The organism is Streptomyces sp. NBC_00122 (assembly GCF_045160845.1).
Taxonomy (GTDB): domain Bacteria; phylum Actinomycetota; class Actinomycetes; order Streptomycetales; family Streptomycetaceae; genus Streptomyces.
On record NZ_CP108191.1, the window covers coordinates 2,596,876 to 2,652,607 of the forward strand.

Sequence of the window (55,732 nt, forward strand, 5' to 3'; positions counted from 1 at the left end):
TCCAGCGGGGCAGCAGCGGGCTCGCCGCCGCCCTCGGGTACGCCTGGGGCGGATCCGGCCAGGAGGCGTAGGAACGGGCGGCCGGCCGGGGGACCCTCCCCCGGCCGGCCGCCCGCCGCCGCCCTGTCTCAGCCCGTCCAGACGATCGACTGCATCTCGCTGTACGCGTGCAAGGCGTACGAGCCCACGTCCCGGCCCACGCCCGACCTCTTGAAGCCGCCGAACGGCGCCTCCATGTTCCGGCCGATGGTGTTCACGCCCACCCCGCCCGCCCGCAGCCGCCGCGCCACGCGGAACGCGCGTGCGGAGTCCCCGGACCACACGTAGCTGAGCAGGCCGAAGTCGCTGTCGTTGGCCAGCTCGACGGCCTCGTCCTCGCCCCCGTCGAAGGGCACGACCACGACGACCGGGCCGAAGATCTCCTCCCGGACCACGCGCATGTCGTTCGTGCAGTCCACCAGCAGGGTCGGCGCCACGTAGAAACCGCGGCCGTCCCCGACGACCGGGCGCTCGCCGCCGTACGCGATCCGCGCCCCCTCCTTGCGGCCGAGCTCGACGTACGACTCCACGCGGTCCCGGTGCGCCGCCGAGATCACCGGGCCCACCACCGTGCCCTGCACCTTCGGGTCGCCGACCTTCATGAAGGCCAGGTAGCCGGTCAGCTTCTCGACCAGCTGCCCGTAGACCGAGCGGTGCACGATCACCCGCGTCGGAGCCGTGCAGATCTGCCCGGAGTAGAAGGAGAAGGTCGTCCCGATCCCCATCACCGCCGCGTCCAGGTCGGCGTCCTCCAGGACGACGGCCGCGCCCTTGCCGCCCAGCTCCATCAGCTGCCGCTTCATCGTCCGGCCGCAGACCTCCGCGATGCGCTGGCCGACACCCGTGGAACCGGTGAAGGACACCATGTCCACGTACGGGGAGTCCACGGCGGCCTCGCCGACCTCCACCGACTGCCCGCCGACCACGTTCACCACGCCCGCCGGAACCCCGGCCTCCGCGAGTGCCTCGGCCATCTTGAACACCGACAGCGGGTCCTGCGGGGCCGGTTTGACCACCACCGTGTTGCCCATGGCCAGGGCCGGGGCGACCTTGCCCGCCGGGTTGGCCCACGGGTTGTTGTACGAGGTGATGCAGGTGACCACGCCGACCGGCTGGCGCACCTCCAGGGCTCCGAGGACACTCGCCTTCCCCATCGGGCCGGCCTCGGTGACCTGCGGCGGAAGGCCCCTCTCCACCGGTTCCAGGGCGCCCTTCGCGTACCGCCTGAAGCGCGAGACCCCGACGCCGACCTGCATCCCGCGCGCGATGCCCGTCGGCGCGCCCGTCTCCGCCCGGGCCAGGGCCGCCCACGGCTCGAACTCCCGCTGGATGATGTCCGCGGCCCGGTCGAGGATCGCCGCCCGCTCCTCCGGCCTCGTACGGGACCACGCGCCGAATGCCTCGGCCGCGGCCCGCGCCGCCTCCTCGACCTGGGCCCGCGAGGCCTCGGGCGCGAGCCCGGCCACCGACTCGTCCGCCGGGTCGACCACCTCGTAGTGGCCGCCGTCGGGTTCCACCCACTCGCCGCCGATGAAGAGCCTCTGCGCTTCGGTCACCGCGTGCTCACCGTCCTCGTGTCCCGGCCCGACCGGAGCACGACGCCCGGAATCGCGCCCGTCACCTCGTCGTCGCGGATGGTCTCCACGCCGTTGACCCGTACCGAGACGATCCCGATGGCCCGCGCGTCCAGCCGCGGGCTGTCCCCGGGCAGGTCGTGGACCAGCGTCGCCGGTCCGGCCTCGATGCGCGCCGGATCGAAGAGCACCAGGTCCGCGTGGTAGCCCTCGGTGATGCGGCCGCGCTCGCGCAGCCCGAACAGCCGGGCCGGATCGTCGGTGAGCATCCGTACCGCCTGCTCCAGCGGCACCAGCTTGCGGCCGCGCAGGCAGTCGCCGAGGAAGCGGGTCGTGTACGGGGCCCCGCACATGCGGTCCAGGTGCGCGCCCGCGTCGGAGCCGCCGAGCATGACGTCCTCGTGCTGCCAGGTCTCGGCGCGCAGCGCCCAGCTGGCGGGGTCGTTGTCGGTGGGCATCGGCCACAGGACCGTACGGAGGCCGTCGTTGGCGCAGATCTCCACCAGGCAGTGGAAGGGGTCCTGGCCGCGCTCGGCCGCGATGTCGCGCACGACGCGGCCGGAGAGGCCCTCGTTCTCCTTGCTGTACGTGTCGCCGATGACGTAGCGGCCGAAGTTGGCGAGGCGCCGGAAGACTCCGGCCTCCTTGCTGTCGGCGCGGCGCAGCATCTCGGCCCGCACGTCCGCGTCGCGCAGCCTCGCGATCCGCTCGGGGACGGGCAGGGCGAGGACCTCGCCCCAGCCGGGGATGAGGTTGAGCGCGCAGAAGGTGCCCAGCGACATGTTCATGGGGGTGAGGATCGGCATCGTCAGCGCCACGATGCGGCCGCCGGCCTTGCGGGCGCGTTCGCTGGGGATCAGCTGGCGCGGGACCCGCTCGGGGACGGAGGCGTCGATGGTGAGGACGTTCCAGTTCAGGGGCCGTCCGGCGGCGGCGCTCATCTCGACGAAGAGGTCGATCTCCTCGTCGGAGAACTGGTCGAGGCAGCCCGCGACGATCGCCTCCAGCTGGGTGCCCTCGTGTTCGGCGACGGCCTTGGAGAGCGCGAGGAGTTCGCCGGGCCCGGCGTGCCGGGAGGCGACGGGGGCGCCGGCGCCGTCGGAGTGCGTGGAGGACTGGGTGGTGGACAGGCCCCAGGCGCCGGCGTCCATGGCGTCGTGGAAGAGGTCGATCATCTGCTGGAGCTGTTCGGGCGTGGGCTGGCCGCCGACGGCGTCCTCGCCCATGACGTGGCGGCGCAGTGCGCAGTGGCCGACCATGAAGCCGGCGTTGACGGCGATCCGGCCCTCCAGGGCGTCGAGGTACTCGCCGAAGGTGGACCAGGTCCAGTCGACGCCCTCCTCCAGGGCCTTGAGGGCCATGCCCTCGACCTTGCTCATCATGCGGCGGGTGTAGTCGGCGTCTTCCGGGCGGGCCGGGTTGAGGGGGGCCAGGGTGAAGCCGCAGTTCCCGCCGGCGACGGTGGTGACGCCGTGGTTCATGGAGGGGGTGGCGTACGGGTCCCAGAACAGCTGGGCGTCGTAGTGCGTGTGCGGGTCGACGAAGCCGGGGGTGAGGACGAGGCCGGTGGCGTCCTCGCTGGTGCGGGCCTCTTCGGTGACGGTGCCGGGCGCCGCGATGACGACGATCCGGCCGTCGCGCAGGCCGACGTCCGCGACGCGGGCGGGGGCGCCTGTGCCGTCGACGACGGTGGCGCCCTTGATCAGGTGGTCGAGCATGACGTCCCTTCTGCCGGTGTTCGCGTTGCGCGCCGTGTGCTGGGGCTCTGCCCCCGCGTGCCCCGGCCGGAGGCCGCCGGGCGGCCGCGGCCTCGGCATGACCTCCGGCCGGGGCCGGTGTGGGACGGCGGTCCGGGAAGACGCCGTCCCCGTTCTCCCCGCCTGGGGGTCCCTCCCAGCGGTAGCTGGGGGAGTCAGACGGCCTGGCGGAAGCGCGTCGTGCGGTGGACCGGGTCCGTGTCGATCTCCGGGATCACGTGCTCGCCGATGAGCTTGATCGTGGTCATCGTGTTCTCGTACGACACCCCGGTCGGCAGGCCGAAGGACAGCTGGTCCGCGCCCGCCTGTTCCCAGCGCCTGCACTGCTGGAGGACCTCCGACGGGTCACCGCAGATCAGCAGCTCCTCGGCGATCAGCAGCTCGATGATCTCCGCGTTGTACTCGGGCAGCAGCTCGGGCCACTGCGGGATGGCCTCCGGCCGCGGGAAGGTGTCGTGGTAGCGGAAGACCAGCGACTGGAAGCGGTTCATGTGGGCGTTGACGGCGATCTCGACCGCCTTGTCGTGGGTCTCGGCGCATATCGCGGTCGAGGTGACCATGACGTTGTCGTTGACGAAGGCGCCGATGGCCTTCGCCTCCTGGATCGCCGTCTTGTACTGGTCCAGCACCCACTCCATGTCCGAGACCTTCTGGACGCTGAAGCCGAGGACCCCGAGCCCCTTCTTCGCCGCCATCGCGTACGAGGACGGGGACCCGGCGGCGTACCACATCGCCGGGTGCGCCTTGCCGTACGGCTTGGGGAAGATCTTCCGCGGCGGCAGCGACCAGTGCTTGCCCTGGAACCCCTCGTACTCCTCCTGGAGGAACATCTTGGGGAACTCCGCGATGGTCTCCTCCCAGATCTCCTTCGTGCCGTTCATGTCCTCGATGCCGGGCAGGAACCCGAGGATCTCGTGGCTGCCGGCGCCGCGGCCGGTGCCGAACTCGAAGCGGCCCTTGGAGAGGTGGTCGAGCATGGCGACCTTCTCGGCGACCTTCACCGGGTGGTTCACCGGCGCGAGCGGGTTGAAGATGCCGGAGCCGAGGTGGATCCGCTCGGTGGCGTGCGCGAGGTACCCGAGGAAGACCTCGTTCGCCGAGAGGTGTGAATACTCCTCCAGGAAGTGGTGCTCGGAGGCCCAGGCGTACTTGAAGCCCGACTTGTCTGCCTGGATGACGTAGTCGGTCTCCTCGATCAGCGCCTTGTGCTCTGCCTCGGGGTCGACCTTGGACCGTGACTCGGCCACGTATCCCTGCACGAAGAGCCCGAATTCCAAGGGGGTTCACCGTCCTTTGATTTCTGACGTTGCGTCAGATTCGATGTCTCGACTGTTCCATCGGCGGGGGCGGAGCGTCAATACCTGACGCTCCATCAGATATGACTGGAGGGCGGCTAGAGGATGCTGACGCCGGCCATCCAGCCGCCGTCGATCACGAAGGGCTGGCCGGTGATGTACGAGGAGTCCTCGCCGGTCAGGAAGAGGGCGAGCTTCGCGATCTCCTCCGGCTGCCCCACCCGCCCCATCGGGACGACCCGCTTGTACAGCTCCGCCATCGCGTCCCTGGCCTCGTCGGTCATGTTCGCCGGGTCCAGCAGGCCGGGATTGGCCATCGGGGTGTCCACGGCACCCGGGCACATCGCGTTGACCCGGATCCCCTTGCCCGCCAGCTCCAGCGCCGCCACCCGGGTCAGGCCGAGGATGGCCGCCTTGGTCGCGGCGTACGCGCCGACGTAACTCATGCCCGTCAGGCCCGTGTACGAGGAGGTGTTGACGATCGTGCCGCCGCCGGCCGCCTCGATCTCGGGGGCGACCGACTTGATGCCGAGGAAGGCGCCCACCTGGTTGACCTGGACCACCTGCTGGAACTCCTCCAGCGGGGTCTCGGTCAGCTCGTTGAAGCGCAGGATGCCCGCGTTGTTGACGAGGCCGTCGACCGGGCCGAAGGCCTCCTTCGCGGCGGCGACCGCCCCGGCCCAGTCCTCTTCGCGGCTCACGTCGAGGCGTACGTACCGGGCCCGGTCCTCGCCGATCTCCTTGGCCACGGCGGCGCCCTGCTCGTCCAGCACGTCACCGAGGAGCACCTTGGCCCCCTCGGCGGCGAAGAGGCGGGCCTCCTGCTCGCCCTGGCCCCGTGCGGCGCCGGTGATGATCACGACGCGCCCGTCCAGCTTGCCCATGGTCACGACTCCTAGTCGTTGAGAAGCGGGGCCACCTCGGCCCCGAAAGCGGTGATCTGGTCGACGAGTTCGGCGCGGTCGCGATTGCGGAACCGGACCTGGATCTGGTCGACGCCGAGCGCCTTGTACTCCCGCAGGGACTCGGCGAGCGCCTCCGCCTTGCCGGTGAGGGCGCGGCGGCCGGCGTCCCAGCCGGGCTCGCCGACGTACAGCGGCTCGGTGATCGCGCCGAACTCGACGGGCCCGGTGACTCCGGCCGCCTCGCGGAGCTCCTTGATACGGGCGATCTGCGCCGGGAGCCTGTCGCGCGGGTCGCCCTGCGGGAGCCAGCCGTCGCCGCGGACGGCGGCCCGGCGCACGGCGGCGGGCGAGGAGCCGCCCACCCAGACGGGGATCCGCTCCTGGGCGGGCCGGGGCAGCTGGCCGAGGTCCTTGAAGGAGAACAGTTCGCCCTCGAACTCCGGGTACTCCTCGGGCCCCAGCGCCGCCCGCAGCACGTCGAGGGTCTCGTCGAGGACGGCTCCGCGCCGGGCGAAGTCCACGCCGAGGACCTCGAACTCCTCCTGCACGTGCCCGGCGCCGACGCCGAGGATCAGCCGCCCGCCGGAGAGGTGGTCGAGGGTGGCGTACTGCTTGGCGCTGATCAGCGGGTGGCGCAGGCCGAGGATCGCGACGTGGCTCAGCAGCCGCACGTGCTCGGTGATGCCGGCGAGGAAGGACAGGGTGGCCACCGGGTCGTACCAGACGGTGCTCATGGGTCCGGCGAGCCGGCGCGGGATGGCGACGTGGTCGCAGGTGGCGACGTAGCCGAAGCCGGCCCGGTCGGCGGCCCGCGCCACCTCGGCGAGATCGGCGGCGGTGGCCGACGCCTCCCAGGGCTCGGCGTAGATGGTGCTCTGCGACTGGACCGGGAGCTGCATCCCGTGGACCAGCCGCCCTTCCGGAAACACGCGCGCCATGGCGGACCCGCCTCGCCTTCGACTAGTCGTCTGCTTCGTCGGCCTCGACTGCTGCGTCTGCCGATTCGTCATATCGGTGCCGGGCCATCGTCGTAGCTGACGATCCGTCAGGCAAGGGGTCCGACGGGTCCGGCCCCGCCGCTGTCGGTGGCGCCCGCTTCAATGGCCGTCATGGACGAACAGGAAGAACTCCTCTCGGCCGTCCACCACCTGGCCTGGCCGGGTACGGGCGATCTGGCGTGCGACGAGGCAGGACACCCGGCGGGACACGTGTGTCTGCCGCTCTCGGACGAGAACGGCCTCGACTCGATCCAGGAGGCGCTCAGCGGGCGGTACGGACAGCCGCGCAACCTCGCCATGGGCGGGTACGCCGATCCGACCGTGAGCACGCGGACCGGGCTGCCGCTGCTGGCCCCGTTCGGCGAACGGATCGTGGAGATGCGCGCGTGGGCGCACGCGGGCCGGTGGATCGGCTGCGGCACCGCCCGCTTCGACGACGGCGTACGGATCGTGGCGCTGGTCGCGGAGCGGGAGGATCCGGCGGCGGACCTGGCGGAGGTGACGTCCTGGGTGGACGGGGTCGTCGCCGTCACGGGATGTGACACGACCCGCGCGCGTACCGTCGACTGGGAGGCGGTCGAGGCCCGGATCGGGACCGCGCTGCCCGCCGACTACAAGCAGCTCGCCGAGCTGTTCGGGTACGGCGCCTTCGACGGATACCTCCAGCTCCACATACCCGACGCCCCGTACAGGAGCGATGACATCGTCCTGCACACCCAGTGGCTGGGCGAGTGGGCCGCGTCGCACGACAGCGGCCTGTGGGAACCGTACGAGGTGTATCCGGTCCCCGGCGGGCTGCTGGAGTGGGCCTCCTCCGAGCAGGCCGACCAGTTCTTCTGGCTCACCGAGGGCGCGGACCCCGACCGGTGGCCCATCCTCATGAAGGAGGACGTCCCCGACTCGTGGCGCCGGTTCGACGGGACGACCGCCGAGTTCGTCCACCGCCTGCTCACCGACCGCGGGCACCCCTTCTCGACGGCCCGGTACTTCGATACCCACTGGTTCCAGAGCTACGAGACCCCCTAGGGTGCGGCGGATGGACCTCATACTCACGCTGGTCAGCGGGATCGCCTGGACCGTCGTGTACGTGGAGGCGATCCGCGTCGGGCTGCGCGACCGGACGTACGCGATGCCCCTGGCCGCGCTCGCGCTGAACTTCGCCTGGGAGTCGGTCTACGCCGTCCGCGACTTCGCGACCGGGGTCTCTCCCCAGGGCGTGGTGAACGTGGTGTGGGCGGCCGCCGACATCGTGATCATCTCCACCTACCTGCGGTTCGGGCGGCCCGAGCTCCCGCGGTTCGTGACCCGTCCGCTCTTCGCCGCCTGGTCGGTCCTGGTGTTCGCCACCGGGTTCGCCGTGCAGGGGCTGTTCCTCGCCCACTTCGGGGCGCACGACGCCTCCCGCTACTCGGCGTTCCTGCAGAACCTGCTGATGTCCGGCCTGTTCATCGGCCTCTACGCCGCCCGGCAGGGGCCGCGCGGGCAGTCCCCGACCATCGCCGTCGCCAAGTGGCTGGGCACGCTGGCCCCGACCCTGCTGTTCGGCGTACTGGAGCACTCGCCCTTCGTCCTCGGGCTCGGTCTCCTGTGCAGCGTCTTCGACCTGGTCTACATCGGGCTGCTGCTCCGAGACCGCCGCCGCCCGGACCGGGCAGAGTCAGAGGCTGGGGCAGAGGCGGCGGCTTCGGCCCCCGCTCCGGTCAGAAGCCTTCCGGACCCATCACGATGACCGGCTTCGCCGCCGGATCGAGGGTCTCCAGGACCTTCTTCATCGCCTCCTTCGGGATGCCGACGCACCCCTGGGAGGGACCGTCGTGGTCCACGTGGAGCCAGATGTTGCCGCCCTTCTCCTCGCCCTCCGGCTTGGCCTGGTCCAGCGGCGAGCGGCCCGGCCGGCGGTTGAAGTCGATGGCGACGACGTAGTCGAAGGACCCCGCCAGGGACTCGCCGTTCACCCCGCGCCCCGAGGCGACGAAGGCGCGGTCCTTGTCGTACGGGAGCCGGGTGCCGGACGGCGGCGCCAGCAGGCCGCCCGCGTCGGACAGCGCGAACACGCCCCGCGGAGAGGTCAGGTCGCCGTACGTGCGCTCCTCGGTCGTCGACCAGCCCTTCGCGCCGTTGCGGGCCGGCCAGCTCTCGACACGCGCCCAGTCGGCGCCGGCCGCGGGGCGGGTGTAGAGCGTGGCGGTGGACTCCGAGGAGTCCGGGGCCTTGCCGGTGACCAGGACGAGCTGACGGGACTCGGCCGGGATCCGTGCAAGCGTCTGCTCGCTGATGCCGGTCAGGCCCTGGAGGACGTCCCGGGGCGCGTCGCGGGGGGTGTCGCGGGGCGCGTCGCGGTGGGCGTCGCGCGCCGCGCGGTCCGACGCCGGCGGCCGGTGGTCCGCCCGCGCCTGCGACACGCTGCCGACGGCCTTCTGGTCGACGGCGTACACCCAGCCCGCGGCGAAGGTCACCAGGCCGAGGGCGGCGGCGAGGACCACCCGGCGGCGGGACCTGCCCGACGTCTTGCGAGGTCGGGCAGGCGTGCGGGTACGGAAACGGGAGCGGGCTCGGCGGTGCTTGCTCATCAAACCGACCGTACATCAGCCGGTCTTCATCGCGGCTGAACGCTGCGCTTCCGACAAAAAGTCTGCCACCGGGAATCCGGCCCGTACCCATCGGGCCGCCGCCCGGCGCAGGGCATGCCCCTGCGAGGGATCACGGGCGTACGCTGATTCGATGCGAACTCCACGTCACGCAGCGCGTGTTGTCATCCTGTCCCCCGCCGGGTCGGTGTTCCTCTTCCGCGAGGACAACGTGGAGGTCGGCATCCACTGGCTGCCGCCCGGCGGCGGGATGGACCCCGGCGAGAGCCCCGAGGAGTGCGTGCGCCGCGAACTCCGCGAGGAGACCGGCTGGACCGACCTGGAGCCCGGGCGGCTGCTGTGCACCTGGGAGCACGACTTCACGCACCAGGGGATCCCCGTCCGCCAGCACGAGCACATCTACCTCACCTCGGGCCCGCGCCGCGAGCCGGTGCTGGAGGACCCCGGCATCCACTGGCAGTGGCTGCCCCAGGAGCGCCTGGCCACCCTCGGTGAACCGCTCTGGCCACCGCGCCTGCCCGACCTCCTGGCGAACGCACCGGCGGAACCGGTCCACTTGGGGCTGCTCGCGTAGGGGTGGGTGGCTCAGGTGGCGGCCGAGGGCCGCAGCGCGGCGACGGTCTCCTCGGCCAGGAGCCGCGCCTCGGCCACCGTCGCCACCAGCTGCTCGGCCGTGGCGCCGGGCGCCCCCAGCAGGGCGCGGACCCGCGGGCCGAAGCCGGGCGGCGCGCCCGGCAGCGTCTCGGCGACGGCCAGCGCGCCCTTCTCGTTGAGGCACCAGCGCCGGTCCTCGGCGTACAGCGCCTGCACCAGCACGCCCACCGCCCGGGACAGGCAGAGCGAGACGTGGAGCACGTCCGCCCGGGCCGCCCCCTTCGCCGCGGCGGCGACCAGGAACTCCGCCTCCCAGGCACCCGCCATGAGCGCCTGCCGCAGCGCCTCGGGGTAGTGCGCGGTCCGCCGCCGGAGGTCCGTCAGCTCGCCGCTCGGGTCGGCCAGCACCCGGCCGAGCGCCACCTCGCCCGCGTAGCAGGGCGACCAGAACCCGAGCGGATGCCCCGCCTGCACGCCCACCTCGTACCGGCCCTCCCGGCAGTCCTCCCAGACCCGCCCGACCCGGTCCGCATCCCGCAGGATCCAGTCCACCGCCACCCCGTCGACCGTCAGCCACGCGCCGCCGTTGACCCACGGCCCCCAGCCGCCCGGCCCGGCCACCTCCACCCCGGGGCCGGCGAGCGCGCCGAGCGCGGCGAGATCGAGCGCGCCGCGGTAGTAGACGCCGAGGTCCCAGTCGGAGTCCGGCCGGTGCTCCCCGCGCGCCCGGCTGCCGCCGAGCAGCACGGCGACGACCCCGGGCACCTCGGCCAGGCGGCCGGCCATGTCCTCGATCTTCTTCTGCATGGGGACGATTCTGCCGAGTGGCTGCCCGGGGTCAGCGCTTGGCGCCGGCGGCCTTGGCGTACAGCGCGGCCGCGTAGTCACCGAGGACGGTGCTGGTCGACACGTCGTCGGTGTCGCCGCCCGTCAGGATGCCGATGATCTTTCCGTCGCGGGCGATCCACGCGCTGCCGCTGGTGCCGCCCGGGAAGTCGGCGCAGTCGAAGCGCTGTTCGGTCTCGCTCTCGCGGACGGCGACCGCCGTGCAGGTACGGGGAACCTTGCGGTCGGCGGGGTAGCCGGTGACGGTGACCTCCTCGCCCGCGCGGCCGCTGGTGTCCAGCACGGCCGCGCCGGTCACGCTCTCGATGGTGCGGCCCTTGGCGTCGGGGGCCAGGCGGGCGAAGGCGAGGTCGTAGTCGTCGTCCGTACCCTCGGCCCAGCGGCCGTCCTCGAAGACTTCCTCCAGCTTCCATGTGCCGTACGGGGCCTGGCCATTCGCGTACGCAGGTGCGAAGACGGCGGTGCCGTTGCCCTGTTGTCCGTCGAGCAGGCAGTGCCCGGCGGTGACGATCATGTTCCGGCCCGGGCTGTGCACCACCGTGGCGGTGCAGAAGTGATCGCTGTCCAGACCGTCCGTGAAGAGGGCGCCGGTGAAGGCCGCGGGCCCACCGGGCGGGGGTGTGACGGCGGGCGGCAGCGAGCCCCCGGGCGGGGTGGAGAGCTGAGGCTTTGCCGCTTGCGAACGTGACGGCGCGGTCGGCGAACCCGTCGGCCCCGCCTTCACCCGCACGGACTGAGCCCCGTCGGGCGGCGGCACCAGCTCGGCCACCGCGGCGGAGGCTCCCAGAGCCGCCGCAGCACACAGCACCGTTGTCACCAGGGTCCGCTTGTCCACCGGCATGATGATCCTTCCGATTTGCCCTGGCGAAGCATGCCCCGGAGGCGGGTTCGGTTGCAAGGGGCCCATCGGCCGATCCCCGCCTCCCGGTGCCCTGCGGGGCCGTGGCGAAGTCGCCGGGGACCACGGCCGCGACACCGGCGCCCCACCGGAAGTGGGGCGCCGCGCACCTCAGGGCCCGTGCCGGCCGCTCCGGCCGGGCTGCCCGGCTACGCCCCCGGCCCCGCCCACAGGCCCTCCGGCGTCAGGCCCAGCAGGTCGATCGCGTTGCCGCGCACGATGCGGTCGATCGCGTCCGGGGGCAGGTGGCCCATCTGGGCCTCGCCGACCTCGCGGGACTTCGGCCAGGTCGAGTCCGAGTGCGGGTAGTCCGTCTCGTAGAGGACGTTGGCGACGCCGATCGAGTCCAGGTTCTTCAAGCCGAAGGCGTCGTCGAAGAAGCAGCCGAAGACGTGCTCCGCGAAGAGCTCCGACGGCGGGCGGTGGACCTTGTCGGCCACGCCGCCCCAGCCGCGGTTCTCCTCCCAGACCACGTTCGCGCGCTCCAGGATGTACGGGATCCAGCCGATCTGGCCCTCCGCGTACATGATCTTCAGGTTGGGGAAGCGCTCGAACTTGCCGCTCATCAGCCAGTCGACCATCGAGAAGCAGCAGTTGGCGAAGGTGATGGTGGAGCCGACCGCCGGCGGGGCGTCCGCCGAGGTGGACGGCATGCGGGACGAGGAGCCGATGTGCATGGCGATGACCGTGCCGGTCTCGTCGCACGCCTGGAGGAAGGGGTCCCACTCGTCCGTGTGGATGGACGGGAGGCCCAGGTGCGGGGGTATCTCCGAGAAGGCGACCGCCCGGACGCCGCGCGCCGCGTTGCGGCGGACCTCGGCCGCGGCGAGGCGGGCGTCCCACAGGGGGATCAGGGTCAGCGGGATCAGCCGGCCCCGCGCGTCCGGGCCGCACCACTCCTCCACCATCCAGTCGTTGTACGCCCGGACGCCGAGCAGCCCCAGCTCACGGTCCTTGGCCTCGGTGAAGGTCTGGCCGCAGAAGCGCGGGAAGGTGGGGAAGCAGAGCGCCGACTGGACGTGGTTGACGTCCATGTCCGCGAGACGGTCGGGAACCGAGAAGGACCCCGGGCGCATCTGCTCGTAGGTGATGACTTCCAGTTTGATCTCGTCGCGGTCGTACCCGACAGCGGTGTCGAGGCGGGTGAGCGGCCGGTGCAGGTCCTCGTACACCCACCAGTCGCCGATCGGGCCGTCGTCACCCTTGGCCCCCATGACAGGAGCGAACTTGCCGCCGAGGAAGGTCATTTCCTTCAAGGGGGCGCGGACGACCCGCGGGCCGGTGTCCTTGTACCTGGACGGGAGCCGGTCCCGCCAGACGTGGGGGGGCTCAACCGTGTGGTCGTCCACCGAGATGATCTTCGGGAAGGTCTCCATGGCCCATACGGTAGCGCTGATCTGACGAGTCGTCAGCTAGTTGGAGGCCGATCGGCCCGGGACGGGCTGACGTGTACGCGCGAGACAGGGCAGACTGACCATTACACCGACGGAAGGCAGGGGGGACGACAGATGGACGGCGTACCGGCCATCCCGCACCCGCGGAACCCGCGGAACCACCCCGAGGCATCCCGGACCACCCGCAAGAGCGCAGCCCCCGCACGCGCGGCCGCCCCCACGGACCCGGCCGCCCTCGCGAAACCGGCCGCCGCGTTCCCCGACGGCGCCGCCACGGCCTCGGCCCCCGCCCCCACCCCCGCAGGGTCCCGCTTCGCCGTCCTCGGCCCCATCCGCGCCTGGCGCGGCGCCGAAGCACTGCCCTCCGGCACCCCCCAGCAGCGCGCCCTGCTCGCCACGCTCCTGCTGCGCGACGGCCGCACCGCCACCGCGCCCGAGCTCATCGACGCCATCTGGGGCGAGGACCCGCCGCAGCAGGCCCTCGCCACCATCCGGACGTACGCCTCCCGCCTGCGCAAGGTCCTCGACCCCGGGCTGCTCGTCACCGAGTCCGGCGGGTACGCCATCCGGCTGCGCTCCACCGCCACCCTCGACCTCGGCGTCGCCCGCAGCCTCGTCACCGACGCCGAGACGGCGCGCGAAGCCGGTGACCGCGCCCTCGCCCGTACGCTGCTTGCCCGCGCCCTGGACCTGTGGGACGGCGAGCCCCTCGCCGGAGTCCCCGGCCCCGCGGCCGCCACCGAGCGCACCCGGCTCGCCGAGTGGCACCTGCAACTGCTGGAGACCCGCCTCGACCTCGACCTGGAGGTCGGCCACCACGCCGAGGCCGTCTCCGAACTCACCGCGCTCACCGCCGCCCACCCGCTGCGCGAGCGCCTGCGCGAGCTGCTCATGCTCGCTCTCTACCGCAGCGGTCGGCAGGCCGAGGCCCTCGCCGTCTACGCCGACACCCGCCGGCTCCTCGCCGACGAACTCGGCGTCGACCCGCGCCCCGAACTCGCCGCCCTCCAGCAGCGCATCCTCAACGCCGACGCCGACCTGGCCCGCGCCGAGGACCCGGCCCCCGCGGCCGCCGCCGCCCATGTGAGGCCGGCCCAGCTGCCCGCCACCGTGCCCGACTTCACGGGCCGCACCAGCTTCGTCGACGAACTCGGCGCCATCCTCTCCGGCGGCGCCGAGGGCCAGGTCATGGCCGTCTCCGCGCTCGCCGGGATCGGCGGCGTCGGCAAGACCACCCTCGCCGTGCACGTCGCGCACGCCGCCCGCCCGCACTTCCCGGACGGCCAGCTCTACGTGGACCTCCAGGGCACCGAGGCCCGCCCCGCCGAGCCGGAGGCCGTCCTCGGCTCGTTCCTGCGCGCGCTGGGCACCCCCGACACCGCCATCCCCGACTCCCCCGCCGACCGCGCCGCGCTCTACCGCTCCACCCTCGACGGCCGCCGCGTCCTGGTCCTGCTCGACAACGCCCGCGACGCCGCCCAGGTCCGCCCGCTGCTGCCGGGCACGGCGGGCTGCGCCGCGCTGGTCACCAGCCGGGTCCGCATGGCGGGCCTCGCCGGGGCCCATCTCGTCGACCTCGACGTGATGAGCCCCGAGGAGGCCCTCCAGCTCTTCACCCGGATCGTCGGGGCCGAGCGCGTCGGAGCCGAACGGCAGGCCGCCCTCGACGTCGTCGGCGCCTGCGGCTTCCTGCCGCTCGCCATCCGGATCGCCGCCTCCCGCCTCGCCGCCCGCCGCACCTGGACCGTGTCGATCCTCGCCGCCAAACTGGCCGACGAACGCCGCCGCCTCGACGAGCTCCAGACCGGCGACCTCGCCGTCAAGGCCACCTTCGAGCTGGGCTACGGCCAGCTGGAGCCGGCCCAGCAGCGCGCCTTCCGCCTCCTCGGCCTCGCCGACGGCCCCGACATCTCGCTGTCCGCGGCCGCCGCCGTGCTCGACCTGCCCGAGTACGACACCGAGGACCTCCTCGAAGCTTTAGTGGACTGCTCCCTCCTGGAATCGGCCGCCCCCGGCCGCTACCGCTTCCACGACCTCGTACGCCTCTACGCGCGTGCGTGCGCCGAACGCGACGAGCAGCCGCCGGGCGGGCGCGACGCCGCCCTGGACCGGCTGCTGGACTTCTACCTGGCCACCGCCTCCGGGGTCTACGCCCTGGAACGCCCCGGCGACCGCCTCCCCGCGCACCTGTCCGACACCAACTACCCCGGGCTGGTCTTCGGCGAGCCGCGCGCCGCCCTGGACTGGCTGTACGCCGAGGCCGACCCGCTGCTGGCGTGCGTACGGCAGGCCTCCGCGCGCACCGACGAGACAGAGGTCCTGCGCCGGGCCGTGGACCTGCTGTGGGCGGCCAAGGACCTCGCCGAGTCGGGAGCCAACTCCAAGCAGTACGAGTCGGCCGCCATGGCCCTGCGCGACGCCGCACACGCCGCGCAGGACCCGCGCTCGGAGGGGCGGGCCCGGACCACCCTCACCATGGTCCACCTCTTCACCGGCCGATTCGCCGAGGCCGACGACGAGGCCCGCCAGGCCACGGCGCTCGCCCGCGAGGCCGGCGACCCGCTGCCCAGCTGCTGGGCGCCCAACGACCGCGGGATCATCGCCCTCTACCAGGGCCGGCACGCGGACGGCGAGCGGTACCTGCTGGAGGCCATCGAGAACTTCCGCGCCGACGGCAACAACATCGGCGAGGCCAGCGCGCTGTGCAACCTCTCCCGCATCCACGTGGAGCTGGGCCGCCTCGCCAGCGCGATAGACCTCGCCCAGCAGGGCATCGCCATCTACGACCGGATGGGGCTGACCCTGCGGCTGGCCAACGGCCGCTACGCGCTCGGCATCGCCCTCACCCAGGCGGGCCGGCTCGGCGAAGCACTGGCGCAGCTCGCCGAGGCGCTGTCGCTGTTCCACGACAACCGCCAGCCGCTGTGGGAGGGCGTGACCCACTTCAGGCTCGCCGAGGCCCATCTGGCCGCGCGCCGGCCGACGCTGGCCGCCTCGCACGCCGAGCAGGCCATCGCGCTGCGCGGGATCGGCGGCGAGTGGCGGCGGGCGACCGTGCTGACGGTGCTGGGCAGGGCGCTGCGGCAGCTGGGGCAGACGGACCGGGCGCGGGCGTGCTGGCGGGAGGCGGAGACGGTGTTCAGGCAGCTGGGATCGGCCGAACTGGCCGAAGTGCAGGCCCTGCTGGCCTCGGAGCTCGCGGCCTGACCCTTGGGCACCGGCACCGGTACCGGAACGGGCACAAGCACGAGGAACGATATGAACGAGTTGATCGCCGTCCCGCCGGGGCGTGTGACGCTGTCGGACCGGCGGACACAGCGGAGCTGGACCGTCGAGGTCCCGCCGTACCGGCTGGCGGCGTTCCCGGTCACCCAGGCGTTGTACGCGCGGGTCACCGGGGAGCGGCCGGGAAGCGGGCAGGGGGACGGGCTGCCCGTCGAGGGCGTTTCCTGGTGGGACGCGGTGCGGTTCTGCAACGCCCTGTCCCGGCAGGACGGGTTCACGCCCGCGTACCGGCTCGATGCCGAGGGCGAGGAGCTCGGCGCCGGCGCCGGCGTCGGCGTCGAGTGGGACGCGTCCGCCGACGGGTACCGGCTGCCGACCGAAGCCGAGTGGGAGCACGCCTGCCGTGCCGGTACGACCGGACCGCACTACGGGCCGCTCGACGAGATCGCCTGGTACCGGGGCAACTCGCAGGAGCGCATCCACGAGGTGGGCGGCAAGCGGCCCAACGCGTGGGGCTTCCACGACATGCTCGGCAACGTCTGGGACTGGTGCTGGGACGTCTACGACCCCGAGGTCTACGGCACCTACCGGGTGCTGCGCGGCGGTGGCTGGTTCGACGAGCACTGGAGCTGCCGGGCCTCGGCGCGGCGCCGCAGCCACCCGACCTTCCGGGTCGACGACGTGGGCTTCCGCCTGGCGCGCTCCGCAAGGCGCTGACCTGCGACGGAGCAGGTCGGCGTCAGGTCGACGTCCGATGAATGAGGCGTTCATCGTTCGTTTATCGCCCCACGACAGTATTAGTGCATCGACCCGGCGCGTCGGGGGGCATCCGGGTCGGTTGGAGGACTACCCGTTCGGCGATCCTCGGGGGAATCGCCGAACGGGCCCGACCCATCCATCAGGAGATCCGATGACGACGAACGAGAACATCCTGCCGACCGACGGCGACATCAAGCCGCTCGACAACCACGCCTCGGGCATCGAGATCAAGCCGCTGGAGAGCCCTGCACCGGGCGTCGACATCACGCCGATGGACAACCACGCCTCCGGCATCGAGATCAAGCCGCTCGACAACCACGCTTCGGGCGAGGAGATCCAGACGCTGGACAACCACGCGTCCGGCCCGCGCCCGTAAGACGCACACGGCACGACGTACGACGCACAGCGAAAGACGTACGGGGGATCAGCGGGGGAATTACGGGGGAACGGCGGCCGCGGTGGCCTGGAGGGGGAGCCACCGCGGCCGCCGCACGCGTGCGTCCGCGTGCCCCTACGCTGGGTGTGTGTTCACCACCCACGGGCCGAGCGTCCGAGAACTCGCCGTGCAGGGCCTCTCCTCCGTCGAGCGGGGCTACGACCTGCTGGCGCCCAAGTTCGACCACACGCCGTTCCGCACCCCGGACCGGATGCTCGATGCCGTCGAGGAGACCCTCGCCCAGCGGGAGGGCTCCTTCGGCGCCGGGCTGGACGTGTGCTGCGGCACGGGAGCGGCGATCGGGATGCTGCGGCGGCTGTGCCGGGAGCGCGTCACCGGGGTGGACCTGAGCACGGGCATGCTGGCCGAGGCCGCGCGGTCGTACCCGGACGAGCGCGTGGACTTCGTACGGGCCGACGCGCGGGCCCTGCCGCCCGCGCTCGGGGACTCGTACGACCTGGCGGTGAGCTTCGGGGCGTTCGGGCACTTCCTGCCGGCCGAGCGGCCCGCCCTCTTCTCCCAGGTCCACGGCGCGCTGCGCGAGGGCGGGGTCTTCGCCTTCCCGATCGGCGCCCCGATCCCGCCGAGTTCGCCGCTGTGGTGGGCGGTGGCCGGTTTCGACGCGGTGATGCGGGTGCGCAACGCGGTGTGGCGGCCCCCCTTCGTCATGTACTACCGGACCTTCCCGCTGGGCGGTGTCCGCGCCGACCTGCGGGCGGCCGGCTTCACCGTGGAGACCGTGCCGCTGGAGCACTTCGGCCGCACCCCGCAGGGCGCACCCCGCTGGCGGCTGGTCCTGGCCCGGCGCCGCCCCTCGGACACGGCGCGGGCGTAGAGCCCCCCACGCGCACCGGCCCGGACCCGAGGTCGGGTCCGGGCCGGTGCGGGCCGATGCGGCTCAGCGCAGGGTGAACGGTGCCACGTGGGTCGTGGTGTCCGCTCCGCTGATGGTGAACCGCAGGTTGTAGCTGCCGTCCGCCATCCCCTTGGTGGGGAGGTTGACGATGTAGCCGCCCAGACCCGCGTCGTACCGGAACGGGGTCGTGAACGGCCTGGTGGTGGGGCCGACGACCTGGCTGGGTGTGAGGGTGATGCCAGGACTGGACAGGTTGACTCCGTTGACGTCGCAGATCCGGAGCCTGATCGGGATCGTGCTGTTCCCGCCGCGGATCGGCCGGCTCGGGTCGTAGAGCAGACAGATCCGGTACGCCACGGTGTACGTGACGCTCTTGGTGGCCGGGTTGGCGGCGACGTCCGTGGCGTTCACCGTGAAGGTGCGCGACCCGAACGTCGAGGTGTCGACCGGGCTGCCGTTCGGGACCGTACCGGCGCAGCTCGCCACACCGGAGGTGGCGTCCGCGCACGAGTAGGACGCCGTGACCGACTCGTGGAACAGGTACGTGCCGGCCGTCGGGCGCACGATGGTGATCGTCGGCGCTGCGGTGTCGAGGCGCACGGTGACCGTCCGCGGCGCGGACGTGTTGCCGGCGTTGTCGGTGGCGGTGAACGTCACCGTCGTCACGCCGTCCGTCGTGACCGGCACGGCGGCGCTCGCTCCGGACACGTCGGTGGATGCGATCGGCTGGGCGCCGCTCGCGCTGTACGTGATCTTCTGGACGCCCGAGCCGCAGGACCCGTCACCGGCGCTGATGTTGACGGTCGCCGGGCTGCTGTTGTTCCAGCCGGCGCCGTTCGGCGATGGCGTAACGCCCGCGGAGGCGGTCGGCGCGGACGTGTCCGCGTCGTACGTGAACTTGTCGGCGCCGGTGATCGGGCTGGTGCCGTTGGGCGTGGTCACGGTGACGTCCACCGTGCCCCGTGCCTGCGGGGGTACCCGCGCGGTCAGTTCCTCCGGCCCGATGACGTTGACGTTCGTGGCGGCCACGGAGCCGAAGCGCACGGTGGTGCCGCTCGTGGGGAACTCCGTGCCGCGCACCGTCACGGTGTTCACGCACTGGGCCAGTTCGGGCGCGTGGTTCGGGGCGACGCTCGTAACGGTCGGCGGGGACAGCGTGACGCGGTCCATCGCGGTGCCCCAGTCGCCGCCGAAGGTCGTGGTGTGCCCGATGGCGCCAATCTGCTGGACCGTCCAGACGTCCTTGCGGTTGCTCGGATCGCGGGCCGTACCCGAATAGTCGCCCCAGCGGCTCTCGCCGTTGCAGCGGCATGCGTAGGCCTCGCTGCCCGCGGCGTAGAAGTCACCGAAGGTGGTGGCCGGGAAGTTGCCGCCCGGCACTCCGATCGCGACCGCGCCGGGGAACAGGGTGGACGAGGAGGCGGTGAAGCCCGCGAACAGGTCGTCCTCGTCGTTCAGGGTCAGCGAGCCGTAGTAGATGTCCCCGCCCACGAGACCGAGATTGAGGTTGGTGGCCAGGCTCTGGCCCCCGCCGGTCGCGATCTGGACGAAGCGCTGGCAGGCGTGGGTCGCGGTGTCGCCGATGGGGGTGCAGATGACGTTGAAGACGCCCCACAGGTGGTTGTTCTGCCAGGCGACCGACAGCATCCGGTCGTCGTTGGTCTCGATGGTGGCATCGCCCCCGGCCGGCTGGGCGGCCGCAGGCGGCGGGGCGGCGGCTCCAATGGCAATGGTGTTCACCGACTGGTTGACCGTGCTGACGCCGGGCACGCCGGTGATCGTGGTCACCTTCACGTCGGTGCCCGCGTGCTCCATCGCGAGCTGGTCGTTGATCGCCGAGAGCGAGGTGGCCGGGACGACGTCGGACTTGCCGATGTCCTGCGCGAACGTCGTGAAGCTGACCGTTCCTCCGGCCAGCAGGTCGGCCTTGTTGGCGACCACGGTCGCCGAGCCCAGGAACGGCGGCTCGGCTTTGCTGTTGTCGAAGTTGTTCCAGGTCAGCGTGACCTTGTCGCCGCTGTAGCCGAGGTTCGGCCGGTCCTGCTGGACGTTCGAGGTGTTGCTCCCGGCGATGTAGACGGACCAGTCCCCGCGGGGGTCGGAGCTGTCACTGACCGCGACGTCGACCTCGTCGCCGCCGGCGGGGAGCCCCTCGTACGCGGCGAAGAAGCGACCGGACCCCTCGTCGTAGTGCACCCGAGGATCGGTACCGTCACCTGCCGGGAAGCCGAAGAACGTTCCCAGGTCGAACGGGGAGCCCACGGCGTTGCCGGCCTTGTCGTAGATCTGGCCCGTGGTGTTCACCATCTGGATGATGTAGGTGGGCCCGACCGCGAGATTGGTGTCGGAGGGAGCGTTGGTGTTCACGTTCCCGAGTGTGGAGAAGGTCTTCAGACGCTCCACGACGGCCGAGGACGGCACCGTCTTCGGGGACGCCGTGGCCTTCGGCGTCAGCAGCGCGGTGGTGACCGGCAGGGTCGGCTGCCGCCCCGGTTCCGCGGCCGCCGCCCGCCTCGGAGGGACGAGGTAGGGCCGCACCTGCTTCTCGACGGGCCGCTTCGGCCGGGGCAGCGTGCGTACGTCCACGCGCTTCTTCACACGGACCCGCGACAGCTTCCCCTCGCCGTCCGCTCGCGACGGGCTGCTGGCCGTGGACGGGGCGCTGGGACGCGGCTCGGCCGCCGCCCCGCCGACGGGTGCGGCCACGGTGAGCGTCACGGCGAGCGTGAGGAGAAGGGCGCGCGGCCAGCCGCGTACGGCGCGCATCACCCGTCGGTTCACTCGGAGAAGGCGTCTCGACGACATGGGCTCCCCCCTTCGGCCCTTGTCGGAAGTGCGGTCCCGCCTGCGGATCGGCAGCGGGCGGTCGGTGTCCTGCGGTAGCCGGTGATCACGACCGGGTGTCTATCGGACGGGCCCGTCACCGGCTTCTGTCCGCGCCAAGGTTCGCCGACGCTTCCCTCGTACGGCCTACCTCGTTTCGCGCAGCTCCCGCTTGAGGACCTTTCCGCTCGCATTGCGCGGCAGTTCGGTGACGAACTCCACCGCGCGCGGCACCTTGTAGTTGGCCATTTCCCGCCGGGACCAGGCGATCAGGTCGTCGGCGGTGAGGGTGGAGCCGGGCCGGCGGACCGCGTACGCCTTGCCGACCTCGCCGAGCCGCGGGTCCGGGACGCCGACCACGGCCACGTCCGCGATGTCCGGGTGGAGGCCGATGAGCTGCTCGATCTCGGCGGGGTAGGCGTTGAACCCGCCGACGATGAACATGTCCTTGATCCGGTCGGTGATGCGCAGGTTGCCGCCCGCGTCGAGCACTCCGACGTCGCCGGTGCGCAGCCATCCCTCGGCGGTGACGGCATCGGCGGTCTCGGCCGGGTCCTCGAAGTAGCCCCGCATGACGTGGTGGCCCCGGACCCACACCTCGCCGGCCGTGCCGGCGGACAGGGCGCCGCCTTCGGGTCCGGCGATGCGGACCTCGGTGCCGGGGATGGGCCGGCCCGAGGTGGCGGCGATGACCTCCGCCGGGTCGCCGCGCCGGCACATGGTGACGATGCCGCTGGCCTCGGAGAGCCCGTACGCGGTGAGGACGGCTCCGATGTGCAGCTCTCCGCGGAGCCGCTCGACGAGCCTGAGCGGGACCACGGCCGCGCCGGTGACCACCAGGCGCAGGGCGGTCAGGTCGTGGTGGTCGCGCTGGGGGTGGTCGAGGAGTGACTGGTGGAGGGTGGGCGGGCCGGGGAGTACGGAGATGCGCTCGGCGGCGATGTTGGCGAGGACGGTGTCCACGTTGAAGACGGGCTGGGGGACCATCGTGGCGCCGCGCATCAGGCAGGCGATGATCCCGGCCTTGTAGCCGAAGGTGTGGAAGAAGGGGTTCACGATCAGGTAGCGGTCGCCCTCGCGCAGTCCGGCGAGCTCGCTCCAGACGGCGTAGCAGCGCAGGGACTGGGCGTGGGTGATGACGGCGCCCTTGGGGCTGCCGGTGGTGCCGGAGGTGAAGATGATGTCCGAGGGGTCGTCGGGCCGGATCGCTTCGGCACGTTCGCGGACCGCCTCGGCCGGTACGGGGTCCCCGCCCGCGAGGAAGTCCTTCCAGGTGCGGAAGGACTCGGGGGCGTCCTCGGCGAGGACGACGACCTGCTCCAGGTGCGGCAGCCCGGGCAGCGGCCCGGTGCCGGGGCCCTCGGCCGCGGCACGGCGCAGGGAGGCGACGTACGAGGTGCCGAGGAAGGTGCCGGTGACGAAGAGGAGCCTGGCCCGGCTGCGCCGCAGGACGTACGCGGCTTCCGTGCCCTTGAAACGGGTGTTGAGGGGGACGAGGACCGCGCCCGCGGAGACGGCGCCGAGCGCGGAGACGATCCACTCCAGGGTGTTGGGGGCCCAGACGGCGACCCGGTCGCCGGGCTCGACTCCGGCGGCGAGGCAGGCGGCCGCGGCGCGCTCGACGCGCTCGCCGAGCTGCGCGTAACTGATCCGGACGCGGCCGTCGACGACGGCCTCGCGGTCGGCGTACCGTGCCGCCGACGCCCGGACCAGTCCGGCGATGCTTCCCCAGCGAAGGTCCCCGCGGGGGTCGTCGTGCTCGTCCTCGCGCCGCACCTCGCGCGCGTCCCCGTATATGTCCCCGTGCGCGTCCTCGTCCATCGTCCGCCCCTCCCCGGTACCAGTAGCTGACTATCCGTCAGATTAGCTGTAGCCTTCGCGGCTGTCAGTACTGGCGCACCCCGGAGGTGGCGATGGCGGCAACGCTCAAGGACGCTACGGCGATAGTCGGCATCGGCCAGACCGCCTTTGCCAGACAACTGCCGGAGTCCGAGAAAGAATTGGCCTGCCGGGCCATCCTGGCGGCCCTCGCCGACGCGGGCATCGAACCGTCCGAAGTCGACGCCTTCGCCTCGTACACCATGGAGGAGACCGACGAGGTCGAGGTCGCCAAGGCCATCGGCGCCGGCGACGTCACCTTCTTCTCCAAGGTCGGCTACGGAGGCGGCGGCTCCTGCGCCACCGTCGGCCACCTCGCCTCCGCCGTCGCCACCGGCCAGGCCACCGTCGGCGTCGCCTGGCGCTCCCGCAAGCGCGGCTCAGGACCCCGCCCCTGGAAGAACACCGCGGTCCAGCTGCCCACCCCCGGACAGTGGACCCGCCCCTTCGGCCTGCTGCGCCCCGCCGACGAGATCGGCATGCTGGCCCGCCGCTACATGCACGAGTACGGCGCCACCCGCGACCACCTCTTCAACGTGGCGATGGCCTGCCGCAACCGGGCCAACGAGAACCCGGCCGCGATGATGTACGAGCGCCCGCTGACCCGCGAGATGTACATGAGCGCCCGCATGATCAGCGACCCGCTCTGCCTCTTCGACAACTGCCTCGAGACCGACGGGGCGCTGGCCTGCGTGATCGTCTCCGCCGAGCGGGCCCGGGACTGCCGCCAGAAGCCCGTGTACGTGCACTCCGTCGCGCAGGGCCTGCCCGCCCAGCACCACGGCATGGTCAACTACTGGAACGACGACCCGCTGTCCGGGCCCGCCTGGACCGCGGCCCGGCACCTGTGGAAGCAGGCGGACTTCGGGCCCCAGGACGTGGACGTCGCGCAGATCTACGACGCCTTCACCCCGCTGATCCCGCTCTCCCTGGAGGGCTACGGCTTCTGCGGGCGCGGCGAGGGCGCCGCCTTCACCGAGGGCGGGGCCCTGGAGATGGGCGGCCGGCTCCCGATCAACACGGGCGGCGGCGGCCTCAGCGAGGCCTACGTGCACGGCTTCAACCTGATCAACGAGGGCGTCAAGCAGCTGCGCGGCGTCTCCACCGCCCAGGTGCCCGACGCCGCCACCTGCCTGGTGACGGCGGGCGAGGGTGTCCCGACGTCCGCGATCCTGCTGCGAGCCTGAGGAGCCGACCGATGACCGCACCCGCCACCGACGAGCTGCTGCTCCCGGTCCCCGACGAGGACGGCGCCCCCTTCTGGGAGTACGCGGCCCGGGGCGAACTCCGCGTCCAGGCCTGCGCCGCCTGCGGCAGGCTCCGCTTCCCGCCGCGCCCCTGCTGCCCGCACTGCCGGTCCTTCGACTCCGAGTGGCGCCTGATGTCCGGCCGCGGCCGGATCTGGTCCTACGTGCGGCCGCACCCGCCGCTGCTGCCCGCGTACGCCGCGCAGGCCCCGTACAACGTGATCCTCGTGGAGCTCGCCGACGCCCCGCACATCCGGCTGGCCGGGAACCTGGTGGCCTCGGCGGACGCCCCGCTGAACTCGGTGGACCCGGCCCGGCTGCGCATCGGCGCGCGCGTGCAGGTGGTCTTCACCGAGACGGGCGGGATGGCCGTGCCGCGCTGGATCCTGGAGCGGTCATGACCGTGCGGGTGGAGCGGGACAAGGCGACCGGGGTCGCGGTCGTCACCCTGGACCGGGAGCACAGGCACAACGCCGTCGACCTGGGGACCGCGGCCGAACTGAGCGAGGTGTGGCGGGAGTTCCGCTTCGCCGAGGACGTACGGGCGGTGGTGCTGACGGGAGCCGGGACGGCGGCCTTCTGCACGGGCATCGACCGCGGCGTGGACGTCCCCCAGCCCGGCTCCCCGTACTCGGCCGACGATCCGCTGCTCTCCATCGGCCCGAAGGCGGGCGACCTGTGGAAGCCGGTGGTCGCCGCCGTGAACGGCATGGCGTGCGGCGGGGCCTTCTACCTGCTGGGCGAGGCGGAGTTCATCATCTCGTCCACGTCCGCGACGTACTTCGACCCGCACACCTCGTACGGGATGGTCAGCGCCTACGAGGCCGTCTACATGGCGCAGCGGATGCCCTTCGGGGAGGCCGCCCGGATGTCCCTGATGGGGACGGCGGAACGGCTCTCCGCGCAGCGGGCCTACGACATCGGCCTGGTGTCGGAGCTGGCCGAGCCCGGTGACCTGCTCCCGGCGGCCCTGCGCGCGGCCCAGACCCTGGCCGGCTTCCCGACGGAGGCCGTGCAGGGCACCGTACGGGCCCTGTGGTCGGCGAAGCAGGCGGCGCTGCAGCAGGCGCTGGCGCAGGCTCCGGCGCTGATCGCGCTGGGGAACCTGGCGCCGGAGCGCCAGGCGGACCTGTTCGCGGGGCGGCGGCGGGCGCCGGAGCCGCGGGTGCGGTGAGGCCCGGGCGAGACCGCTGAGCGCTAGGAGGGGGTGATCCGGCCGAGCCGGCAGTTCTTGACCTCGGACGCCTTGTCCGCCTGCGTCATCGGGACGGTGACGATCCGGGTCTCGTTCGCCCCCAGCGTGAGCCGGATGGTGTTCCGGTCGACCGCGGCCCCGGTCGCGCCCTCGAACACCACCGGCACGTCCACCGCGCGCTGCGTGTTCACGGCGGAGGTGACCTTGAGAGTGGCTTCCGTCTTCCCGGCGCCGACGCAGCTGACGACCTCGGCGCGCGCGGGCGGAGCGGTGTTGCCGGGTGAGGGCGTCGGGCTGCTGGAGCTGCCGTTGCCGCTGCTGTGGGACTTCTTCTTCGTCTTGGAGCTGGAGCAGCCGCCTCCGCCGCTGCTCTTGCTCTTGCTCTTGCCGCTGCTTCCGCTGCTGCTGCTCCCGCCGTGCGACGAGAACCCGGTCAGCGCGAACACGACGGCGACGAGCACCGCGGTGAATCTGATGTGACGTCCAGCCACCATGGCCCGAACCCCTCCCGTTGGACAGACGGCGCGTCACGCTACCAGGCCCCCTCCTGGCAGGCACCGGCCTTGCGCGCGTCCCCCGGGTGCGCGGGCCGGTGCCCGGGCGTAGCGTCGGGATCGAGGCCCGCACCTCGCGGGTCGGGGCGTGTCCGCGAGGTACCCGGCTCGCCGAGGGGTCTCATCGAAGCGGCGGCCGCCGTCCGAGCCCCTTCCGTGCCTTGCACGACGGCCGTCCCACGGACACGGGACACGGGCCCACGCCGCACGCCGCACGCCGGAAACGGCGGCGGCCCCGGCCCCCGGGGAGGGGGCGGGGCCGACCGGCCGTACTGGCGGAGAGGTGATCAGGCGGCGTCGACGACGCCCGAGGCCGCGATCTCGATCTTGGCGCGGGTGGCGCCGGACTGGGAGCCCAGGGACTCGATCTTCTTGACCAGGTCCGAACCCTCGACGACCTCGCCGAAGACGACGTGCTTGCCGTCGAGCCACGGGGTCGAGACGGTCGTGATGAAGAACTGCGAGCCGTTGGTGTTGCGGCCGGCGTTCGCCATCGACAGCAGGAACGGGCGGTCGTGCTTCAGCTGGAAGTTCTCGTCGGCGAACTTCTCGCCGTAGATGCTCTTGCCGCCGGTGCCGTTCTGGTTGGTGAAGTCGCCGCCCTGGAGCATGAACTCCGGGATGACGCGGTGGAACGGCGAGCCCGCGTAGCCGAAGCCGTGGACGCCCGTGGCCAGCTCGCGGAAGTTCTGGGCGGTCTTCGGGACGACCTCGTCGAAGAGGTTGAAGACGATGCGGCCGGCGGCCTCGCCGTTGATGTTGATGTCGAAGTAGACGTTGCTCATGGGGTCCATCCTGTCACTCCCCGTCCGGTGCGCTACCCGGCGGGGCCGCGGCCCGGCCGGGTGGCGCACCGGACAGGTCAGCCGCTCGTACGGGTGCCCGTGCCCTTGGCCGCGTCCAGGGCGTACACGCAGCGGTCCTTGCTGCACGCGTAGACCACGCCCGCCTCGGCGACGGGGGCGCCCGTGATCTCACCGCCCGTGGCCAGCTTCCAGCGCAGCTGCCCGCCCGCCGCGTCCAGCGTGTACAGGCAGTGGTCGGCCGAGCCGAAGTGCACCCGGCCGTCCGCGACCGCGGGCAGGCCGGTGATCTCGCCGCCCGCCGCGAACCGCCACTTGGGGGTGCCGGTGACCGCGTCGAGCGTGTACAGCGCGCTGCCCGCGCCCAGGTGGACGTTGCCGTTCGCCACCAGCACCGGGTCCGCGGACGAGCGCGCCTCGGTCGCGATCCGCCAGCGGTCCTGCCCGGTGGCCGCGTCCAGCGCGTACACGGTGCCCAGATAGTCGGCGAGGTAGACCCCGCCGCCCGTGACGGCGGCGCCCGGCGCGAAGGCCGGCGGCGCCAGGAAGACCGCGGGGGCCTCGAAGTGCCAGCGGACCCGCCCCGACGCCCGGTCCACGGACAGCACCCGGGTGCCGGCCGCGACGTAGACGTTGCCGTCCGGCGCCGGGGTGACCCGTACGGGGACGTTCCCACAGGAGGCGGCGTCGCCGACCGGGTACGACCAGGACTCGCGGCCGCTGCGTGCGTCGAGCGCGCGCAGCCGGGCGTCCGCCCACACGTACACCGTGCCGTCGTGCAGGACGGGGGCCGCCTCCGGGGTCTCGAAGTCGGTCTGCGCGCCGGTCAGCTCCCAGAGCTTCTGGCCGTTGGACGCCTCCCAGCCCTGTACGCCGCCACCGCGGGTGGCGGTGACGACCGTGCCGCGTTCCGCGCGCAGGGCGTACACCCAGGCGTCGGAGGCCAGCCGCCACCGCTCGGAGCCGTCGGAGGCGTCGAGTGCGTAGAGCGAGGGGCCGTCGGAGGCGTGGATGCGGCCGTCGGCGACGGCCATCGACCAGGCGACGTCCCGGGTCTTGAACTGGCGGCGGCCGCTCGCCACGTCCAGGGCGTGCACCTCGAAGGAGGTGACGTAGAGCAGGTCGCCGGCGACGGTCGGGGTGCCCCAGACCTCGTTGGACATGCGGAAGCGCCACGGGCGCCAGCGGCCGCTGTCCGGGGCCGGCCCGGGGGCCGGTACGGACGCCACGGCGGAGCCGGACGGGGTGGCGGACGCCGCGCCGCCGGGCGGGCGGACCCAGCCGGTCGCCGAATCCACGGAGGCGTGCGCGGCGGGCGCCGCGGCGCTCGCGCGCGGCCCGGGACCGATCGGCACCGGGGAGCCGCCCAGCCGGACGGGCTCGCCGGAGGGCGCCGGGGTCATCGGGGGGTGGTGCGGGCGCTGCGGAACGGCCTGGCCGGTGCGCGGGTCGACCCATCCCTCGGCGCCGCGCGGGCGGCGGTGCGTGGCGGCCGCGGAGCCCGGCCCGCGGGAGGCGCCGCCCCCGCCGTCCCGGCCGTGGCCGGGCGCGGGCACCACGGCGGCGGCGGGCGTACGGTTGCCGGCCCGCCGGGCCTCGATCATCGCGACGGCCCGCCCGGGCAGCCACGCCGAGGCGGTCCCGCTGTCGTCGCCGCCGTCGAACAGGTGCGGGGCGAGCTGCGCCTGCAGGTCGGCCGGGGTCGGCCGCAGCGTGGCGTCCATCTGCATGCAGGAGTCGATCAGCGGCCGCAGCTCCTCGGGCAGCCCCTCCAGGTTGGGTCCCTCGCGCAGCAGCATGAAGACCGTCTCCACCGGGTTGGCCCCGTGGTACGGCGGATGCCCGGTCGCGGCGAAGACCAGCGTCGAGCCGAGCGAGAAGACGTCGCTGGCGCCCTTGACGCTGCGCGAGTCCTTCGCCTGCTCGGGCGACATGTACGCGGGGGTGCCGACGGCGACGTTCGTCATGGTCAGGCGGGTGTTGGAGACCCCGCTCGCGATGCCGAAGTCGATCACGCGCGGCCCGTCCTCGACGACGAGGACGTTGGACGGCTTCAGGTCGCGGTGGACCAGGCCGGCGCCGTGGATGGACTGCAGCGCCTCGGCGATCCCGGCCGCGAGCCACCGTACGGCCTGGGCGGGCATGGGCCCGCACTCGTTGACGATCTCCTCCAGGGAGGGCGCCGGGACGTAGGCGGTGGCCAGCCACGGGACGGCAGCGCGGGGGTCGGCGTCGACCACGGCCGCGGTGTAGAAGCCGGACACGGCGCGGGCCGCCTCCACCTCGCGGGTGAAGCGGACCCGGAACAGCTGGTCCTCGGCGAGCTCGGTGCGCACCGTCTTGATCGCGACCCGTCGTCCGGACGCGGACCGTGCGAGATAGACCAGCCCCATGCCGCCGGCGCCGAGCCGTCCCAGCACCTCGAAGGGGCCGATCCGTCTCGGGTCGTGCTGCGTCAGCTGCTCCACCACTCGCCTCCACACCTCCCCGTACGAACCCTCGCTGGGCCCGCTTCCACCAGCACGCGCACCGGTACGGGGCCCTGGTCGTGCCCCGTGCAGCGTCTCACCCCCGGACGCCGCCCGGGTCGCGCACCCCGATTCTGTCAGGCCCGCGCCCGGTCCGGCCCCGGCACGGCGGACGCCGGGTCCTGTCGCGTAGGTCACGCTCGCGCCGGGCGTCGGCCGGACATGGCCCGGGCGCGGCCCGGGGCACGGCTCAGGCGTGGTTCAGGCCCGGTCCGCCGGCTCGGTGCCCGGTTCCGACAGCAGCCCGAAGACGGCCCCCTGATTGTCGGCGACGACCGCGATCCTCCCGTAGGGGGTGTCGAAGGGGTCGGCGGTGACCCGGCCGCCGAGCCGCTGCACCGCGGCCACGGACCGGTCGCAGTCCGGGACGGCGAAGTACGCCAGGAAGTGGGCCGGCATGATCTCCGGGAAGGCGTCGGTGATCAGGCTGCGGCCCATGACGGCGGTGCCGGTGCCGGGCGCGCTGCCGGGCGGGGACCAGAGGCGGTACTCCACGCCCGCGTCGTCCTGGTCCTGCGGGACGTAGCCGAAGACCTTGGCGTAGAAGACGTCCACGGCGTCGCGGGCGCGCGTGTAGACCTCGGTCCAGCAGTACGTGTACGGCTCCTGCTGGGCCTCGAAGCCGTGGTGGGTGCCGGGCTGCCACAGGCCGAAGACGGCCCCGCCGGGGTCGGCGGCCATGGCCGCGGTCCCGTACGGGCCGACCGGCATCGGGTCCATCACCATCTGGCCTCCGGCGGCGCGGATGCGCTGGGCGCAGGCGTAGGCGTCGCGGGTGTAGAGGTAGATCCCCCATACGGTGGGCATCCGGCCGTCGGGCTTGGGGGCGAGGGCGGCGACGTTGCGGCCGCGGCTGTAGGCCTGCGTGTAGTGGCCGTACTCGGCACCCGCGCCCTCGGAGAAGGTCCACCCGAAGAGCTCACCGTAGAAGCGCTTGCCCGCCTCGACGTCCGGGAGCGAGGCGTCCACCCAGCAGGGTGCGCCTTCCGCGAATGCGGCCATGGGCCCGGTTCCTTCCGTTGTGCGGGGGTGTGTACCCTCTCACCCCTCCCAGCCATGATCCGCCCGAAAACTTGTCCACAGCCTGTTGATAAGACTAATCGGGGGAAACGTTGAGGAACCGGGCGACACGCCCGGACCGGGCTCCGGAGCCGGTCGTGCGGGCGGTCGCGTGGGCGCACCGCGGCCGGACAGCGGCCGGATCGCGGCCGGATTTCGCCGCCTTGGCCGCACGGGACCGGCTTCCGCCCAGGCCAGGGACCCCGTAACCCCATTTGCAGGCGGCCGAATAGCGCGCCCATCACCCCTCGGTAAGCTGACGGCATGACAGGACAAGTACGCACCGTCGACGGGCGTGTCGCAGGCCGGCGCGGCCAGGCGACGCGGCAGAAGCTGCTCGACTGCCTCGGCGAGATGCTCAGCTCCTCGCCGTACCGCGACGTCAAGGTGATCGATGTCGCACGCAAGGCCGGCACCTCGCCCGCGACCTTCTACCAGTACTTCCCGGACGTCGAAGGCGCCGTCCTGGAGATCGCCGAGCAAATGGCCACCGAAGGTGCCCAGTTGACGGCACTGGTCGAGGGCCGGAACTGGGTCGGCAAGGCCGGCTGGGCCGCCGCGGAGGAACTCGTCGAGGGCTTCCTGGAGTTCTGGCGGCGCAACGACGCGATCCTGCGGGTCGTCGACCTCGGCGCGGCCGAGGGCGACAAGCGCTTCTACAAGATCCGCATGAAGATCCTGAACTCGGTCACCAACTCCCTCACGGAGTCGGTGAAGGAGCTCCAGTCCAAGGGCAAGGTCGACAAGGACATCAGCCCTGCGGCGATGGCCGGTTCGCTGGTCGCGATGCTGGCCGCGGTCGCCTCGCACCAGAAGGGCTTCCAGACCTGGGGTGTCAAGCAGGCCGAACTCAAGCCGAACCTGGCGCTGCTCGTCCACCTCGGCATCACGGGCAAGAAGCCCACCAAGTAGCGGCGGGCCCCTCCCGGGTCCGCCGCCCCGGTACTGCTTCCGTACGCCTGCGATCAGCGTCGCTCCAGGCGGAACAGCCGGATCTCGCGCTCGATGCGCGCCTGGTACGTCGCGTACGGCGGCCAGAACCTCAGCACCGCCTGCCACGCCGCAGCGCGCTCCTCACCTGCCAGCAGCCGGGCCCGTACGGCGATGTCCCGGCCCTTCCAGCTCACGGACGCGTCCGGGTGCTTGAGCAGGTTCCCGGTCCACGCCGGGTGCCCGGGCCGCCCGAAGTTGGAGCCGATCAGCAGCCAGCTCGCCCCGTCGCCCTCCGGCATGCAGGCGAGCGGGGTGGTGCGCGGCTCGCCGGTCCTGGCGCCCTTGGCGGTGAGGATCACGCCCGGCAGCATCTGGGCGCTGAGCATGACCTTGCCGCGGGTCAGTTTGTGCACCGCCTTGTCCATGGCGGGGATGAAGTGCGGTGCGATCTTGGCGAACAGCATGGTCGAGGAGACCTTCTGCATCAGCCTGACGCCGGGAGCCACCCGGTCCGCGCGAGCCATCAGACGGCCACCTTCACGTGTGCGGTCGGGGACGCGAACAGGCCCGCGCGGTCGGCGGCGTGCGCCCGCAGCCGGTGGACCGGGCCGAACAGCAGCTCGTCGGCCGCCGCGCGCTTGAAGTAGAGGTGCGCGTCGTGCTCCCAGGTGAAGCCGATCCCGCCGTGCAGCTGGATCGCCTCGCCCGCGGTCACGCGCAGCGCCTCCAGGGCCTGGGCGAGGGCGAGGCCGCCCTGCCGCGGATCCCAGGCGGCGTAGTAGGCCGCCGAGCGGGCCGCCTGCACCTGTACGTAGAGGTCGGCGAGGCGGTGCTTGACCGCCTGGAAGGAGCCGATCGCCCGGCCGAACTGCTCGCGCTGCTGGACGTAGTCCACGGTGCGGGCGAGCGCCTGGGCGGCCGCGCCGACCGCCTCGGCGGCGAGCGCGGCGCAGGCGGTGGCGCCGGTCGCGGCGAGGGCGCGCAGCACCTCGCCGTCGGCGTCCGCCTCGCCCAGCAACTCGGCCGGGGAGTCCCTCAGCTCGATCCGGGCCTGGGGGCGGGTCTCGTCCAAGGTGGCCTGCCTCGACCGGACGAGTCCGGGCGCGTCCTCCCGTACGAGGAACAGCAGCGTACGGCTGCGCGCGAATCCGCCCGTGTGCGCGGCGACCAGCAGCAGCGAGGCGCTGTGCCCGTCGAGCACCTGGGCGGCCTCCCCGTACAGCCGCCAGCCGTCGCCGTCGGCGTCGGGGCGGGCCTGGACCCCGCCCGCACGGCCGCCGCCGGACCACGGGCCGGCGGTGTTGTCGCCGGTCAGCGCGAGGGCGGTGGCCAGCGCCGGGCCGGGGACGGCGAGGGCGGCGGTCAGCCCGCCGGCGGCCAGCGGCGGGAGCAGCGCGGAGCGCTGGGCGGCGGTGCCGAGCGCGGTGATCAGCGGCACGCAGAGCGCGGCGGTGGCGAACAGCGGCGAGGGCAGCAGCGCCCGCCCGGTCTCCTCGCAGGCCAGGGCCAGGTCGGCGGGCGTACAGCCGACGCCGCCGTACTCCTCGGCGACGGCGAGGCCCGGCAGTCCGAGCCGCTGGGAGAGCTGCTGCCACAGCTCGCGGTCGTGTCCGCAGGCGGTGCGGACGGCGGCTTTGACCTCGTCCGGGCCGCAGCGTTTGCCCAGGATCTCGCGCAGGGTACGGCGCATCTCTTCCTGCTCCGCGGTGAAGGCGGCATCCATCGTCGGGCTCCTCCCGGGGGCACCTCCCAGCGACAGCCGGGGGTATCTGACGGGCCGTCATGTTAGGGCGGGCGGACGCAGATGCACAGGGGGCGGACGGAACGGGCCGCAATCGCGGGCTAGCTTCTGACGATGCGTCAGATGTACCGTCCCCTCATGCCTGGACTCACACCCGGACCCCTTTCCGGACCCGCATCCGGACCCGCATCCGGACCCGCCCCCGGTCGTGCGCCCCGCCCCCGCCGCAGGGTCGCGGTGGTCGGCGTCGCGCTCTCGGACTGCGGCCGGGTGGACGGGCCCACCCCGTACGCCCTGCACGCGCAGGCCGCCCGCCGCGCCCTGGCCGACTCCGGCCTGGACCGCTCGGTCATCGACGGCTTCGCCTCCGCCGGCCTCGGCACGCTCGCGCCGGTCGAGGTGGCGGAGTACCTGGGCCTGCGCCCCACCTGGGTCGACTCCACCTCGGTGGGCGGCTCCACCTGGGAGGTCATGGCCGCCCACGCGGCGGACGCGATCGCCGCAGGGCACGCGGGCGCGGTCCTGCTGGTCTACGGATCCACGGCCCGCGCGGACATCAAGGCCCGGCGGCGGACCTCGAACCTCTCCTTCGGGGCGCGCGGACCACTGCAGTTCGAGGTCCCGTACGGCCACACGCTGGTCTCCAAGTACGCGATGGCCGCCCGCCGCCACATGCACGAGTACGGGACGACGCTGGAACAGCTCGCCTCGGTGGCCGTGCAGGCCCGCGCGAACGCGGCCACGAACCCCGACGCGATGTTCCGCGACCCGATCACGGTGGACGATGTCCTGTCCGGCGAGATGATCGCGGACCCGTTCACGAAGCTGCACTGCTGCATCCGCTCGGACGGCGGCTGCGCGGTGCTGCTGGCGGCGGAGGACTACGTACCGGACACGGCGAAGGCACCGGTCTGGATCCTGGGGACGGGGACCTCGGTCTCCCACACCACGATGTCGGAGTGGGAGGACTTCACGGTGTCCCCGGCGGCGGTCTCGGGCCGGACCGCCTTCGAGCGGGCGGGCCTGACCCCGGCGGACGTGGATGTGGCCGAGATCTACGACGCCTTCACGTACATGACCCTGGTGACCCTGGAGGACCTCGGCTTCTGCGCGAAGGGCGAGGGCGGGGCCTTCGTGGAGAAGGGCCGCCTGCTGCGCGAGGGGGAGCTCCCGGTCAACACGGACGGCGGCGGCCTCTCGGCCTGCCACCCGGGCATGCGGGGCCTGTTCCTGCTGGTCGAGGCCGTCCGCCAGCTCCGCGGCGAGGCCGGCCCGGGCCAGGTCACCAAACCCGGCAACCGCCTCCCGGAGGTGGCCCTGGCCTCGGGCACGGGCGGCTGGTTCTGCTCGTCGGGGACGGTGCTCCTGGGACGGGGGTGAGGGGGCGGCCCTGCCGCAATCCTCGCCGTCGGCACCGGCCTGGGCGGCGAGGTCGGTGTGCCGAGAGGCGACCTCGAATACCCTGGCCGGCAGAAGGCCCCCGCCGCTTCGATCGGCAGGGGCCTTCGTCATGCGGCGGACATCAGTCGTCGGCGCTGGTGTCGTCCGGAACCACCGAGACGATGGCGTCGGCCGGCGGACGGGGATCGGGCACGAACACGTACGTCACGGACAGTGCAGGCATCGTTGCTCGCTGCTCGATCCGAGTCGTCCACACCTGGACACCGCCGGGCCTGACCTGCACCAGGCGCCCCAGGCGCGGTGTCGCCGAAAGCTCCGTCTGCAGCTCTTCGACTGCGGTCGAGACCTCGTCCCCCAGTTCGGCGACACGCTTGGCGGCGGCATGGGTGATTTCCACGACCACCGGCTCCCCCTGATTGCTCAACGGCCCCTTTCCTCCTTCAGGGACTGCACAAGCGCGATCCCCTCGGCGAGGGCCTCCTCGAACCCCGGGTCGCAGCGCGTCAGTACGTGACCCCGGTAGGCGGCGATGATCTCGGACACTTCACTCAGGTCGGTGTAGTCGACGCGCTCCAGAGTCGCGGCGAGTTCAGCCTCCATGCCTGCCAGATCGCCGGGGAACCCGAGACCGGCTGCGAGGGCTGCGCGGACCTCTCCGAGGGTGCGCATGGGCGGCGGGGCGGGTGGGGCAATGGGGGAAAACTGGGTGGGTCGTCATAGACGCAGGCACCAATCGGTCTGGGGCAAGGACAGGGCCCTCCCCCGGTGTGCAACGACGCTACTCCTCAGCCCCGGGTGATGGTGCGGCTCATTTCGAGTTTGGCGAGGCACCGCTTCACCTACGCACGGTCGGCCGTCGGCTGGGCCCGTGGTGTTCCATAGGCGGCATGACCCGTGAGATCGGCACCGACGAGTTCCGCGAGACCCTGCACTCCCTGCGGGTGTGGGACGGCCCGCTTCCCGGATTCGATGCCGGACAGGCGCCCGAGGAGCCGTTGGCGCTGTTCCGGGAGTGGTTCACGCACGCCGCGCGGGCGGGGCAGGCCGAGCCGCACACCATGAGCCTGGCGACCGTGGACGGCGAGGGGCGGCCCGACGTGCGCACGCTGATGCTGCACGACGCCGACACGCGGGGCTGGCACTTCGCCTCGCACGCCACCAGCGCCAAGGGCAGGCAGCTGGCCGGGCAGCCGGAGGCCGCGCTCGGGTTCTACTGGCCGGCCGTGGCCCGGCAGGTACGGATCCGGGGGCGGGTGACCGCCTGCGGGCCCGAGGAGAGCCGGGCCGACCTGGCCGTGCGCTCGCGCGGGGCGCTGGCCGCCGCGCTCACGGGCCGCCAGAGCGAGGTCCTCGGCTCCGCCGAGGAGCTGACGCGGGCTTCGACGGCCGCCTGGGAGCGGGCCGGGGCCGAGCCGGACGCCCCGGCCCCGACGTGGACGCGGTACGTGCTCGACCCGGTGGAGGTCGAGTTCTTCCAGGGCGACGCCGCCCGCCGCCACGTCCGGCTGCGCTACCGCCGCGCCGCCGACGGCTCCTGGGTCCGCGAACTGCTCTGGCCGTAGGACCTGCGAAGTAATCTCAGACGATGAGCGTCCTTTCCTGTCACGAAGTGACCAAGAGCTTCCGGAAGCACTCCGTGCTGGCAGGGGTTCATCTCAGCCTGGAGGCCGGCGAGATCGTCGGCCTCCTCGGGCTCAACGGCGCGGGCAAGACCACCCTGATGCGGGTGATCACCGGGCTGTCCACCCCCGATTCCGGTGAGGTGCGGCTGTTCGGGGAGGCCTTGCCGATGCGGCCGCGGCAGCTCGACCGGCTCGGAGCCGCGCTCGACGCGCCCGCCTTCCACCGGTGGTCCACCGGACGCGCCATGCTGCGCACCCTGCTCGACACCGCCGGGCTGCCCGACGGCGGGCGCATCGCCCGCACGCTCGACCGCGTCGGGCTCAGCGGCGCCGCCGACCGGCGGCTCGGGACGTACTCGCAGGGCATGCGGCAGCGGCTGGCCATCGCCGCGGCGCTGCTCAAGCAGCCCGATCTGCTGATCCTCGACGAGCCCACCAACGGGCTCGACCCCGAGGGACTGCGCATGGTGCGGCGGATCGTGGCCGAGGAAGCCGCCCGCGGAGCCGCCGTCCTCGTCTCCAGCCACCAGCTCGACGAGATCCAGCGCATCTGCCACCGCGTGATCATGCTCGCCCAGGGACATATCGTCGCCGCCGGCACCCTCGGCGCACTCGGCTACGACCCCGAGAGCGGTCCGGCCGCCTTCGAAGACTGGTTCTTCGGGCTCGTCGGAGACGGCGGCCGCCGGTGAACCGCCTCGTCCGGGCCGAGACCCGGCGGCTGCTGCGGCACCCGCTGGCCCTCACCCTCGCCGCGCTGTTCGTCTTCGGCTCCCTCTACTGCGCCTGGGTGAGCCAGAACATGGCCTCGTACAACATCCAACAGGTGCAGTCCAACCTCGACTTCCTCCCCGCCTCGTGCGAGTCCAAGCAGAACACCCCGGAGCAGAAGGCCAAGTGCCTCGCCGAAGTGCCCCTGCAGGCCGTCGGGCTGGAGCGGATCCAGGACCGGTTCGTCGCGGAAGGGGTGCGTGCCGCGCAGGCCCAGCATCCCGCGGGTGCCCTGCTGTGGACCGTACGGCTGATGACGTCCGTCCCGGGGCTCGCGCTCCTCGTCATGCTGGCGGCCTTCTCCGTCGCGGGCGAGTGGACCCGGGGCAGCATCGTGCCGCTGCTCCTCTACGAGTCCCGCCTCAGCCGGCTCCTCGCCGCCAAGGCCCTGGCCGTCTGGGTGTGGAGCCTCGCGCTGCTGTGCGCGTCCGCCGCCGTGACGGCCGCGTTCGGCCTGCTGTACGGCCGTGGCGCCTATCCGCTGCCTTCGCCCGGCGCCCTCGGCACCGTCCTCGCCGACACCGCACTCGGCGTACTGGCCGGGGCTGCCGTGCTGGCCGGGGCCGCAGCCGTCGCGGTCGCCCTCGGCGCACTGCTGCGCCATCCGATGCGCACCTTCCTCGCCGGGATGCTGGTGCTCGTCCTCGTGGTCCGCACCTCCGCCGCCCCGGGGCTGGGCGCCTGGCTCCCCGGCGGGGCGCTGGCCGACCTCGTCGGCTTCGGCGCGGTCGACGGGGTCTGGGACCACTTCTGGATCTCGACCGACCCCTCCACCGTCCCCGTCCTGCTCCGCGTCCTGCCGACCCTGGTCCTCATCGGCCTGCTCTGGCTCGGGCTGGACCGCCTCAACCGGACCCGGGACCGCGCCTGATGGCCGGTACCCGGCGGCGGCCGGTACGCGGGGAAGGGGCCGCCTGGGCCGGCGAGCTGCGGGCCCTGTGGACCGTTCCCGTGTGGGGCGTGACCGCGGCCGTGGTGCTGCTGGCCCTGGCGCTCGTCGGCCGGCTCTGGATCTCGGGCGCCTCGTACGGGGTGCTCGACCCCTCGGTGTCGGCACTCACCTCGCTCCCGTCCGCACTGCGGGCGGCGGCATGGCAGTTCGCGACCCTGCTGGGGCTCGTCCTCACGGCGGTGGTCGTCGCGACGGGACTCGGCCAGACCCTGGAGGGCGGCACCTGGAGCGCCCTGCGCCTGTTCGAGAACCGCGTCGGGGTGCTGTGGGCGCGCAAGGCGGGCGCCGCACTCGTCCTGTCGCTCGCCGGTCAGATCGTCACCGGCGTGCTGCTGTGGCTGGCCACGTCGGCGCTCGCGCGGCTGTGGCCGGTGCGGCCCCCCGCGGTGCCCCCGGGGTTCGGCGGCGGGGCCGTCCACACTCCGCTTCCCCTGCCCGTCGAGTCCGCGACCTGGGGCCAGGCGATCGGCGCCATCGCCGCCGCCCTCCTGGTCCAGGTCCTCTTCGTCTCCCTCGCCGGGCTCGCAGCGGCCCTGCTGCGCAGCGTCATCGGGACCCTGGCGCTCGGGGTCGGGCCCCTGCTGGTGACCGCGCCGCTCGTATTGCTTCCGGCGGCGCCGTTCCTGCCTCACCGCTGGATCGCCGATCTGCTGAACCTGCCCTCCGAGGCCCAGTACCAGCTGTACCTCTGGAATCAGGCCCCGCCCGATCCGTCACCCCTGACCGGGGGCCTCGCCCTCGCCGCGGTCGCGGCCCTGGCCGCCGTGGCCGCCTGGGCGGCGCTGCGGTCCGAGCGGGCGCTACGGCCCGTCGACTGACCCCGCCGACTGGCCCCCCGGGGTCAGTCCGCCGGACGGAACACCGCCACCCACACCCCGTCCGCCGCCTCGCGGAAGGTGACCGTGAGCGGCATGCCGACGCGCAGGTCCGCCGCCTCGCAGCCGACGACCTCCGTCATCATCCGCGGACCCTCGGCCAGGTCGACGACAGCCGCCGTGTACGGCACGCGCGTGCCGAACGGCGGGAGGTCGTTGCGGTGGATCACCGACCAGGTGTAGAGGGTCGCGCGGCCGCTCGCCGCCTCCCACGCCACCCGGTCCTCACCCGCCCAGCAGAACGGGCAGAACTCCCGCGGGTAGTGGTGCGTACGCCCGCACTGCGCGCAGCGGCGCAGCAGGAGCCGGCCGTCGGCCGCCGCGTCCCAGTAGGGGCGGGTGAAGTCGTCCGCCTCGGGGAGGTCGTACCGTACGGCGCTCAGGGGTGCGTTCACAGGAAAAGTCCGATCGCCGCGTCGAGGGACCAGGTCTGCCAGGCCATCGCGAAGAGCGCGACGAGCGAGATGAGCGCCATCATGGCGTTCTGGCCCTGCTCGGCCCAGTCGTGGATCATCAGGACGAGGTAGAGCAGGTTCAGCAGCAGCCCTCCGACCAGCGCGACCGGGGTCAGGAAGCCGAACACCAGGCCCAGCCCGAGGGCGAGTTCCGCGTAGACGACGATGTACGCCATCACCTTCGGCCGCGGCCCCACGACCAGCTCGAAGCCGCCCCTGACGAAGGTCCAGCGGTGCTTGCCCGCGACGTCGGCGGCCCAGGCGATGCCGGTGCCGCGTTCGAACCAGCCCTTCTTGTCCTTGTGCCGCCAGCTCTCCAGCCACCACAGGCCGAGGCCTATCCGGAGCACGGCGAGCCACTCTGCCCCACTGAGCCAGATGGTCTGCATCCCACCCTCACCCACCCAATCGATCTGACGGTACGTCAGTTCAGCGGATCGGAGGCGATCACGCAAGGGCCCGGCCGGGGTCGGGCGCCGCGACATCACTGACCCAGACCGGGAAGGGCGGGAACTCCGGCTCGGCCGGTTCCCGTACCTCGTCGAGCTCCGACCAGGCGATGAGCCCGGGATCCCCGTCGGCGAGGAAGGCCTCCACGACGGGCCCGAGGTCGGTGACGGGCACGTAGGCACCCCCGAACGGCAGCTCGTCCGCGGCCACCGACCCGGTCGAGCAGCGCAGCTGGCCGGCCTGCTCGTCGTGCCAGACGTAGAACGTCGCCGGCCCCGCGAAGCCCCGTTCGAGAATGCGGCGCCGGATGGCTCCGGCCGTCCGCTCGAAGGCACCGGCCACGTCGGCGACCGACAGGGACCGCCGGTCCTCGTCCTGCGCGCTCAGCCACCAGGTGTTGGTGTCCCGCTCGGCCTGCCGGTCGGCCGGGTCCAGCACGAGGGGCTCGTCCGCTATTTCCGCGATGTACGTCAGAAGCACCGCAGCAGTATCCCGGCGCGCCGGGGCCCGTGACCGATCCGCAATCGATTCCCTCCTCGTCCGAGACCCATCAACCCAGCGTGGCGATACGATCACACCTCATGCCAGGAGTCCCCGCAGCACCCGACATGAGCACCCAGCCCCGCCCCGTGTACGTCATAGGCGGCGGTCCCGGCGGTCTCGCCGCCGCCGCGGCGCTGCGCGCCCGCGGGGTCCGCGCGGTGGTCGTCGAGAAGTCCGACGAGGTCGGCGCCTCCTGGCGGCGCCACTACGACCGCCTCCACCTGCACACCACGCGACGGCTCTCGGCCCTGCCGGGCCTGGCCATGCCGCGCCGCTTCGGCCGCTGGGTCGCCCGCGAGAACGTGGTGCGGTACCTAGAGAAGTACGCCGAGTTCCACGGGCTGGAGATCGTCACCGGCGTCGAGGTGACCCGGATCGAGCGCGAGGCGGACGGCGGCTGGACCCTGCACGCGAGCGGCGGGCGGGTGCTCACCGCCGGGGCCGTGGTCGTCGCCACCGGCTTCAACCACACGCCCGTGCTGCCCGACCGGCCGGGCCTGGACGGCTACACCGGACGGCTGCTGCACGCCGCCGACTACCGCAACCCCCAGCCCTACGCCGGCCAGGACGTGCTCGTCGTCGGCGTCGGCAACACCGGCGCCGAGATAGCCGTCGACCTCGCCGAGGGCGGGGCCGCCCGGGTGCGGCTCGCCGTGCGCACCGCGCCGCACATCGTGCGCCGCTCCACCGCGGGCTGGCCGGCTCAGCGCACGGGGATCCTCGTACGCCGGCTGCCCGTGCGGCTCGTGGACCGGCTGTGCGTGCCCGTCGCCAAGGCCTCCGTCCCCGACCTGTCGGCGTACGGGCTCCCGCGCCCCGGCCCCGGCCTGTACAGCAGGGTCAAGGAGGGGGCGATCCCGGTCCAGGACGTCGGCCTGATCGAGGCGGTCCGCGCCGGGCGGGTCGAGCCGGTCGCGGCCGTCGAGGCCTTCGACGGCGCCGAGGTGGTCCTCGCGGACGGCTCGCGCATCACCCCGGACGCGGTGGTCGCGGCGACCGGATACCGCCGCGCGCTGGAGGGCCTGGTGGGCCACCTGGACGGGGTGCTCGACGAGCGCGGGCGGCCCCGTACGCACGGCGCCGACACCCCGGCCCAGGCCCCCGGCCTGTACTTCACCGGCTTCACCAACCCGATCAGCGGGATGCTCCGGGAGCTGGCCCTGGACGCCGAGAAGATCGCCAAGGCCGTGCAGCGGCACCTGCGCAGAGCGGCCTGAACGGCACTCTGGACCCGATCAGAGGAAATCTGCCACCGTTTTACACACCACCTCCACCAGCTTTCCTGCGCAGCCCTGTTCCTGACGGCACGTCAGTTCAGTAATCTGACTACGCGTCAGTTATTGAGGTTCCATCGAGGTTCATCGAGCAGGAGCGGGCGGAACGATGCTTGGATCTACTCACGGCACCCTCACCACCGACTTCCGCGCACGTGTCGAGGCCTGCGGGGAGTCCCCCAGGACGGCCGTCCACTCGACCGCGGCCAAGGCCACCGAGGACGCGGTCGCCGTGGACGTCAGCGGGCGGCCCCTGCACTCCGACGTCCCCGACCTGGACCGGTTCTTCCGGCCCGAGTCGGTCGCCGTCGTCGGCGCCTCCGACGCCGAGGGCAGACCGAACACCGGCATCACCCGCCAGCTCATCGCCTGGGCGCAGCGCGTCGGCGCCCGGATCCACCCCGTGCACCCGACCCGCGAGAGCGTCTTCGGGCTGCCGTGCGCGCCCTCGGTGGCGGCCCTGCCCGAACAGGTGGACCTCGCCGTCCTGCTCGTCGCCGACCCGCTCCCCGTGATCGAGGAACTCGCCGAGACCAAGGTGAAGTTCGCCGTCGCGTTCGCCTCCGGTTTCGCAGAGACCGGCGACGCGGGCGCCGCCGCCCAGGCCCGCCTCACGGCCGCCGTCGGCCGCTCCGGCCTGCGTCTGCTGGGCCCCAACACGAACCTCAACGCCTTCGAGGAGTTCCGCGACGACCTCGACGGCCCGGCCATCGCCCTGATCACCCAGTCCGGGCACCAGGGCCGGCCCGTCTACACCCTCCAGGAGCTGGGCATCCGCCTCTCCCACTGGGCGCCGACGGGCAACGAGGCCGACCTGGAGACCGCCGACTTCATCTCCTACTTCGCCGAGCAGCCCGAGGTCGGGGCCATCGCCTGCTACGTCGAAGGCCTCAAGGACGGCCGGTCCTTCCTGCTCGCCGCCGACCGGGCGGCCCGAAACGGGGTCCCGGTCGTCGCCGTCAAGGTCGGCCGCACCGAGACCGGGGCCCGGATGGCCGCCTCCCACACCGGGAAGCTGACCGGCGCGGACACCGTCGTGGACGCCGCCATGCGCCAGTTCGGCGTGATCCGTGTCGACGGCCTGGACGAACTCCAGGACACGGCCGCGCTCCTGGCCCGCGCCCGCGAGCCCAAGGCCGACGGCGTGGTCGTCTACTCCATCTCCGGCGGCACCGGGGCCCACTTCTCCGACCTCGCCTCCGAGGCGGGCCTGACCCTCCCCGCCCTCTCCCGGGCCAAGCAGGACGAGCTCCACCAGTGGATCCCGGAGTACCTGAACGTCGCCAACCCCGTCGACAACGGCGGCCACCCCGTCGGCGACTGGCGCGGCCGCAAGATCATCGACGCGATCCTCGCCGACCCGTCCGTCGGCGTGCTGATCTGCCCGATCACCGGCCCCTTCCCGCCGATGAGCGACAAGCTCGCCCAGGACCTGGTGGACGCCGCCGAAGCCACGGACAAGCTCATCTGCGTGATCTGGGGCTCCCCGGTCGGCACCGAGGAGGCCTACCGGACCACCCTGCTCGGCTCCTCCCGCGTGGCCACCTTCCGTACCTTCGGCAACTGCATCACCGCGGTGCGCGCCTACCTCGGCCACCACCGCTTCACCGCGTCCTACCGCTCCCCCTTCGACGAGGCCCCCCGCACGCCCTCCCCCTCGTACCGCAAGGCGCAGGCCCTGATGCGCCCGGGCCAGCAGCTCAGCGAGCACGCGGCGAAGCAGCTGCTGCGGGCGTACGGGATACGGGTCCCCCGCGAGCAGCTGGTGACGAGCGCGGCGGCGGCCGTCCGCGCGGCCGGTCTGGTCGGCTACCCGGTCGTCATGAAGGCCTCGGGCCCCCAGCTCGGCCACAAGACCGAACTCGGCCTGGTCAAGATCGGCCTGACCTCGGCCAGCCAGATCCGCGACGCGTACCGCGAGCTCACCGACATAGCCCGCTACGAGAACGTCCCGCTGGACGGCATCCTGGTGTGCCAGATGGTCGAGCGGGGCGTCGAGATGGTCGTCGGCGTCACCCAGGACGACCTCTTCGGTCCCACCGTCACCGTCGGCCTCGGCGGGGTCCTCGTGGAGGTCCTGCACGACGCGGCGGTCCGGGTGCCGCCGTTCGGTGAGGACCAGGCGCGCCGGATGCTCACGGAACTGCGCGGGCACGCGCTGCTGGAGGGCGTACGGGGGGCGCCGCCGGCCGATGTCGACGCCCTGGTGGAGGTCATCCTGCGGATCCAGCGGATGGCGCTGGAACTCGGCGACGAGCTGTCCGAGCTGGACATCAACCCGCTGATGGTCCTCCCCCGCGGACAGGGTGCGGTGGCGCTGGACGCCCTCGCCATCTGCCGCTGACCGGCGCGAACCACTACCGGGGGTCCGGGGGCCGGACCCCCGGCAGCGGTGCCGCGCCCGGCACCCGGCCTCGCCCAACGACCCCTGAACGGGAGTTCAACCCATGACGGACGAGATCCTGCACCGCCTGGACAACGGCGTCTCCTGGATCACCCTGAACCGCCCCGACGCCATGAACGCCGTCACCTGGGACCAGCGCGAGCGCGTCATCGCGCTGCTCGCCGACGCCTCCGCCGACCCCGGCGTCCGCGCCGTCGTCATCACCGCCACCGGCAAGGGCTTCTGCGCCGGCGCCGACCTGCGGGGCGGCCCCGCCGTCGGCGACCGCGTCACCGGCGACGTCGCCCGCATGATCCGCCTCGGCGCGCAGCGCCTGATCACCGCGGTGCTCGACTGCGAGAAACCGGTCGTCGCCGCCGTCAACGGCACGGCCGCCGGCATCGGCGCCCACCTCGCGCTCGCCTGCGACCTGGTCATCGCCGCCGAACCGGCCCGTTTCATCGAGGTGTTCGTCCGCCGCGGCCTGGTTCCCGACGGCGGCGGGGCGTACCTGCTGCCCCGCCTGGTCGGCCCGCAGAAGGCCAAGGAGCTGATGTTCTTCGGCGACGCCGTTCCCGCGGCCGAGGCCGAGCGCCTCGGTCTGGTCAACAAGGTGGTCCCGGCCGAGGAGCTGGAGGCCACCGCCCGCGCGTGGGCCGAGCGCCTCGCCCAGGGCCCCACCCGGGCCCTCGCCATGACGAAGCAGCTGGTCAACGCCTCCCTGGACAGTGACCGGGCGACCGCGCTGGCCGCCGAGGCCACCGCCCAGGAGCTCAACATGACCACGGCCGACGCCAATGAGGGCGTGAGCAGCTTCGTGGAGCGCCGCACGCCCAAGTACCTCGGCCGCTGAGCGCGCCGCGGCGGGCTACATCCGCGGGCTGGGCTTCAGCAGCGCGAACACGGCGCCCGCCGGGTCCGAGGCCCACGCGATGCGGCCGACGTCCGGCACGTCCGCCGCGGGCATGAGCACCGCACCGCCGTTGCCCTCGATCGCCGAGACGGTGGCGTCCACGTCGCCCACGTTGAAGTACGGCACCCAGCGCGGCACCATCGCCGACCCGCCGCCCGCGCCCTCGCCCTGCGGCGCGATCCCGCCGAAGGACGTCTGCTGCTTGTCGCCCTCGGCGAGGCTCAGCACCCGGTACGTCATCCCGGGCGTCTGCATCTCCTCGTGGCGCCACCCGAACGGCCCGTAGTAGAAGGCGATGGCGGCGACGGGGTCCGGGACGTGCAGCTCCACCCACACCACGGAGTTCTCGGCGGAGGTCAGCTCCAGCCCGGCGGTCTTCCCGGGCTGCCAGCACGCGAACTCGGCGCCCTGCGGGTCGGTGAACTGCGCCAGCCAGCCCTCGCCCATGACGTCCATGGGCTCCATCCGCACCCGCCCGCCGCCGTCCCTGACGGCCTGGGCGGTGGCCTGGATGTCGGGGCTCATGAAGTGGACCATCCACGCGGACGTGGCCCCCTCCTCGGTGAGGGGGCCCATCGCGGCGACGGTCTTCCCGTCCGCCCGGAAGAAGCCGTACCCGCCCGCCTCGGGCCCTGCGGACTGGAACTGCCAGCCGAACACGGCGCCGTAGAAGCGCGCCGCGGCGTCGGTGTCGGGGCTGCCGAGGTCGAGCCAGTTGGGTGATCCGGTACGGAAGTCGGTGCCGAGCATGGTGCCTCCTGCGGGTGGGGTGGACGACGACCCGGGCCACGATGCCGACCGTCCCCTGCCGCCCGCCCGCACTTCCCCCCGCGGGGACGGTGGATTCACCCGTTGGGGGGAACCGCGAGGCTCACCACTCCAGCCGCGCGATCTCCTCTCGCAAGGTCTCCTCCAGGCCTTTGCGGCAGACGAGCAGGTCCGGCAGCCGGGGGTCGCGCCGGTTGTAGCGCAGCGGGGATCCGTCGAGCCGGGAGGCGTGGGCGCCGGCCGACAGGGCCACGGCGACCGGCGCAGGCACCGGCGCGGGCACCGACAGCCCGGGCCCGGTGGCGAGCACCCGGCCCTTGGGCGCGCAGGGCGGCGGGATCCGCGAATCCGGTCCGGGCCCGCAGGTGGCCGATCCGACGACGAAGGCGATCGCGAGGCGTATCCACAGGTTCAGGCCGAACAGGGCGTATCCGACGCTGAGCAGGGCGAGCGCGGCGCCGCGCAACGAGGTGACCACCCGGTCCCCGGATTCGGTGAGCGGGCCGACGCGTGAGCCGCGGCGCCTGAGGGCGAGTACCGCCCGCAGGGCGGCCGGCCCGCCGGGGTCGCCCGGCGCGATCTCGGGCCAGGGTTCGCCGTTCGCGGTCCAGGCCACGTCGGCCGCCTGCGGGTGGCGTACCTTCACGTCCTGCAGTGCGCCGTGCGCCGTCTCCAGGTACACCTGCCGGGCGTACCGTACGGGCGCGGTCCGGCCCACCGGCTCGACGAGCGCGATCCGCGCGTGGGGATCGCGGAGTGGTCCCCGGTCCGTCAGATCCCCACGCGGTCCAGTGCCGGCAGGAACTGGTCGTAGAAGCTCACCTTGACCTGGAGCGAACGCTCCTCGGACTCCCTGAAGGCGTCGGCCGCCCCCTCGCCCCCGCCCAGCAGGAACTCCCTCAGCCGGGTCGCCAGCCGGTCGGGGTGGGCCGTGGACAGCATGCCCCCGGCCGCGAGCGTGCGCGTCTTGGCGTCGTGGACGTGGTGCGGGTGGTAGAAGCGCGAGAGGTTCTCGCCGTCCCGGGTCAGCAAGGGCTCCATCCGCTGCCACAGCCGCCCGTACTCGACGGACACCAGGATCTCGCCCCAGAAGCGCAGGACCGTCAACAGCCGCAGGTCGGCGTCGTCATGGGTGCCCGCGTCCGCGATCAGGTCGAAGGTGTCGCCGATCGCCCGCTTCGTCGCAGGCGTCGGCCTGGTGTGGACGAGATCGGTCCGCGAGACGCCGAGTCTCGACATGTCCTGCGTCATGTCCTCGCGGTGCGAGGGCGTGTTCCCGCGCCGGTCCGGATACTCCTCGCGCAGGATGACCCGGGCGATCCGCAGCCCCACCTCGTCGCGCAGGAGATCGATCGCCAGGTCGTAGGCCGGCGTGAAGGCGAGCGAGAGGAAGCGCCGCTGCAGCAGGATCGCGGCGAAGTCCTCGTCCGGAAGCAGCGCGATGTTCGCCAGGACCGGGTGCTGCTCGTACCGCCCGATCAGTTCGTCCTCGAACATGTCCAGTTCACGCACGACCGTAACTCCTCTTCCGCATCACTGATTGGTGCTCTCGATCGACCTGTGCCAGTCCCTGAGGTCCACATCGCTGCCGATGCCCCACAACGTGTTCAGCTCGTTCTGGACCTCCCGGCCCATCACGGTGTCGCTCCCTTCGATCTCGGTCTGGGTGGACTCGATCGCGAGGCGGCGGTGCAGGAACGAACTGACCAGGTAGCGCTCGTCGGCCTTGTACACGGCGATCGACGGCAGGGAGTTGTAGACCTTCACCCGCAGCTTGCCCCGGAGGTCCGGCGGAAGCTGGCTGTGGATCACTCCGAGGATCCGCAGGCTCGCGTCCACGTCCACCACCCCGGAACTCGGTTCGCTGCCCAGCGCCTCGTCGCGCAGCCCCGCCACGGGGGACGACGGATGCAGCAGCAGGATGTTCACCTCGACCTGCCGCTCCTTGACGGCCTGTGCCAGCTCGTCCTTGAAGCTGGTCAGGTTGGGGATCCAGGTCTGGAGAATGGCCACCTCGCGTTCGGCGGCCCGGACGAGCCCGATGAACGCCTGCTCGGGGAAGGACTCGTGCACCTGGACCACTCCGAGGTAGTGCCGGCGCCGGAGGTCGCCCGTCAGGCCGTCGACGGTGAGCCCGGAGATCTGCCGGTTGATGTTGTCGAGCACCTTCAGGCGGTCGAACTCCATCAGGAGGAACAGGGTGACCGTGCTCAGGATGAGCAGCGTGATCTTCGGGAGCGTGCCCCCGGGGGCCATCTTGTCGAGCCATCCGAGGAGATCGGCGACCAGGACCGCGATGCCCGCGGCCGCCATCGTGCCCAGTGAGATCCGCTCGGCCCGGTAGCGAAAACCGTTCCCCATGCCCACCCCAGCCCCCGACGTCGTTGTCGTTGGCGACGACTGTACACAGGCACTGTCACGGGCATGACCGGAGATCATGTCTCCTTTGTCACAAGGGAGTTGAGCCGCCAAAGCGGGGACTGGGGGCGAGCGGGCGAAGCGCAGGTGGGGGCCCTGTGCCCCACCCCTGAACGCGCTCGACCGACGCGGAGCCCACACCCCCCTTCCCATCTGACGAACCGTCAGCTTCAATCGTTGACGTGATGGGACATGCAGGGATGGCGGCCACCGTCGTCCGGTACCTCAGGTCAGTCGGCTCCCCCACCTCCGCCGCGGCGGGTCCGGAGCCCGTGGACGTGTCGCCGCGCCCGGACCTGCGGGCCGTCGGCGAGGACGAGCGCGCGCCGGTCTCTCCCGCCGAGTTCCGGGCCGTGCTCGGGAACTTCGCCAGCGGGGTCACCGTCATCACCGCGCCGCCCGGCGAGGACGAGGCGGGCCCGGCCGGCTTCGCCTGCCAGTCCTTCGCCTCGCTGTCCCTCGACCCGCCCCTGGTCACCTTCATGGTGGCCCGTACGTCGACCACCTGGCCGCGGATCGCCCGCGCCGGGGTGTTCTGCGTGAACATCCTCGGCGCCGAGCAGGGCGAGCTGTGCCGGTCCTTCGCCGTCAGCGGCGCGGACAAGTTCGCCGGGGTGGCCCACACCCCGGCCCCGGTCACCGGGTCCCCGCAGCTCGACGCCGTGCCCGCCTGGATCGACTGCCGGATCCACGCCGTCCACACCGGAGGCGACCACCTCGTCGTGATCGGGCGGGTCGTGGCCATGGGCGCGGCGGGAGAGGGCGAGCCGCTCCTCTTCCACAAGGGCCGCTTCGGCCGCTTCAGCGACTGACCCGGCGCCCTGGCAGGCCCGGCGCCGTGCCAGACCGGGCGCCGTGCCAGGCCCGGCAGACCGGGACCGCTCCCACCCAGGACCGTGACGGCCACCCGGACCTGGGTGGGGGGCGTTCCCCGCTTAGAACGTGAGCACCCCGCGCGCCACCCTCCCGTGGTGGGCGTCGTCGACGGCCTTCGCGAAGTCCTCGACCGGGTAGACCTCCGTCACCAGCTCGTCCAGCAGCAGCCGGCCCTGCCGGTAGAGCTCGGCGTACAGCGCGATGTCGCGCTGCGGACGGGAGGATCCGTACCGGCAGCCCATGATCGTCTTGTCGAGGTACATCGACGAGACGAGGAAGGAGGCCTCCTCCTTGAAGCCGGGCACCCCGAGCAGGATCGCCTGACCGTGCCGGTCGAGGAGGTCGATCGCCTGGCGGATCAGTTTCACGCTGCCCACGCACTCGAAGGCGTGGTCGGCGCCGGTCGGCAGGATCTCCCGGACCGCCGCGCCCGTGTCCGCCACCGCCGACGCGTCGATGAAGTGCGTGGCCCCGAACTGCCGGGCCACCGCCTCCTTCGCCGGGTTCGCGTCCACCGCCACGATCGTCGTCGCGCCCGCGATCCGGGCGCCCTGGAGCACGTTCAGCCCGATCCCGCCGGCGCCGATGACGACCACCGACTCGCCGCGGTCGACCTTCGCCCGGTTCAGCACCGCGCCCACCCCCGTCAGCACCCCGCAGCCGATCAGAGCCGCCGAGGCCGGCGGGATGTCGGCCGGGATCTTCACCGCCTGGACGGCCTTGACGATCGTCCGCTCGGCGAAAGCGGAATTGGAGGCGAACTGGAACAGCGGCTTCCCGCCCCGCGAGAACGGCTGCCCCGGCATCCCGATCGCCTTGCGGCACATCGTCGGCCGGCCCCGGTCGCAGTCCGCGCACGCACCGCAGTTGGCGAGGGTGGACAGCGCCACGTGATCGCCGGCCGCCACGTGCGTGACACCGGCGCCGACGGCTTCGACCACCCCGGCCCCCTCGTGCCCGAGCACCACCGGCGGCGGGAACGGAATCGTCCCGTCGATCACCGACAGGTCGCTGTGGCAGAGCCCGGCCGCCGCTATCGCGACCAGCACCTCCCCCGGTCCCGGATCGCGGATCTCCAGGTCGTCGACCACCTGGGCCTGCTTGCCGTCGAACACGACGCCTCTCACCTGGACTCCTTAGGCAGGCCGAGCACGCGCTCGGCGATGATGTTCCGCTGGATCTCGTCCGAGCCGCCGTAAATGGTGTCGGCACGGGTGAACAGGAAGAGCCGCTGCCCCTCGTCGAGTCCGAGCTCGTACGGGAGCCCGGGCGCCCAGCCCACCGGTCCGGCCGAGGCCGCCGCGCCGCGGACCTCCACCGCCAGCTCGCCGAGCCGCCGGTGCCACCCGCCCCACAGCAGCTTCGCCACGCTCGGGGCACCCGGGTCGTCGGCGGCGCCGAGGGTGCGCAGCGCGTTCCAGCGCATCGTGCGCAGCTCGGCCCACTGGCGTACGAGGCGGCCCTGGACGATCGGATCGGCCGCGCCCGAAGCCGCGTACAGCCGGACGATCCGCTCCAGTTCGGCGGCGAAGCCGATCTGCTGGACCAGGGTGGAGACCCCGCGTTCCAGGGCGAGCAGGCCCATGGCCACGGTCCAGCCGTCGCCCTCCGCACCGACGGCCTCGGCGGCGACGGCCCCGTCGAAGAAGACCTCGTTGAACTCGGCGGTCCCCGACATCTGCCGGATGGGCCGTACCTCGACGCGGCCCGGCTGGTCCATCCGTACGAGCAGGAACGACAGCCCGCGGTGGCGGCGCGAGCCGGCCTCGGTGCGGGCCAGCACGAAGCACCAGTCGGCGTCCTGGGCCAGCGAGGTCCAGATCTTCTGCCCGGTGACGCGGAAGAGCCCGTCGGCCGGGTCCCGTACGGCGGCGGTACGGATGCCCGCGAGGTCGGAGCCGGCCCCGGGCTCGCTGTAGCCCTGGCACCACAGCTCCTCGCCGCGGGCGATGCCGGGCAGGAAGCGGCCCTGCTGCTCCGGGGTGCCGTAGGCGATGAGCGTCGGCGCGAGGAGGTTCTCCCCGATGTGCCCGACCCGGCCGGGTGCGCGCAGCGCCGCGTACTCCTCGGCCCACACCACCTGCCCGGTCAGGGAGAGCCGCCGCTGCCCGTACGCCCCATCCGGCGCGTCCCAGCCCTGCCCGATCCAGCCGCCCCGGCCCAGCTCGCGCTCCCACGCGCGCCGGACGTCGACCCCCTCGTGCTCGCTGCCCGGGCCGCCGAGGCCGAGGGCGTGCGCGTACGGGCCCACGAGGTGCTCGGTCAGCCACGCCCGGGCGCGCCCGCGCAGCTCCTCGTCCTCGGCCCCGAAGCTGAAGTCCACGCTGCTGCGCCCCTCTACGCGTTCGGGCGGTCCTTGGCGGCCGCCGCCTTGGCCATGGACTCCAGCTGCGCGAGCATCGGCATCGGGTCGGTGCCCACCGTCCCGGGCAGGAAGTCGGCGATCTTCTCCGGGGTCCAGGAGCCCTCGGCGTAACCGGCGCGCAGCTCGCGCGGCTGCGCCCAGACGGCGATCTTCGGGCCGGCGATCGTGTACACCTGCCCGGTGATCTTCTCTCCGCCGACGGCCACGGCCTTGTCGCTGAGCAGGTAGGTCACGAGCGCGGCGACGTCCTCGGGCTCGCCGATCTCCTTGAGCTCCATGGGCACGTTGGCGGACATGCGGGTCCGGGCGACCGGTGCGACGGCGTTGGACGTGACCCCGTACTTGGCCAGGCCCAGCGCGGCGGACCGGACGAGGGAGATGATCCCGCCCTTGGCGGCGCTGTAGTTGGCCTGCGCCACCGAGCCCTGGTGGTTGCCGCTGGTGAAGCCGATCAGGGTGCCCGAGCCCTGCCTGCGCATGACGGCGGAGGCGGCGCGGAAGACGGTGAAGGTGCCCTTGAGGTGGGTGGCGACCACCGGGTCCCACTCCTCCTCGGACATGTTGAACAGCATCCGCTCGCGCAGGATGCCGGCCACGCAGACGACGCCGTCGATGCGCCCGTAGTGGGCCAGCGCGGTGTCCACGATCCGCTGGCCGCCCGCCATCGTCGAGATGTCGTCCGCGACGGCGACGGCCTCCCCGCCCGCGGCGAGTATCTCCTTCACCACTCCGTCGGCGATCTCGCTGGTGGGTTCCCCGCCCTCGATGCCGACCCCGTAGTCGTTGACGACGACCTTGGCACCCTCGGCGGCCGCGGCGAGTGCCACGGCCCGCCCGATGCCCCGGCCTGCGCCGGTGACGGCGACGACCTTGCCTGCCAAGAAGTTCCCCACGTCCGGCCCCTTCCCGCGTTTTCTGACGGTCCGTTAGATTCTATGGGCACCTCGATACGCGAGCACAAGCCCTCGTTGCCGTTTCCACGCAAGGAGCTGTTGAGGCCCATGTCACTGCCCGCCGAGTTCCACGACATCGCCAAGCGCGTCAACAACTGGGGGCGCTGGGGCGCCGAGGACGAGATCGGCACCTTGAACCTGGTCACCGACGAGGTCGTCCGGGCCGCCGCCGCCGAGGTGCGCAGCGGCCGCCGCATCCCGCTCGCCCTCCCGCTGAAGGAAGACGGTGTACAGGCCGGCCTGATCCCCGGCCGGATCAACCCGCTGCACACGATGGTGCAGATCAACCAGGAGCTCTTCGGCCCGGGCACGGTGGCGTGCAGCGACGACGCCGTGACCATGGGCCTCCAGGCGGGCACCCACTGGGACGCCCTCACGCACGTCTCGCACTCGGGGAAGATCTACAACGGCCGCCCGGCCTCGTCGATCACCCCGCACACCCGCGCCCAGTACAGCGGCATCGACAAGGCGGGGCACATCGTCTCGCGCGGTGTCCTGCTGGACGTGGCGCGCACCAAGGGGCTGGACCGGCTGCCCGGCGGGCACGCGGTGACCCCGGAAGACCTGGCCGAGGCCGAGGAGTTCGGCGGGGTGACGGTCCGGGCCGGCGACATCGCGCTGGTCCGCACCGGCCAGATCCAGGTCTACCTGACGGGCGACAAGCACGGCTACGGCTTCCCGTCGCCCGGGCTGTCCGTCCGTACGCCGCAGTGGTTCCACGCCCGCGACGTGGCGGCGGTCGCGAACGACACGCTCACCTTCGAGATCTTCCCGCCGGAGATCGACGACCTCTGGCTGCCGGTCCACGCCTTGGACCTGGTCGAGATGGGCATGCACCAGGGCCAGAACTGGAACCTCGAAAAGTTGTCCACAGCCTGTGCAGAAGAGAACCGGTACTCGTTCCTCCTCTCCGCCATGCCGGAACCCTTCGTCGGCGGAACCGGCACCCCGGTGGCCCCGGTCGCCGTCCTCTGACCCGCTCCCGGCACCGCAGCGCGCCTCCGGTCACCCCTGCCCTCAACCCGCCGGCCTGGACGCGGGATTGAGGGCTTGACAGCTCACCGGAGTCGCATAGTCTTCCCCCGCAAGCAAAACAGTTTCTGGGGGAAACAGTAATGATCGGTGCCATCCTCACCGCCACGCTCGCCGCACCCGCCGCCGGGCTGTTCGGCCACCGCGCCGTGCGCCGGTCCGCACATGCGCGGCTGATGCGGATCGACTCGCCGGACGGCATCGACGAGCAGGGCTTCGTCCGCATCGGCGGGATCGACCAGTGGATCTCGATCCGCGGCGAGGACCGCACCAACCCCGTCCTGCTGGAGGTGCACGGCGGGCCCGGGGCCGCCAACTCCCCCTACGGAGCCCGCACCCGGGAGTGGGAGAAGCACTTCACCCTCGTCCGGTGGGACATGCGCGGCGCCGGCCTGACCTTCGCCCACGGCGGCGGCGAAGGCCAGGGCGGGCCGGTCACCTTCGACCGGCTCTACGAGGACGCACTGGAGGTCACCCGGTACGTCCTGGACCGGATGGGCGTGGAGCAGGTGGTGCTGATGCCGAACTCCTTCGGCACCACCTTCGGGCTCCGCCTGGCCCGCAACCACCCCGAGCTCTACTCGGCGTACGTCGGCACCGACCAGAACATCCAGGAGGCGGGCCGGGACACCTCCGCCTACCAGGGCACGCTGGAGCGGCTGCGGGCCGCCGGGAAGGCCAAGGACGTGGCGACGGTCGAGGCGATGGGCTCCGACCCGCGGAAGTGGACCTCGGCGCAGCGCTCCTCGTACGACAAGCTGTGCGCCGGCAGCGACCCGCTGACCCTGGACACGGTCAAGAAGGTGATCCTGGGGTCGCTGTGGCTGTCGCCGCTGTACTCCCTCGGCCGCGTGAAGGCGTACTTCAAGGGCCAGGGCTTCTCGGAGTCCGTCACCGAGGGGGCGTCGGAATTCGACGACTGGGCCGACGGGACCCGCTTCGAGATGCCGTTCTTCATCTTCCAGGGCGCCCAGGACGTGATCACCCCGACAGCGCGCGCCAAGGCGTACTTCGACGCGGTCGAGGCCCCCGTGAAGGGTTTCGAGCTGATCGAGGACGCGAGCCACTTCGCGTCGTTCCGGCGCCCCGAGCGGTTCCTGGAGCTCCTGCTGACCCACGTCCGCCCGGCGGTCGCGGGCGTCAAGCGCTAAGCGGCCTCGCACGGGCGCGGCCCGGCGTAGCCACCTGGCGCTCAGGCGTCCGCCGCTCCCGTCTCACCGAGGATCTCCAGGTAGTGCGCGTTGTACATGACGCCCAGGACGTTGCCGAAGGGGTCGATCACCGAAGCGGTGACGAACCCCGGTCCGCGCTCCACCGGGCCCTCGTACTCCTTCGCCCCCATGGACAGCAGCTTCTCGAAGACCGCCCGCACATCGTCCACGTGCCAGTACACGACCGCCCCGCCCGGACCTGCCGACGCGGTCCCGCCGGGCGCGTAGCGGGCGTCGATCAGGCCCAGTTCGTGCTGGTAGTCGCCCAACCGGAACTCGGCGTAGCCGGGGCGCTCGAAGTACGGCTCGAAGCCCAGCAGTTCGGCGTACCAGCGCTTCGCCGCATCCAGGTCGGCGGCCCAAAAACTGACGGTGGTGAGTCCTCGCAACATGTGCCTGCCTGCCCCTTCGCCGCCACGGAAATCATGTCCCGGCCGCGTTCCCTCCCACGGCCGAGCCCGACTCTAGCCAGCAGGCAGGACAGACCCTGTCCTAGTCGGAGCCGTGTTGCGGACAGGCGGCAGCCGGCGCGGGTTCCGGTCGCGGACGGGGCGCGAAGGGTTCGGGGGGCCGACGGTCACGCGTGCACCCGACACCTGGAACCATGAGGTGTACATGACGCGTCCCCCGTTCGCGCGCCACCCCCCGGCCCCCGCCCCGCACCCTCAGCAGCTGGAGAAAACCATGACAAACCCGTACCAGGTCTCGCCGCCGCAGCAGCCCCAGCCCCCCAGACGCCGCTCGGGCGGCGGGCTCGCCGGATTCCTGACCGTCGCCCTGATCGTCGGCGGCATCTACGGGCTCTCCCAGTGGCTCGGCGACGACGGCGGCAAGAAGCCGTCGGCCTCCGCTTCGGCGTCGCCCTCGGCCAAGCCTTCCGACCCGGGGAGCCCCGAGTCCTCCTCCGACACCTCCAGTTCGTGGAAGGTGGGCGACTGCGGCGGGCCCGACCCGGCCAACAAGCCCGACGGGTACCGTCCGCAGCGCTGCTCCGACTCCGGCGCCACCTTCAAGGCCATCGACATCAAGGAAGCCAGCATCCTGCCGGGGTCGATCCAGTGCCCGGCCGGCACCGACCTGATGATCGAGGTGAGCATCTCCTACGGCGGCAAGAAGAGCGGCATCCCCACCAACACCGTCTGCGGCCGGAACCTGTCCAACGACCACCCCGGCGACGCGGGCGCCGGCGGCGGGCAACTGGTGAAGGGCGACTGCGTGACCGACCAGGCCCAGGAAGTCGCCTGCGGCGGTTCGGGCACGCTCAAGGTGCTCGGCCTGGTCAAGCAGAAGAGCGAATGCCCGGCGGGCACCACGGAGCCGATGCAGCTGACGATGGCCGTCGGCCGCCCCTACGACGTGATCTGCACCGACGGCTGAGCCTCGGACCCACGGGCGCCGGCGGACGCACATCCGCCCCGACCCCACCGCCGCCGCCCCCTCCCCGCCACTCGTCACACAGGGAGGGGCGCGGCCCCACCACACCGGCAGCAACGACGGCAGCCAGGAGCTCCACACGAAAAGGCCATGGCGATGAATCCCAGCTCA

At 72.6% G+C, this 55,732-nt stretch carries 54 protein-coding genes (1 of these 54 cut by a window edge); 24 read left to right on the forward strand and 30 right to left on the reverse strand.

Features of this window, described 5'->3' with window-relative positions:
* A protein-coding gene (locus tag OG737_RS12140; RefSeq protein ID WP_405921507.1) for a hypothetical protein crosses the window boundary here: on the forward strand, positions 1-71 show its end. 1,771 nt of this gene lie to the left of the window's left edge; the window shows 71 of its 1,842 coding nt (coding positions 1,772-1,842); its start codon lies beyond the left edge, outside the window; the stop codon is at positions 69-71.
* Between the two features lie 57 nt (positions 72-128).
* On the opposite strand, the gene OG737_RS12145 is transcribed toward OG737_RS12140, so the two are convergent.
* The 5 genes from OG737_RS12145 to OG737_RS12165 form a co-directional block, all read right to left on the reverse strand.
* Positions 129-1,595 (reverse strand): aldehyde dehydrogenase family protein, encoded by a 1,467-nt coding sequence (locus OG737_RS12145; RefSeq protein ID WP_405921508.1) that lies wholly within the window; start codon positions 1,593-1,595, stop codon positions 129-131.
* A complete protein-coding gene (locus OG737_RS12150; protein ID WP_405921509.1) occupies positions 1,592-3,331 on the reverse strand; it encodes an amidohydrolase family protein in 1,740 nt (579 codons plus the stop codon). Before OG737_RS12150 ends, OG737_RS12145 begins: the two co-directional genes overlap by 4 nt.
* A 194-nt stretch (positions 3,332-3,525) precedes the next feature.
* On the reverse strand, positions 3,526-4,647 hold the full coding sequence (locus tag OG737_RS12155; protein ID WP_405921510.1) for an LLM class flavin-dependent oxidoreductase: 1,122 nt from the start codon (positions 4,645-4,647) through the stop codon (positions 3,526-3,528).
* A gap of 116 nt (positions 4,648-4,763) precedes the next feature.
* The gene (locus OG737_RS12160; RefSeq protein WP_405921511.1) at positions 4,764-5,549 is read right to left on the reverse strand and encodes an SDR family NAD(P)-dependent oxidoreductase; all 786 of its coding nucleotides are present in this window, start codon (positions 5,547-5,549) and stop codon (positions 4,764-4,766) included.
* A gap of 11 nt (positions 5,550-5,560) precedes the next feature.
* Entirely contained in the window at positions 5,561-6,508 is a 948-nt protein-coding gene (locus OG737_RS12165) for an LLM class F420-dependent oxidoreductase (protein ID WP_405679732.1), read from the reverse strand.
* Between the two features lie 171 nt (positions 6,509-6,679).
* On the opposite strand from OG737_RS12165, the gene OG737_RS12170 reads away from it, so the two are divergent.
* Positions 6,680-7,594: a hypothetical protein gene (locus tag OG737_RS12170; RefSeq protein WP_328926208.1), complete on the forward strand. Its 915-nt coding sequence runs from the start codon at positions 6,680-6,682 to the stop codon at positions 7,592-7,594.
* Positions 7,595-7,604: 10 nt separating this feature from the next.
* Complete coding sequence (locus OG737_RS12175) at positions 7,605-8,297, forward strand: hypothetical protein (RefSeq protein ID WP_328926209.1); 693 nt, start codon at positions 7,605-7,607, stop codon at positions 8,295-8,297.
* Here OG737_RS12175 and OG737_RS12180 read toward each other — a convergent pair.
* Positions 8,269-9,138: a hypothetical protein gene (locus OG737_RS12180; protein ID WP_405921512.1), complete on the reverse strand. Its 870-nt coding sequence runs from the start codon at positions 9,136-9,138 to the stop codon at positions 8,269-8,271. The two genes, OG737_RS12175 and OG737_RS12180, sit on opposite strands and share 29 nt — an antisense overlap.
* Before the next feature lie 151 nt (positions 9,139-9,289).
* Between OG737_RS12180 and OG737_RS12185 the strand changes: the two genes are divergently transcribed.
* Entirely contained in the window at positions 9,290-9,730 is a 441-nt protein-coding gene (locus OG737_RS12185; protein WP_328926211.1) for an NUDIX domain-containing protein, read from the forward strand.
* An 11-nt stretch (positions 9,731-9,741) separates the two neighbouring features.
* Here the strand turns inward: OG737_RS12185 and OG737_RS12190 are convergent, their stop codons facing one another.
* The 3 genes from OG737_RS12190 to OG737_RS12200 all read right to left on the reverse strand — a co-directional run bounded on the left by OG737_RS12190 (position 9,742) and on the right by OG737_RS12200 (position 12,870).
* Positions 9,742-10,557, reverse strand: a complete 816-nt coding sequence (locus OG737_RS12190) for a DUF4037 domain-containing protein (RefSeq protein WP_328926212.1) — start codon at positions 10,555-10,557, stop codon at positions 9,742-9,744.
* A 31-nt stretch (positions 10,558-10,588) separates the two neighbouring features.
* On the reverse strand, positions 10,589-11,437 hold the full coding sequence (locus tag OG737_RS12195) for a trypsin-like serine peptidase (protein WP_405679729.1): 849 nt from the start codon (positions 11,435-11,437) through the stop codon (positions 10,589-10,591).
* Positions 11,438-11,643: 206 nt separating this feature from the next.
* On the reverse strand, positions 11,644-12,870 hold the full coding sequence (locus OG737_RS12200) for an amidohydrolase family protein (RefSeq protein WP_328926214.1): 1,227 nt from the start codon (positions 12,868-12,870) through the stop codon (positions 11,644-11,646).
* Positions 12,871-13,002: 132 nt separating this feature from the next.
* Here OG737_RS12200 and OG737_RS12205 point away from each other — a divergent pair, with 132 nt between their 5' ends.
* The 4 genes from OG737_RS12205 (at position 13,003) to OG737_RS12220 (ending at position 18,143) form a co-directional block, all read left to right on the forward strand.
* Complete coding sequence (locus OG737_RS12205; protein ID WP_405679727.1) at positions 13,003-16,095, forward strand: BTAD domain-containing putative transcriptional regulator; 3,093 nt, start codon at positions 13,003-13,005, stop codon at positions 16,093-16,095.
* A 51-nt stretch (positions 16,096-16,146) separates the two neighbouring features.
* Positions 16,147-16,830, forward strand: a complete 684-nt coding sequence (locus OG737_RS12210; RefSeq protein WP_328926216.1) for an SUMF1/EgtB/PvdO family nonheme iron enzyme — start codon at positions 16,147-16,149, stop codon at positions 16,828-16,830.
* Between the two features lie 193 nt (positions 16,831-17,023).
* Positions 17,024-17,248: a hypothetical protein gene (locus tag OG737_RS12215; RefSeq protein ID WP_328926217.1), complete on the forward strand. Its 225-nt coding sequence runs from the start codon at positions 17,024-17,026 to the stop codon at positions 17,246-17,248.
* 148 nt (positions 17,249-17,396) lie between these two features.
* Positions 17,397-18,143, forward strand: coding sequence for a class I SAM-dependent methyltransferase (locus OG737_RS12220; RefSeq protein ID WP_405679726.1), 747 nt, complete (start codon positions 17,397-17,399; stop codon positions 18,141-18,143).
* Positions 18,144-18,206: 63 nt separating this feature from the next.
* Here the strand turns inward: OG737_RS12220 and OG737_RS12225 are convergent, their stop codons facing one another.
* The gene (locus tag OG737_RS12225; RefSeq protein ID WP_405921513.1) at positions 18,207-20,969 is read right to left on the reverse strand and encodes an IPT/TIG domain-containing protein; all 2,763 of its coding nucleotides are present in this window, start codon (positions 20,967-20,969) and stop codon (positions 18,207-18,209) included.
* 165 nt (positions 20,970-21,134) lie between these two features.
* Complete coding sequence (locus OG737_RS12230; RefSeq protein ID WP_328926220.1) at positions 21,135-22,808, reverse strand: FadD3 family acyl-CoA ligase; 1,674 nt, start codon at positions 22,806-22,808, stop codon at positions 21,135-21,137.
* A 92-nt stretch (positions 22,809-22,900) separates the two neighbouring features.
* On the opposite strand from OG737_RS12230, the gene OG737_RS12235 reads away from it, so the two are divergent.
* The 3 genes from OG737_RS12235 to OG737_RS12245 are packed head-to-tail and all read left to right on the forward strand — an operon-like array spanning position 22,901 to position 25,286.
* Positions 22,901-24,052 carry a lipid-transfer protein gene (locus OG737_RS12235; RefSeq protein WP_405679723.1) on the forward strand — a complete coding sequence of 384 codons (1,152 nt, stop codon included), beginning with the start codon at positions 22,901-22,903 and terminating at the stop codon, positions 24,050-24,052.
* Positions 24,053-24,063: 11 nt separating this feature from the next.
* Positions 24,064-24,513, forward strand: a complete 450-nt coding sequence (locus OG737_RS12240; RefSeq protein WP_328926222.1) for an OB-fold domain-containing protein — start codon at positions 24,064-24,066, stop codon at positions 24,511-24,513.
* A complete protein-coding gene (locus OG737_RS12245; RefSeq protein ID WP_328926223.1) occupies positions 24,510-25,286 on the forward strand; it encodes an enoyl-CoA hydratase/isomerase family protein in 777 nt (258 codons plus the stop codon). Before OG737_RS12240 ends, OG737_RS12245 begins: the two co-directional genes overlap by 4 nt.
* Before the next feature lie 23 nt (positions 25,287-25,309).
* On the opposite strand, the gene OG737_RS12250 is transcribed toward OG737_RS12245, so the two are convergent.
* From OG737_RS12250 to OG737_RS12265, 4 genes are all read right to left on the reverse strand, one after another.
* Complete coding sequence (locus tag OG737_RS12250) at positions 25,310-25,801, reverse strand: hypothetical protein (RefSeq protein ID WP_328926224.1); 492 nt, start codon at positions 25,799-25,801, stop codon at positions 25,310-25,312.
* 347 nt (positions 25,802-26,148) lie between these two features.
* The gene (locus OG737_RS12255) at positions 26,149-26,646 is read right to left on the reverse strand and encodes a peptidylprolyl isomerase (protein ID WP_328926225.1); all 498 of its coding nucleotides are present in this window, start codon (positions 26,644-26,646) and stop codon (positions 26,149-26,151) included.
* Between the two features lie 77 nt (positions 26,647-26,723).
* Positions 26,724-29,135, reverse strand: coding sequence for a PQQ-binding-like beta-propeller repeat protein (locus tag OG737_RS12260; protein ID WP_328926226.1), 2,412 nt, complete (start codon positions 29,133-29,135; stop codon positions 26,724-26,726).
* A gap of 258 nt (positions 29,136-29,393) precedes the next feature.
* Positions 29,394-30,194 (reverse strand): VOC family protein, encoded by an 801-nt coding sequence (locus OG737_RS12265; RefSeq protein ID WP_328926227.1) that lies wholly within the window; start codon positions 30,192-30,194, stop codon positions 29,394-29,396.
* Positions 30,195-30,515: 321 nt separating this feature from the next.
* Here OG737_RS12265 and OG737_RS12270 point away from each other — a divergent pair, with 321 nt between their 5' ends.
* Positions 30,516-31,163 carry a TetR family transcriptional regulator gene (locus tag OG737_RS12270; protein WP_328926228.1) on the forward strand — a complete coding sequence of 216 codons (648 nt, stop codon included), beginning with the start codon at positions 30,516-30,518 and terminating at the stop codon, positions 31,161-31,163.
* A 53-nt stretch (positions 31,164-31,216) separates the two neighbouring features.
* Here OG737_RS12270 and OG737_RS12275 read toward each other — a convergent pair whose 3' ends face one another.
* Both OG737_RS12275 and OG737_RS12280 read right to left on the reverse strand, forming a co-directional pair.
* Positions 31,217-31,708 (reverse strand): nitroreductase family deazaflavin-dependent oxidoreductase, encoded by a 492-nt coding sequence (locus OG737_RS12275; RefSeq protein WP_328926229.1) that lies wholly within the window; start codon positions 31,706-31,708, stop codon positions 31,217-31,219.
* Complete coding sequence (locus OG737_RS12280; protein WP_405679722.1) at positions 31,708-32,907, reverse strand: acyl-CoA dehydrogenase family protein; 1,200 nt, start codon at positions 32,905-32,907, stop codon at positions 31,708-31,710. The genes OG737_RS12275 and OG737_RS12280 overlap by 1 nt, the downstream gene beginning before the upstream one ends.
* A gap of 156 nt (positions 32,908-33,063) precedes the next feature.
* Here OG737_RS12280 and OG737_RS12285 point away from each other — a divergent pair, with 156 nt between their 5' ends.
* Positions 33,064-34,305: a thiolase C-terminal domain-containing protein gene (locus OG737_RS12285; RefSeq protein WP_405679721.1), complete on the forward strand. Its 1,242-nt coding sequence runs from the start codon at positions 33,064-33,066 to the stop codon at positions 34,303-34,305.
* Between the two features lie 142 nt (positions 34,306-34,447).
* Here OG737_RS12285 and OG737_RS12290 read toward each other — a convergent pair whose 3' ends face one another.
* A complete protein-coding gene (locus tag OG737_RS12290; protein WP_405679720.1) occupies positions 34,448-34,750 on the reverse strand; it encodes a hypothetical protein in 303 nt (100 codons plus the stop codon).
* Positions 34,747-34,995: a hypothetical protein gene (locus OG737_RS12295; protein ID WP_328926233.1), complete on the reverse strand. Its 249-nt coding sequence runs from the start codon at positions 34,993-34,995 to the stop codon at positions 34,747-34,749. The genes OG737_RS12290 and OG737_RS12295 overlap by 4 nt, the downstream gene beginning before the upstream one ends.
* A gap of 218 nt (positions 34,996-35,213) precedes the next feature.
* Between OG737_RS12295 and OG737_RS12300 the strand changes: the two genes are divergently transcribed.
* Genes OG737_RS12300 through OG737_RS12315 form a run of 4 tightly spaced genes read left to right on the forward strand, consistent with a single transcriptional unit; the run spans position 35,214 to position 38,489 of the window.
* Positions 35,214-35,888 (forward strand): pyridoxal 5'-phosphate synthase, encoded by a 675-nt coding sequence (locus OG737_RS12300; protein ID WP_328926234.1) that lies wholly within the window; start codon positions 35,214-35,216, stop codon positions 35,886-35,888.
* Between the two features lie 23 nt (positions 35,889-35,911).
* Positions 35,912-36,640 (forward strand): ABC transporter ATP-binding protein, encoded by a 729-nt coding sequence (locus tag OG737_RS12305; RefSeq protein WP_328926235.1) that lies wholly within the window; start codon positions 35,912-35,914, stop codon positions 36,638-36,640.
* Positions 36,637-37,590, forward strand: coding sequence for a hypothetical protein (locus OG737_RS12310; RefSeq protein ID WP_405921514.1), 954 nt, complete (start codon positions 36,637-36,639; stop codon positions 37,588-37,590). Before OG737_RS12305 ends, OG737_RS12310 begins: the two co-directional genes overlap by 4 nt.
* Positions 37,590-38,489 (forward strand): hypothetical protein, encoded by a 900-nt coding sequence (locus OG737_RS12315; protein ID WP_405679718.1) that lies wholly within the window; start codon positions 37,590-37,592, stop codon positions 38,487-38,489. Before OG737_RS12310 ends, OG737_RS12315 begins: the two co-directional genes overlap by 1 nt.
* Positions 38,490-38,512: 23 nt before the next feature.
* Here OG737_RS12315 and OG737_RS12320 read toward each other — a convergent pair whose 3' ends face one another.
* From OG737_RS12320 to OG737_RS12330, 3 genes are read right to left on the reverse strand one after another with little or no spacing between them, the layout of a single operon-like run.
* Positions 38,513-38,941 (reverse strand): Zn-ribbon domain-containing OB-fold protein, encoded by a 429-nt coding sequence (locus OG737_RS12320; RefSeq protein ID WP_405921515.1) that lies wholly within the window; start codon positions 38,939-38,941, stop codon positions 38,513-38,515.
* Positions 38,938-39,390 carry a DoxX family protein gene (locus OG737_RS12325; protein ID WP_328926238.1) on the reverse strand — a complete coding sequence of 151 codons (453 nt, stop codon included), beginning with the start codon at positions 39,388-39,390 and terminating at the stop codon, positions 38,938-38,940. Before OG737_RS12325 ends, OG737_RS12320 begins: the two co-directional genes overlap by 4 nt.
* A 58-nt stretch (positions 39,391-39,448) precedes the next feature.
* On the reverse strand, positions 39,449-39,931 hold the full coding sequence (locus tag OG737_RS12330; protein WP_328926239.1) for a hypothetical protein: 483 nt from the start codon (positions 39,929-39,931) through the stop codon (positions 39,449-39,451).
* 101 nt (positions 39,932-40,032) lie between these two features.
* Between OG737_RS12330 and OG737_RS12335 the strand changes: the two genes are divergently transcribed.
* From OG737_RS12335 to OG737_RS12345, 3 genes are all read left to right on the forward strand, one after another.
* Positions 40,033-41,211, forward strand: a complete 1,179-nt coding sequence (locus OG737_RS12335; RefSeq protein ID WP_405921516.1) for a flavin-containing monooxygenase — start codon at positions 40,033-40,035, stop codon at positions 41,209-41,211.
* Between the two features lie 166 nt (positions 41,212-41,377).
* Entirely contained in the window at positions 41,378-43,612 is a 2,235-nt protein-coding gene (locus OG737_RS12340) for an acetate--CoA ligase family protein (protein WP_405679713.1), read from the forward strand.
* A gap of 103 nt (positions 43,613-43,715) precedes the next feature.
* Entirely contained in the window at positions 43,716-44,504 is a 789-nt protein-coding gene (locus tag OG737_RS12345) for an enoyl-CoA hydratase/isomerase family protein (RefSeq protein ID WP_405921517.1), read from the forward strand.
* A gap of 15 nt (positions 44,505-44,519) precedes the next feature.
* On the opposite strand, the gene OG737_RS12350 is transcribed toward OG737_RS12345, so the two are convergent.
* The 4 genes from OG737_RS12350 to OG737_RS12365 form a co-directional block, all read right to left on the reverse strand.
* Positions 44,520-45,314, reverse strand: a complete 795-nt coding sequence (locus OG737_RS12350) for a VOC family protein (protein WP_328930316.1) — start codon at positions 45,312-45,314, stop codon at positions 44,520-44,522.
* Positions 45,315-45,435: 121 nt separating this feature from the next.
* A complete protein-coding gene (locus OG737_RS12355; RefSeq protein WP_405921518.1) occupies positions 45,436-46,050 on the reverse strand; it encodes a hypothetical protein in 615 nt (204 codons plus the stop codon).
* A 53-nt stretch (positions 46,051-46,103) separates the two neighbouring features.
* Entirely contained in the window at positions 46,104-46,844 is a 741-nt protein-coding gene (locus OG737_RS12360; protein ID WP_328926243.1) for a hypothetical protein, read from the reverse strand.
* A gap of 21 nt (positions 46,845-46,865) precedes the next feature.
* Positions 46,866-47,693: a hypothetical protein gene (locus OG737_RS12365; RefSeq protein ID WP_328926244.1), complete on the reverse strand. Its 828-nt coding sequence runs from the start codon at positions 47,691-47,693 to the stop codon at positions 46,866-46,868.
* Between the two features lie 257 nt (positions 47,694-47,950).
* Here OG737_RS12365 and OG737_RS12370 point away from each other — a divergent pair, with 257 nt between their 5' ends.
* Positions 47,951-48,562, forward strand: a complete 612-nt coding sequence (locus OG737_RS12370; protein ID WP_405922417.1) for a flavin reductase family protein — start codon at positions 47,951-47,953, stop codon at positions 48,560-48,562.
* Positions 48,563-48,685: 123 nt separating this feature from the next.
* Here OG737_RS12370 and OG737_RS12375 read toward each other — a convergent pair whose 3' ends face one another.
* The 3 genes from OG737_RS12375 to OG737_RS12385 are packed head-to-tail and all read right to left on the reverse strand — an operon-like array spanning position 48,686 to position 51,884.
* Complete coding sequence (locus tag OG737_RS12375) at positions 48,686-49,753, reverse strand: Zn-dependent alcohol dehydrogenase (RefSeq protein WP_328926245.1); 1,068 nt, start codon at positions 49,751-49,753, stop codon at positions 48,686-48,688.
* Positions 49,750-50,949, reverse strand: a complete 1,200-nt coding sequence (locus OG737_RS12380; RefSeq protein ID WP_328926246.1) for an acyl-CoA dehydrogenase family protein — start codon at positions 50,947-50,949, stop codon at positions 49,750-49,752. The genes OG737_RS12375 and OG737_RS12380 overlap by 4 nt, the downstream gene beginning before the upstream one ends.
* Before the next feature lie 14 nt (positions 50,950-50,963).
* Complete coding sequence (locus OG737_RS12385; RefSeq protein WP_328926247.1) at positions 50,964-51,884, reverse strand: SDR family oxidoreductase; 921 nt, start codon at positions 51,882-51,884, stop codon at positions 50,964-50,966.
* Between the two features lie 108 nt (positions 51,885-51,992).
* On the opposite strand from OG737_RS12385, the gene OG737_RS12390 reads away from it, so the two are divergent.
* Positions 51,993-52,919 (forward strand): cyclase family protein, encoded by a 927-nt coding sequence (locus OG737_RS12390; RefSeq protein WP_405921519.1) that lies wholly within the window; start codon positions 51,993-51,995, stop codon positions 52,917-52,919.
* A gap of 140 nt (positions 52,920-53,059) precedes the next feature.
* Complete coding sequence (locus OG737_RS12395) at positions 53,060-54,127, forward strand: alpha/beta fold hydrolase (RefSeq protein ID WP_405921520.1); 1,068 nt, start codon at positions 53,060-53,062, stop codon at positions 54,125-54,127.
* Positions 54,128-54,168: 41 nt separating this feature from the next.
* On the opposite strand, the gene OG737_RS12400 is transcribed toward OG737_RS12395, so the two are convergent.
* Positions 54,169-54,579, reverse strand: coding sequence for a VOC family protein (locus OG737_RS12400; protein WP_405921521.1), 411 nt, complete (start codon positions 54,577-54,579; stop codon positions 54,169-54,171).
* Between the two features lie 292 nt (positions 54,580-54,871).
* On the opposite strand from OG737_RS12400, the gene OG737_RS12405 reads away from it, so the two are divergent.
* Positions 54,872-55,564, forward strand: coding sequence for a hypothetical protein (locus OG737_RS12405; protein WP_328926251.1), 693 nt, complete (start codon positions 54,872-54,874; stop codon positions 55,562-55,564).
* Positions 55,565-55,732 lie beyond the last annotated feature (168 nt).

Coding starts and splice junctions, on each gene's coding strand:
- OG737_RS12365 (WP_328926244.1), bottom strand. CDS start 47,693: ATGGGGAACGGTTTTCGCTACCGGGCCGAGCGGATCTCACTGGGCACG.
- OG737_RS12370 (WP_405922417.1), top strand. CDS start 47,951: ATGGCGGCCACCGTCGTCCGGTACCTCAGGTCAGTCGGCTCCCCCACC.
- OG737_RS12195 (WP_405679729.1), bottom strand. CDS start 11,437: ATGCCGGTGGACAAGCGGACCCTGGTGACAACGGTGCTGTGTGCTGCG.
- OG737_RS12230 (WP_328926220.1), bottom strand. CDS start 22,808: ATGGACGAGGACGCGCACGGGGACATATACGGGGACGCGCGCGAGGTG.
- OG737_RS12300 (WP_328926234.1), top strand. CDS start 35,214: ATGACCCGTGAGATCGGCACCGACGAGTTCCGCGAGACCCTGCACTCC.
- OG737_RS12395 (WP_405921520.1), top strand. CDS start 53,060: ATGATCGGTGCCATCCTCACCGCCACGCTCGCCGCACCCGCCGCCGGG.
- OG737_RS12180 (WP_405921512.1), bottom strand. CDS start 9,138: ATGAGCAAGCACCGCCGAGCCCGCTCCCGTTTCCGTACCCGCACGCCT.
- OG737_RS12190 (WP_328926212.1), bottom strand. CDS start 10,557: ATGCAGAAGAAGATCGAGGACATGGCCGGCCGCCTGGCCGAGGTGCCC.
- OG737_RS12390 (WP_405921519.1), top strand. CDS start 51,993: ATGTCACTGCCCGCCGAGTTCCACGACATCGCCAAGCGCGTCAACAAC.
- OG737_RS12350 (WP_328930316.1), bottom strand. CDS start 45,314: ATGCTCGGCACCGACTTCCGTACCGGATCACCCAACTGGCTCGACCTC.
- OG737_RS12240 (WP_328926222.1), top strand. CDS start 24,064: ATGACCGCACCCGCCACCGACGAGCTGCTGCTCCCGGTCCCCGACGAG.
- OG737_RS12325 (WP_328926238.1), bottom strand. CDS start 39,390: ATGCAGACCATCTGGCTCAGTGGGGCAGAGTGGCTCGCCGTGCTCCGG.
- OG737_RS12255 (WP_328926225.1), bottom strand. CDS start 26,646: ATGAGCAACGTCTACTTCGACATCAACATCAACGGCGAGGCCGCCGGC.
- OG737_RS12315 (WP_405679718.1), top strand. CDS start 37,590: ATGGCCGGTACCCGGCGGCGGCCGGTACGCGGGGAAGGGGCCGCCTGG.
- OG737_RS12160 (WP_405921511.1), bottom strand. CDS start 5,549: ATGGGCAAGCTGGACGGGCGCGTCGTGATCATCACCGGCGCCGCACGG.
- OG737_RS12335 (WP_405921516.1), top strand. CDS start 40,033: ATGCCAGGAGTCCCCGCAGCACCCGACATGAGCACCCAGCCCCGCCCC.
- OG737_RS12225 (WP_405921513.1), bottom strand. CDS start 20,969: ATGTCGTCGAGACGCCTTCTCCGAGTGAACCGACGGGTGATGCGCGCC.
- OG737_RS12235 (WP_405679723.1), top strand. CDS start 22,901: ATGGCGGCAACGCTCAAGGACGCTACGGCGATAGTCGGCATCGGCCAG.
- OG737_RS12305 (WP_328926235.1), top strand. CDS start 35,912: ATGAGCGTCCTTTCCTGTCACGAAGTGACCAAGAGCTTCCGGAAGCAC.
- OG737_RS12150 (WP_405921509.1), bottom strand. CDS start 3,331: ATGCTCGACCACCTGATCAAGGGCGCCACCGTCGTCGACGGCACAGGC.
- OG737_RS12245 (WP_328926223.1), top strand. CDS start 24,510: ATGACCGTGCGGGTGGAGCGGGACAAGGCGACCGGGGTCGCGGTCGTC.
- OG737_RS12215 (WP_328926217.1), top strand. CDS start 17,024: ATGACGACGAACGAGAACATCCTGCCGACCGACGGCGACATCAAGCCG.
- OG737_RS12250 (WP_328926224.1), bottom strand. CDS start 25,801: ATGGTGGCTGGACGTCACATCAGATTCACCGCGGTGCTCGTCGCCGTC.
- OG737_RS12280 (WP_405679722.1), bottom strand. CDS start 32,907: ATGGATGCCGCCTTCACCGCGGAGCAGGAAGAGATGCGCCGTACCCTG.
- OG737_RS12175 (WP_328926209.1), top strand. CDS start 7,605: ATGGACCTCATACTCACGCTGGTCAGCGGGATCGCCTGGACCGTCGTG.
- OG737_RS12265 (WP_328926227.1), bottom strand. CDS start 30,194: ATGGCCGCATTCGCGGAAGGCGCACCCTGCTGGGTGGACGCCTCGCTC.
- OG737_RS12275 (WP_328926229.1), bottom strand. CDS start 31,708: ATGGCTCGCGCGGACCGGGTGGCTCCCGGCGTCAGGCTGATGCAGAAG.
- OG737_RS12285 (WP_405679721.1), top strand. CDS start 33,064: ATGCCTGGACTCACACCCGGACCCCTTTCCGGACCCGCATCCGGACCC.
- OG737_RS12345 (WP_405921517.1), top strand. CDS start 43,716: ATGACGGACGAGATCCTGCACCGCCTGGACAACGGCGTCTCCTGGATC.
- OG737_RS12405 (WP_328926251.1), top strand. CDS start 54,872: ATGACAAACCCGTACCAGGTCTCGCCGCCGCAGCAGCCCCAGCCCCCC.
- OG737_RS12340 (WP_405679713.1), top strand. CDS start 41,378: ATGCTTGGATCTACTCACGGCACCCTCACCACCGACTTCCGCGCACGT.
- OG737_RS12185 (WP_328926211.1), top strand. CDS start 9,290: ATGCGAACTCCACGTCACGCAGCGCGTGTTGTCATCCTGTCCCCCGCC.
- OG737_RS12170 (WP_328926208.1), top strand. CDS start 6,680: ATGGACGAACAGGAAGAACTCCTCTCGGCCGTCCACCACCTGGCCTGG.
- OG737_RS12400 (WP_405921521.1), bottom strand. CDS start 54,579: ATGTTGCGAGGACTCACCACCGTCAGTTTTTGGGCCGCCGACCTGGAT.
- OG737_RS12270 (WP_328926228.1), top strand. CDS start 30,516: ATGACAGGACAAGTACGCACCGTCGACGGGCGTGTCGCAGGCCGGCGC.
- OG737_RS12200 (WP_328926214.1), bottom strand. CDS start 12,870: ATGGAGACCTTCCCGAAGATCATCTCGGTGGACGACCACACGGTTGAG.
- OG737_RS12165 (WP_405679732.1), bottom strand. CDS start 6,508: ATGGCGCGCGTGTTTCCGGAAGGGCGGCTGGTCCACGGGATGCAGCTC.
- OG737_RS12295 (WP_328926233.1), bottom strand. CDS start 34,995: ATGCGCACCCTCGGAGAGGTCCGCGCAGCCCTCGCAGCCGGTCTCGGG.
- OG737_RS12205 (WP_405679727.1), top strand. CDS start 13,003: ATGGACGGCGTACCGGCCATCCCGCACCCGCGGAACCCGCGGAACCAC.
- OG737_RS12210 (WP_328926216.1), top strand. CDS start 16,147: ATGAACGAGTTGATCGCCGTCCCGCCGGGGCGTGTGACGCTGTCGGAC.